The sequence below is a fragment of the Marinifilum sp. D737 genome, assembly GCF_026672275.1.
Classification (GTDB): domain Bacteria; phylum Bacteroidota; class Bacteroidia; order Bacteroidales; family Marinifilaceae; genus Marinifilum.
Genome location: NZ_JANQCD010000015.1, coordinates 57,672 through 115,342 on the forward strand (window position 1 = coordinate 57,672; position 57,671 = coordinate 115,342).

Below are 57,671 nucleotides of genomic sequence, written 5' to 3' on the forward strand. Positions count from 1 at the left end.
AATCCGAAAAAGCATACAAATATCTATTGGAGGCAAAAGGTCTGGCCCATGCATTAAAAGATACTGCTTTATTAAGTAGGTTTTACCACAATTTTGGCTATTACTTTTCTGACAATAGTGAATATGACAAGGCTATAGAAAATTTTAATAAAGCTATTGAATATTGTAAAATATCAAAAAATAATAGAATACATGCCAGCATTCTGAATGGTTTGGGAATCATTTACTGGGAACGTGGCAATTTAGAAGTAGCTTTAAAAAAATACCTGGAAGCTTATCGCATTTCTGAGGAGTTAAATGACACCAATTCACAATTGGTTTTATTACTTAATATAGCCAATATCTATGCTGATGAAGGTCGAAATGATGTTGCCCTTGAATACTATCAAAAAATTCTTGATTTGGCAATCAAAGACAAAGATCTGGATTCTCAAGCTATAGTTTATAATAATATAGCTACCATACACCAAGAAAATAAAGAATTTGCGAAAGCTTTAGAATTCTTTAAAAAAAGTCTGAATATCAACAACCAAATAGGTAACGAAGCTGGAGAAGCCCTTGCCATGAATAATATAGGGGAAAACTATTTCAAAACTGGAAATATCAAAGAAGCTATATTTTACATCGATAATTCTCTGGCAATAAATAGAAAATTAAAATTAGAAACGGATATTGTTTATAACCTGGAATCGCTAGCTAAAGTTTATTTGTTTACCGGAAAACTGCAAAAGGTCTACGATATTATAAATGAAGGCTTACAGTTATGCAAGAAACTTAAGATAAAAACAATGGAACGTAGCTTCTTGCAACTTAAATCGGAATACTACTATTCTGCAGGAAACTATAAAAAAGCTTACAAAACATACGAGAACTACAACAAACTCAAAGATAGCCTAATAGAGGCTAGCAAATCTGATAAAATTGCTCATTTGCAAACGCAATTTGAAACTGAAAAAAAAGAAAAAGAAAACGAAATATTAAAAGTAACGAATGAGTTAACTCAAGAAAAATTAGATAAGGAAAAAGCATTCACCAATTATCTTATTGTGTTTTTTGTAATCACAATGTCTTTATTAATACTGGTTTACTTTTTATATAAATCAAAAACAAAAGTCAACCAAAGGATCAATAAAATTAATGGAATGCTGGAAGAATCGAATCAAAAACTAAAAGTAACCAATGCTACCAAGGATAGATTCTTTTCCATTATCGCTCATGATTTACGTTCACCATTCAACTCTATTCTAGGATTTTCAGAATTGATCAAAAGTGAATTAAAGGAGAGTAAAAATCTTAATTTAATTGAAGAATACAATACCAATATTAATGAATCTTCGCATAGTTTGTTTACATTGCTTGAAAACTTATTGCAATGGGCAAAAAGCCAGCGAGGTGAACTGGAATTTAATCCAGTTCAATTTGATCTTCATCACTTGATTCAGTCAAATCTTATTATTTTCAAATTGAAGGCTGCAGATAAAGCAATTAAATTAAGCTCTGATATCCCTCCTCATACTGAAGCTTATGGCGACATTAATATGGTGAGTACAATTCTTAGAAATCTAATTAGTAATGCTCTAAAATTCACTGAACAAAATGGAGATATAACTATCTCTGCCGATATACAAGATGAATTTGTGTTTCTAAAGGTTAAAGATTCAGGAATAGGTATTAGTAAGGAAAACCAAGAGAAGCTCTTTAAACTAGACTGCAATTATACAACAGTGGGTACTGCAGATGAAACTGGTAGTGGACTGGGCTTAATTCTTTGTAAAGAATTCGCAGAAAGAAATGGTGGAGATATTTGGGTAAAAAGCGAAGAAAATAAAGGCAGTGAATTTATCTTGAGTTTAAAAATAGCTTAGAAAAAATCTAAACAATTACCAAGCGATTTCTTTTTTGGAATCGCTTTTTTTAGCTTCAGTATTTCCTTTTATATTTGCCCTCCAATCTAATAAAACATGGAACTAGTAAGCATTTTTCTAATTGCCTTAGGGCTTTCTGTTGATTCTTTCGCTGCATCAGTATGTAGTGGATTAGCTATTAAAAAAATACGATTTCTTCAAGCTGTAAAAATTGCCTTTTTTCTAGCTTTATTTCAAGGTGGAATGCCAGTTATTGGTTGGTTTATAGGCTGGGAAATTAACGAATTGATAAAGGAGTTTGATCATTGGATTGCTTTTATCCTTTTGGCTGGACTAGGAAGCAAAATGATTTATGAAAGCTTATCTAATCATGAAGAAGACTCCTCCTTTAATCCTTTAAAACTAACCGTTCTAATTGGCATATCTGTTGCAACTAGTATAGACGCTTTGGTCATAGGCTTTAGTATGGCACTTATTGATGTAATCATTTGGTGGCCTGCAGTAATAATAGGCGTTGTTACATTTATTGCCTCTATGCTTGGAATGCTGCTTGGTAAAAAGATTGGAAGTCAAACCAGCAAAAGATTCGAAGTATTAGGTGGAATTGTATTAATACTAATTGGCCTTCGAATCTTAATTGAACACTTGTTATTTTAAAGCTTTCCAGCTTCTTTTAAATGAACCATCAACAAACTAAGGGATTTAATTCCAGTTGTAATGGCTGGAGCTGATAAGGTGGCTCCCGAAATTGAATCAATGTCTTTATTGAATTCAAGCTGTTGTCCGTTATGCTTTCCTTCGAACTGTTTCAACCAATATTTGGCCATTATTTCGCCACCATATGATGAACGATAGACAAGAATTACAACTTTTTTAATGGTCATTGATTTATCAAATAATACCAAATAATCAAACAGATCGTTCTTTCCTTTCGAACTGGCAAAAGCCGCTAAGCCAATTTCAGCTCCTTCATTCATTAGTTTACTAACAGATACTTTCTCAATCCCCGGAAATCTTGTAATATCATATGAAGGTTCAGATAAATCTATAAAACTCACATCTTCAGTACCAAAAGTACTTTTTATGGCTTTATCAATTCTTTTCTGAATTGGCTTCGGATAATCTTTAGCATTTACATCATCGTAAATCAATACAATTGATGCAACAATTAATACTTGCAATAATCTCTTCATAGTAAGTTTTAAATAACAGAAAACTGCAAAACAGGATATAACCCGCTCTGCAGTATATAATTTGTTAAAAATTACGAATTAGAACCAAACTCCAACACCGCAATTGATAAAGTTTTTCTTTACATCATTACCATCTTTAAATCTTTGGTAATCTACTTTTACCACAGCTCCTTTTGCCAAGTGATAACTTAAACCAACAAACCAATCCTCACGATCGTAAGCTTTATTAGCTGTAATACCATCAACTTTGTGATGCGTGTTATAGTTTTCGTAACGAACGAATGGCACTAAAGCTTGCTCTTTACCATGTAACAAGTCGTAACCAGCTTCAAGATAGTAACCTCTCATTTGCTTTCCTAAATCTTTTCCCGTCTTATCGTTATACTCTTTTACATCGTTAATGTAAGAATGAATATATTGACCTTTAACCTGGAATGCATCAAGTTTGTAACGCAAATCAAGACCTAACATGCTAATTCCAACACGAGTCGAATCTGCTACAGCTTCTGCAAAATCATCATCTTTATCTAAACCATTAAATTCTGATGATTGAGTTTTACCAAAATATCCTGATAAACCAAGATTAAGGCCTTTAATTCCATAGTAGTCAACTTTTGCTGATACAGAAGGAGAAGTAAATGTAGATTCAGCCCCTTTTTGACGACCTTTTCTTAATCCATCTGATCCTCTTAGTTTACCACTACCATCAAATCCGTTAAATCCATTCATAACATACAATTGGTACTTTAAAGGAGCATTTGCCAATCTACCGGTAATACCTACCCCAATTTCTCTCCAAGTAGTTGGAACAATGTACTTATCAACGCTAGGACGCTCAACCCCATTAAAAGTAGTTGGCTCATGATATTCATTAATAATACCCATTGGTACCAACATCAAACCACCTCGAATACTTGTATTTGGCTTGATATTGTAATTTAAGAATGCTTGTTCTACATACAACTCTTTAACGTGTTCGTACTCAATCTCAGTTACAAAAGATGTTTTTTCGTTGAATTGATATCCAAAGAATAAAACCATTCTGTGAACATCCATCTTTCCATTATATCTTTCATTACCGCTAATTTGCTGATTATAGTGAACCTCTCCGTAACCTCCAATACTCAATTTCTCACTCTTAATTTTCTCTAAAATTGTTGATCCTATACTTTGTGGCTCTTTCTGATCTTGTGCATTGGTAGCACCAAATGCAAAACAGATAACTAATAGTAATAATACTTTCTTCATTTCGTTTTTTCTTAGGTTTTAATTCTGATAATCGTTAGTGTTATTATCTGCGACAAAATTAGATTCAGTCTTAATAAATAAAAATACCTACATGTTGGTATTTTTTAACTTCAGAGCAGAATTCATTGTATTTAAACATTAAAGCATCCAGATATTTTAATACTTTTGAATCCAGATAATTCATACAAACAGAAAGAACAGAATGGAATACCTGAACCAATTTATAATTGATTTTATTGAAATACTAAATGAAATGTCCCCTTATTTGATGCTAGGCTTTCTCTTTGCCGGAGTACTAAAGGTGGCTTTTCCTCAACGTTTTATAGATAAATATTTGGGACAAAAAAATAGTAAATCGGTATTAAATGCTTCTTTAATTGGAATCCCATTACCACTTTGTTCGTGTGGGGTTATTCCAACAGGAATTTCATTTTTTAAAAGTGGAGCTACCAAAGGTTCTTCTGTTTCATTTCTTATCTCCACACCACAAACTGGTGTAGATTCCATACTAGTTACCTATTCGCTTTTAGGACTGCCATTTGCAATTATTCGACCTTTTATTGCTTTGGCAACTGGTTTTTTGGGTGGCGTTTTAACCAATAAAGTAGATGATTCTGTTGAAGTTCAAACCTCTGAACAAGCAACTAATTGTTGCACTACATCCGAAAAAGACAATTGTGGCTGTGAACCAAACAATAAGAAACAGAAATCAAAAATATACACACTTTTCCATTATGCCTTTGTAGAGTTCTTACAAGATATTTCCAAGTGGCTAATCATTGGTTTGGTATTGGCCGCAGTAATTTCTGTATTAATTCCTGATGATTTCTTTACAAATTTTATTGGCAATGATCTTATAGGAATGCTGGTTATACTAATAGCCTCCATCCCATTATATATATGTGCAACCTCATCAGTGCCAGTAGCAGCAGTTTTAATGATGAAAGGCTTATCACCAGGAGCTGCTCTTGTTTTTTTAATGGCCGGACCAGCTACTAATGCAGCAACCATAACTGTATTGAATAAAGTACTTGGTAGAAAAACGATGTGGGCCTACCTTATCTCAATAATTAGTGGAGCCATTGTGTTTGGATTACTAATCGATAACTTTCTTCCAAGAGAGTGGTTTGCTTTTGGTGGATTACATCATCACATGACTGGACATGAAGGTCATTGGGAACTTCCCAATTGGCTAAAATGGGGAAGTAGTATTAGTCTTTCACTTTTAATCATTAATGGATATTTTCAGAAATACTTATCATCTAAAAAAGCACTACAAACTCAAATTACAATACCTCAAAAAGAAGAAAAATTTGTAATCGTAAATGGAATGAAATGCAACCATTGTAAAAATAGTGTTGAAAAACACATTGGTGCACTTTGTAATATAGAGATTGCAGAAGTTAATCTTGAGCAGAAAATATTGCGCATGGTTGGAACATCAATTAAGCTTTCTCAAATCAAAAAAGAAATAGAGAGTTTAGGTTTTGAATTTGATGATAATGTAAAAAACTAAAAAAATTACTTTCCTGCACAACAAACACAAACAACAAACTTATAAACTGGTAGTTACACTCTAAATAAAAACAATTAAACTACACCTGAATAAGCTGTATAAACAAACTCTTATATTTATTAAGATTCTCTCGAAAACAAGGCATTTCACATGATATTTATCATGTTTTTATGTCAAATCACATTGATACATGTTCATATTTAATTACTTGGAAACTTCGATTTTTTAATTATTTTTGAGATGCTGTACAACATATTTATGCTGTATATTATCTTTTTTTTGGGAAACTATTCCTAATCTAATGGTAAATAATTGACTTAAAACAAGGCTTTTATAAAGTCTAATTAACAATTAACCAAAACTATGATTACGAAGATTTCAAAAGTCCTCGTTGCTAATCGAGGAGAAATTGCTCTGCGCGTAATGCGATCGTGTAGAGAATTAGGGATTAAATCCGTTGCGGTATATTCCGATGTTGATAGAACATCTATGCACGTTCGATATGCCGATCAGGCATTTCATATAGGTCCTGCAGCATCTGCTGAAAGTTACCTAAACATTGAAAAAATTATTGAAGTAGCTAAAAAATCCAAAGCGGATGCCATTCATCCAGGCTATGGATTTTTAAGTGAAAATGCAGAGTTCTCGAAAAGATGCCAGGAAGAAGGCATCATATTCATTGGGCCTACACCCGAAGTAATATCAACAATGGGTGATAAAATTACCGCCCGACAAACCATGATAAATGGTGGTGTTCCTGTAGTTCCTGGCACAAAGGAGAATCTTGACGATGAAGAAACCGCCCTTAAGGTGGTCAGAGAAATAGGACTTCCTGTAATGATTAAAGCTTCTGCTGGTGGTGGTGGAAAAGGAATGCGAATGGTTGATAAGGAAGAAAATATCCTTAGTGCTTTAAGAGCAGCAAAATCAGAAGCAAAATCAGCATTTGGAGATGACTCCGTTTACGTGGAAAAATACATTTCTTCTCCTCACCATATCGAGTTCCAAATTCTAGGTGATCAACATGGAAATGTAGTTCACCTTTGCGAACGTGAGTGTTCTGTGCAACGTCGTCATCAAAAAGTTGTAGAGGAAACCCCTTCTCCACTTATGACACCTGAGCTTAGAGAAAAAATGGGAGACGCAGCCGTAGCAGCTGCTAAAGCGGTAAATTATTATGGTGCCGGAACCATCGAATTCCTTGCCGATAACGATCACAATTTCTACTTCCTGGAAATGAATACTCGTTTGCAAGTAGAACATCCAATTACGGAAAGAACTACAGGTTACGATCTGGTAAAGCAGCAAATTCTAATTGCGGAAGGGCAAAAGCTAAATATCAAACAAGAAGAAGTTTTTCAGTTTGGACACGCAATCGAATGCAGAATTTATGCAGAAGATACTGACAACAACTTTATGCCAAGTCCTGGTTTGATAACACACATAACCGAACCAATGGGATTAGGTGTTAGAACCGACGGATACGTATATGAAGGATATGAAATTCCTATTCATTACGACCCAATGATCTCCAAGTTAATTATTTGGGCACGTACTCGCGAAGAAGCCATTGAAAGAATGCGTCGTGCACTTTATGAATACAAAATTACCGGGGTGAAAACCTCAATTAAATTCCTCGAAAGAATCATGGATTGCCGTGATTTTAGAGAAGGAACTTACGACACCCACTTTATTCAGAACAATGAAGAATTTTTGCTAGCCAGTGACGAAGCCAAGCAACAATTCGAAGATCTGGCCATAGTTACTGCCTTTTTAGATTATCATCACAAATTAAAGAATGCTCAGGTAGGACAAGAAGAATCAAAATCAAGCCGATGGAAAGATTTTGGTAGACGCAGAAGTGTTTACAGAGCAAGTGAAAATTAAAATGGTTCAACTTCAAAAAAATTAATTATGGCACTAGAAATTAAATTAGATGACCGAGTTGCTAAGGTTGAACTTCTTGCTGAAGATGGCAACCATGTTAAAATCATTGTGGACGACAGAGAATATGATTTAGACATGCAACAGGTTGAAAACGGAGTATACTCCGTAATGTACAAAGGACGTTCATTTAATGTTGAGTTAATTGAAAATGGAACTCCTAAAAAATACACTGTCAACACATTTTATCACTCATACGATGCAGAAGTAATTGATGCTGAAACAAAGTATTTGCAAGCGAGAAACGCTGGCGACCTTGAAGCAGCAGAAAGTACGATATCATCACCTATGCCTGGAAAGGTTGTTAAAATTCCTGTTGAAATAGGCACAGAGGTAAAAAAGGGAGATACCGTAATCATTATTTCTGCAATGAAAATGGAAAGCGAATATAAAGCTATGAAAGATGGAGTTGTGAAAGAAATCTTTGTAAAAGAAGATGACACAATTGATGGAAATCAACCTCTTGTATTCATTGATTAAACTCGAATTGGAAACAGATTTTGAGATTCGCAATTAATAATTCGTAATAAAGTAAGACATGTTGACATTAGAAGATAAAATCAAAAAATTTGAAGAACTAAATAAAGCTGCTGAAATTGGCGGTGGACAGGAAAGAATTGACAAACACCATGCAGCTGGGAAAAAGACAGCTCGAGAAAGAATCAATGATCTACTGGACCCTAAAACATTTGTTGAAGTGGACAAGATGGTAACACATCGGTCAACAGATTTTGGAATGGAAAAGAACAAAATTCTGGGTGATGGAGTTGTTTGTGGATATGGAAAAGTGGATGGACGATTGGTCTATGTTTTTGCGCAGGATTTTACAGTTTTTGGTGGTTCGCTAAGTAGAGCCAATGCCGATAAAATTGTAAAAATCACCAAACTGGCAATGAAAATGGGAGCTCCAATTATTGGTTTAAATGATTCTGGTGGAGCAAGAATTCAGGAAGGAGTTCAAAGTTTGGCTGGTTATGCCGATATTTTCTATCAGAATGTTCGTGGATCGGGAGTAATTCCTCAGATTTCGGCAATTATGGGACCTTGTGCCGGTGGAGCTGTGTATTCTCCTGCCCTTACCGATTTCATTATGATGGTGAAAGACACAAGCTATATGTTTGTAACTGGTCCTGATGTTATTAAAACAGTAACCCACGAAGAGGTAACCAAAGAAGAACTGGGTGGAGCTCTTACTCACAACTCAAAAAGTGGAGTTGCTCACTTTACCGCCGATAATGATGAACAGGCAATGATGATGTTGCGAGAGTTAATTGGCTTCCTACCTTCAAACAATATGGAAGATCCTCCGGTTAAACCTTGTACTGATAATATTCATCGCGAAGATGAAAAACTTCAAAGCATGGTTCCTGCCGATCCTAACAAGCCATATGATATCAAGGAGATTATTGAAACTGTTGTTGATGATCACAATTTCTTTGAGGTAATGCCATTGTATGCTCAGAATATTACCATTGGGTTTGCTCGTTTAGCTGGTAAACCAGTTGGAATCGTTGCTAATAATCCAGCAAATATGGCTGGAGTATTAGACATTAACAGTTCAACCAAAGCTGCCCGTTTTGTTCGTTTCTGCGATGCTTTTAATATTCCCTTAATCACATTTGTAGATGTCCCTGGATTCCTTCCCGGAACAGCTCAAGAGTACGGTGGAATTATAAAGCATGGTGCTAAACTTCTTTATGCATTTGCCGAAGCAACTGTTCCTAAAATCACATTAATTACACGTAAGGCATATGGTGGTGCATACGACGTAATGGCTTCAAAACATATTGGTGCTGATATCAATTATTCATATCCAACAGGAGAAATTGCTGTGATGGGAGCCGAAGGTGCGGTAAATATTATGCACAAAGGTTTAACCGAAACGGAACGTGCAGAGGCGATTGATGATTACCGTGATAAGTTTGCTCATCCATATAAAGCTGCAGAGTTGGGTTATATTGATGAAGTAATTCAACCTAAGGAAAGTAGATACAAGCTGATTCAGGCCTTGGAAATGTGCGCCAATAAGAGCGAGCAAAATCCTCCTAAAAAACACGGAAATATTCCTTTATAGACAAGATTAAAAACAAAAGAAGCATGGCTTAAAAGTCATGCTTCTTTATATATGCTGTTGTTTTTAAAATCGATAACCAGCTTTCTGAATATCTTTAAAAGTATTTATAGGTTTATTGGGCTTTAATTGCTTTGCCAAAAACTTATAAATCTTTACGCGAATTTCTTTTGCCTTCTTTGTATCCATTCTATCAAAAGAGTGCCCACCAGGAACTGCCTGATAGATTTCATATTCAAATGTTTTACCATCCGCTTTTAGCGATTTAATTAAATGCTCTACTTCCAAAACATTTACATCATCGTCGTTGGTATTGGTATGAATTAATAAGGGTGTATTCTGAAATTTATGAGTGTTCCAGGCTGGTGATCGTCTGCGATATTCCGCCAAATTATCATTGGCTGTTTTGCCAATATGGTAGTCAGCCGAGTACAAATCTCTATAAGATTGAGTCATGTATCCCATTCGGGCAACCAAGTCGCTTACAGGAACTCCTGCAAATCCAACCTTATAATCCTTTGGGTGATTAAATAAATTAAAGAGCGTAATCATTCCTCCATGACTCCACCCCATGATTCCAACTCTGTTATTGTCAACAAAATCATAATTTTCAATCATGTAATTACGGCTTGCATAAACATCTTCATTCTCTAATCCACCGTAATCTATTTTCTCGTAATGACCTTTTCCATACCCTGTACTGCCACGATATTCTGCAGCAACAACAATATATTCCTGGGCAATTAACTCACGAACAATATGCGTGTAATAGGTTGTAAAATCGCCATGTACACCACCATGCGGCAATACCATTAAAGGGTATTTTTTATTGACATCTAAGTTTTTTGGAAAAAAAGCATAGGTCCAAAACTTTACCGGATTCCCTGCTCCTTTTGCCGTTGGATTTTTCTCTTTCCACTTTGGTGGCCCGTAAATGTATAATTTATCGATATGAGCAACATCTCCTAATCTTTCGAACCAAATGATATCATCTACCATTTTTTGAAGACGATCCAATCGGTGATCTAAGTTTTCATTGTAATTCTTAAGCTCTTCAATCTCACTTTTAATTTCCTGAGATTGAGAAAATCCTGAAAGTGAAAGCAAGCCTAACAAGAGGATGGCTAAGCTGTGTTTTAGTTTTATCATTTTGTGAGTTGTTAATGGTTGGTTGTTATAAACTTCGACTAAGTTATAAAATAATATAGCAGATCATCACAGGCTTACGAAATATTACGGTGCGCTGCACCTTTGGTAAAACAAACAATATCGTTCTATAAATATTAAGGTACTCTGTACCCTATTCATAAAATCATATATCTCAAGCAACAGAGTTGCGTTATATTTATAGAAAGTAATCGTGATGAGAAGACAGGTGCAGCGCAGCGTAATATTACCAAATTCTACTTCAACTCTAACCTAAATATCTTGGTTGTTTCGTGAGTAATCTTAAATCGATCATCCAAACGATGGCCAACAACCCAGGCAATTCTATCGCCAGAAATCAATAACCAGGTATTTTCCTTATCCTGCAAGGAAAACTTTTGATCGATAAAGAAATCGGATATTTTCTTGTTTCCTTTCATGCCTATCGGACGGAAACTATCTCCCTTTTGCCATTTACGCAGCTTAAGCGGAAACTTCAATTTACTGGCATCCAAACATGCTATTTCAGGATTGCTTGGAAATTTAAAACTTGGCGTTCTATCAATAAATGATGCCTCCATTTCCATTGGAAATTCAATCGAACCTGATTTTTCCTCCAACAGATATTCGCTGGAATCATTTTCTTCCAATTCAGATAAAATCAAATACTTTCTATCTCTTAAAACCTGGTGTGTGGATGAAAAGAACCTTTTACCAGAAATGGAATCTAATGACTTGGCAATCATTCTTACATCACGATGGTGAAATCCGTAAGGTGATAATATTTCGAACAAATGAGATGATGGAGAAGGCAATTCCTGCAATCGTGCAATGGAGATTAACAGTTGATTCTCCCTCTGAAAAACCAAATGCAAGCGATTCTCTTCAATTACATCATTGTAAATCTGTTCAACCTCTTTAAATCGTTGAACATTTTCGCTCATGGTTTTTCTAATGGCTGGATTAATTTGCTCTAATACCGGAATTACCTGGTGGCGAATTTTATTCCTTACAAAATCGGTTTCCCGGTTGGTTGAATCTTCGCGATAATTTAAACCTTCGCTTTCTGCAAACTCTTCCAACTCTTTTCGGGTGAAAGGAAGCAGTGGTCTAATTATCTTACCCAATTTTGGTTTTATTCCTGTTAAACCATGAATTCCAGTCCCTCTTACCAAGTTAATCAATACCGTTTCTGCAACATCATCGGCATGATGTCCAATGGCAATGTATTGGTAATTCTCTAATTCCAGAATTTGATCGAACCACTCGTACCTTAGTTCCCGGGCTGCCATTTCAATTGAAAGCTTATTGTTATCGGCGTAAGCCTTGGTGTCAAAATCTTTAGAATAAAAAGGAAGATTGTATTGCTTGGCCAGACTTTTTACAAATTCAAAATCACCATCCGATTCATCGCCTCGCAAATGAAAATTGCAATGTGCAATTGCGCAGTTTACTTCCATTTTTAATAACATCTGAAGCAAAACAACAGAATCGATTCCTCCACTTACCGCAACCAAAATTTTTTCATCACGATAAAACAGATTTTCTTCTTCTACAAAGCGAACTAACTTACGAAACACGGTATCAATTGGCAATTTATAATTAATAATGAGTAATTAACAATGAATAATTTAAAATCAGAGTAGCATATTTAAATAATTCTAATCTAATTCAATTATACATTCACTTTATTACTGTTTTTTTAGAACTTTCATGATGGCCTTGGCTTTTAACATGCACTCTTCATATTCTTTCTCAGCCTCAGCCTGCATGGTAATGGCCCCACCAACCATAAACGAAAGATAATGATTTCTTGCATTATAAAGTATGCTGCGGATTACCACATTAAAATCAAAATCACCTTCAGGTGTAATGTATCCTATAGCTCCCGAAAACAATCCTCTTTTTGTTGTTTCGTACTTTTCAATCAGTTTCATGGCACGAACCTTAGGAGCACCGGTCATCGACCCCATAGGAAAACACTGACGAATGGCTTCAATAAAGTGTACCTCTTCTTTAAGCTCCGAAACAACAGTCGAAATCATTTGGTGCACCTGAGGGAAAGAATAAATCCCACACAACTCCTCTACGATTACCGATCCTTTTTCGGCGGTTCTCGATAAGTCGTTTCGTACCAAATCTACAATCATGATATTCTCTGCTCTCTCTTTCGGATCGTTAAACAAAGTCTCCTTTATTTGCTTGTCTTCGGCTTCGCTTGCTCCTCGCCTGGCTGTTCCTTTTATGGGTTGAGAAATGATTTTCTTTCCAACTTTCTTGATAAATCGCTCCGGACTGGCCGACAACAAATATTGCTGGCCCATTTGGTAAAAGCCCGAATAGGGAGTAGGCGAAACTTCGGTAAGTTTCTGATAGGTGCCGCGAGGCTTAATGTAGCAATCTTCGGCATAAAATTCCTGGCAGAAGTTCACCTCGTAAATATCTCCTCTTCGAATATGATCTTTCAGTTGATTAACAGCCTCCAAATACTCATCACGAGAAATTCTTGAATGAATTTGATCTACAGAAATGGATTTTTCACCATGCAATTCCATATCTTGAAGATTCTGAACCAAAGAAAGCACCTCATCTTCAGTAAATTCTTCATTGTAATAATGAACAATCAGCGTATCCTCATCCAAAAGGAAGACCCAACGTGGTCGGAAAAAGTTCATTTCTGGAAAAGCCAATCCATCATGATTTTCAGACTTTAGCTCTTCAATCTCATTCTTCAAATCATAGCCCAAATAACCAAACCACCAATCTTTCGATTTTTCAATGTTCTCTTTCAAATGATGAAAACAATCCTGTTTTGGTTCAACAATTTGAAGCGCATCAACACCGGCAACCAATTCGTAGGTATTGTATTCGGCCTTCGAATTTACTTTCTGATTCACCTCATGACTATCGAGTATACTAACATACTCGAACTTCTTGCTCCAAAATAGAAGTTGCTCCTTAAACCTGCTCGGATTAGTGATATGAAATGTAAGCTGTTTTCGCATGCCGCAAATTTAAGTAAAAGATGCGTAGAATTGCTTTCTGAGGGTAATATAGATGAATTATATAAATCTGATGTGAAATCAGGATTAAATGTAGGATGAGATTATATTAACATTTGGATTGCATACAAATGATCTTGCTCATGGGTGCGAATTAAACCATTACCTGGTATTAAATGATATTTTCGTACGTTTAGCTGATCCGAACGCGCAAAAATCTGTTCCAGACGTAGGAATATCTCATATTTTCATAAAAAAAGCTGTTCTAAACACACATTTGCCTGTCCAAAACCTACATCAGAGTCTCCTTTTTGCACCTAAAATTGCCTAAAAACCTGTTTAGATGACATCCACCCTAGGAAAATATGAGATATTCCTACGTTTGTTTCATATATTTCCACAAATACTTCATCTAAACGTACGTTTGTATGATATTTTCCTGCGTCAGCATCATTCACACATGGGTTGGAATCTCATTCACCCAGGTAAATGTTACTCATTTATGCGTTAAGATGAAATATTTCCACATCCCCTTGACTTAAACATGCGTGCAAAATGATATTTAACGTGAGTTCAATTGGAAACCCGGTTCATCCAAAAAGAAAATACTCGCCCATTATTACCTGCAATATTTACTTTTAATTTACCATTGCTTAGCTTGAAATATTGAATTTTCTTGGGGAAGTCGTGCTCAAGATTTTCAAATGAATAATAGTCAGAAATGGACTCATTTAAAGGAAAAGAAATTGTAGCTCCCTGGTTTTGATCAAACACAGTTGCCTGATAAACCACTTTTCCTTCTATCTGCTTAATAACTAAACTCTCCAAAACTTTCTGCTTGCCATCTACCAATTGGTATCCTATTCCAATTAAGACATTACTTTTTACCTCCCACTTTTCAAATTGTTGTTTGCCTTCAACCTGCCAGGTACCTTCCAAAAAATGAAAAGATTGAACATCCTGAGTAGAACAGGAGTGGGTACAAATCGAGAAAATAATTAAAATCAGATACTTCATAAAGCAAAGGGATATTTATTTCTTTCAATTTACCAATTAATATTTTCATCGATAAATTGAATCAGGCTATTGGCCATTTCCTCTTGTTCCTTAATCGATGGATGTCCTGTTGTTTCTTTGAAAGGAACAAAATGTGTGTAGATTTGATCATCTTTTAAGCCAGCAACTGCCTTTTTAATATAGCCTGGCCACTGAGAGCCTTCCTTCGTAGCATCCATATTTCCCAGCATGCATATGATTTCTGCTTTAGGGTAGTGATTTCGAATCCCTGCTACAAACTGCTGGTATGCATGAATCAAATATTCTTCGCTTGGAGATTTTTCACCAAAATTCTTCTTGAACTCATCTCTTTCGGGCATATTTACCAACCATGAATCATTCTGAAATAAATTTACCACCACCACATCGGGTGCATACAAGGAAAAATCCCACTTGCTGGTTGAATCTGCAGGGTTTAATCGATCGTAAATATCTGGCATTTCGAAAGGGAACCAACTAATTGTAATTCCAATACCACTTTTACAAATACAATGGTAATCGGCATCGAAATGTCTGGCAGTTATTGAGGCATAGCTTAAATAATTGTTTGTAAAAGTACTGTCCGGAGAGTCTTTTCCTGAAGTATCTTCCACTGCGTATCCTGCCGTGATGGAATTCCCATAAAACTCTACCTTTCTTTTGGGCACATCTGCTTTGGCTAATAGCTTGGCTTTTCCACCAATCTTAAAACCATAAAAGTTGGTTGCTCCCCTATCCCATTCAGTACGTTTAAACAACTCTATACTATGTTTCCCTGGCGATAAATTAGTAGCCAATTCATGGTACTCCTTTATTGTATCGGGGCGAAACAGTACAATACTGTCCTTATCGATGATAATATTATAATAGTTATCAGCCTTTTCATCCTTCATTAAAGCACTCAGCGATTCTCCTTCAAAGTTTATTTTGATCGAGCTACCCGACCAATACAGCTCTGCGTGATCAAAACTTGTAGTATCAATTCTTCCAGAATATTTTATTTCTGAGTTTGAGAATGGAACAATTAAACTTTGTTGCTTTGTACAAGCTGTAAAAATTGCAATCAAAACAATTAGGAGATAATAGGTATTTTTCATGATATGGATTTTATAGTATGGATTTTCAAAACTACTCATTATTTTACGTCGAACTCACCTTATTTAAATTCTAAATGAATCCTTTGTTTAAAATACTGATAGATATCAATTAAAAAGGCAGCCAACGGGCTGCCCTAAACGATAAGTATCTAATGAAAGTTTAAAGTTTTACAATTACTCTTCCCCTACTTTTCTTTTGTAGCATTAAATTGATATAAGTATCCAATTCTTCTAAAGAAGATTCAATTACCTGTTCCTTATGCTTGTATACATTCCATTCTGCCGCCAATTTGTCCCAAACTTTTTGTCTTAACTCCATTGGACAATTTTGAGAATCGATACCTATCAAACTGATACCATTTAAAATAAATGGATAAACGGTCATGGGTAAATCTCCTGATCCTACGTTTCCGCAACAAGTTACGGTTCCCATAGGCTTACAAGCTTTCAATAATGTATGCAAAGTATTTCCACCGATAACATCAATGGCACCAGCCCAAAGAGGTCTTAGCAATGGTCTTCCCGACTGATCATCAGTAATCTCTTTTGAGATACGACTGCTAGCTCCCAGTTCGTGTAATACATCTTCCTCTCCTATAGATTCAGAAGTTGCTGCAACCACCTCGAAACCTAATGATGATAAAATACTAATGGCAATGCTTCCCACACCACCTAAAGCTCCTGTAACTACAACTGGTCCCATTTCTGGTGTTTGACCTGATGCCAATAGTTTATACACAGAAAGTGCAGCCGTAAAACCTGCAGTTCCATAAATCATAGCATCGCGAAAGCTTAATTCTTTTGGTAAAGCCACGACCCAATTGGCAGGAACACGAATGTAATCAGCGAAACCTCCATCGGTATTCATTCCCAAATCATAGCTGGTAACAATTACCTCATCACCCACTTTAAATTGATCACTTGATGATTCTTCTACAACACCTGCAGCATCAATTCCCGGCGTGTGAGGATAATTTCTGCTTACTCCCTTATTTCCCGATACCGACAAGGCATCTTTGTAGTTTAATGATGAGTAACGCACTCGAATTAAAACTTCACCTTCAGGTAAATCCTCAATCTTTCTGCTTACAATCTCTCTTTTGTATTCTCCATTTTCTTCCCTGATACGAAGTGCTTTAAATTCTTTATCCATAACGGTTCTGTATTTTATTCTTATCTTGCAACAAAATTACGTGCATTTAATCTACAAATCAAGAGCTTACAATTATATCCCATACTAACATTTTGTTCTGATTTACTGATTATCAAGCCATAAAAATTTCAAAAAAATTGGAAAAAGGAATTTGTCCTATCGATACATTTATTAATTACGTAAAAGGAAAGCGTAAGGCAACCATTATTTTGCACCTGAAACAAGGTACAAAACGATATTCGGAATTGGTGAAGCTCATTCCTGATGTGAGTGATAGAATGCTTAGTAAAAACCTAAAAGAGCTGGAAGAATCAGGTTTTATCGAAAAGAGAATATATCCCGAAGTACCTCCAAAAGTAGAATATAGCCTAAGTAAGTTGGGAAATGAAATACATCCGGTATTGATTGCCATGTTCCGAGCAGGAAAGCTATTGGAAAAATAAAAGGCAACCTATTGGCTGCCTTTCATTTTATCATTTAAGTTGATTTATCTTTTTGCAATCAAGTCAACAATCTTAAGGATTACATCAACAGCTTTTTCCATTGATTGAACCGGAACATACTCGAATCTACCATGGAAATTATGCCCTCCTGCAAAAATATTCGGACAAGGCAAGCCCATGTATGACAATCGGCTTCCATCGGTACCTCCACGAATTGGAATCACCATTGGAGAAACTCCAACTTCTTTCATGGCTTCTTCCGCAATATCAACAATATACTTCACAGGCTCTACCTTTTCACGCATGTTATAATACTGATTGGTCATTTCAAGCGTAACTGTTCCTTCCCCTAATTTCTGATTATATTCTGCACACAAATCTTCAATGAGCTTCTTGCGAGCTTCGTAATTGTTCATGTCAAAATCACGAATGATATACTGAAGAGAACTGCTCTCCACTCCACCATTCATCGCAATTAAATGATAAAAACCTTGATACCCTTCGGTCTTTTCAGGAACTTCATCCTTTGGCAAACAAGCAGCAAATTCATTTGCAATGCTCATGGAATTGATCATCTTGTCTTTTGCCATTCCTGGATGAACATTTCGTCCCTTAAAGGTAATTTTAGCAAAGGCTGCATTAAAATTCTCGTACTGCAACTCTCCTATTTCACCACCATCTAATGTATATGCGAAATCGGCTCCAAATTTCTTAACATCAAAAAAGTCTGCTCCTTTTCCAATTTCCTCATCCGGAGTAAAACCAACATGTAAAGCACCATGTTTAATTTCAGGGTTTTTAGCCAAATATTCAACTGCAGTTATAATCTCAGCAACACCGGCTTTATCATCGGCACCTAATAAAGTTGTACCATCTGTTGTAATTATAGTTTGACCTTTATAATTTGTCAATTCAGGAAAATCAGCCACTTTCATTACGATATCCTGCTCCTTATTTAGAACGATATCCAAACCATTATAATTTTCCAGAATTTGAGGTTTTACATTCTTTCCGGAAAAATCAGGACTTGTATCCATATGAGCAACGAAACCCACTTTTGGAACTTCCTTATCAATATTCGAAGGAAGAACACCCATTACATATCCATTCTCGTCAACACTTACATTTTCCAGTCCAACTTCCTCCAATTCTTTTGCCAGCTCTTTTGCAAGAACCATTTGACCTGGTGTACTCGGTGTCAAACCTGTTTCTGTATCCGATTCGGTATCGAACTTTACGTATTTTAAAAATTTATCTACTACAGTATTCATTGTTGTGTATTGTTAATAGTATAAGTCTCACCCTCAGGTAAAATAAAACGCTTCAAAAAATTGAAGCGCCTACAATATTACTAAAATGATCCTTTAATATGAATTCATTACTTATAATTCTTAGTTCATCATTTTCTTTAAACGTCATCCGATTTAAACTGAAAGCCTAATCGTTTACCAGTTTGGATTCTTGCATTCTGCATTTTTTCAAAGATTTGTGCTACCGACATAATCTTAACATTATCATATGGTGGGACCAACAAATCGAAATTTAAGGAGTAATTAATTGCCGTTTCAACAATTCTGCGTAAACTTTCTTTAGTTGCCATGCTGGCCGATAAATCTGTTTGCAAAAGTCCCATTTGTCTCTTTCCTTCTACGATATAGTGTTTCTCACGATTGATAAAAATACGGGCTACCAAATATCCTAAATCATCATAGCGAGCATATTTAAATGAATCGTAAAGAAAGTTGTAAATGTTAATGATTCCGGAATAAGCGTTATCCGGATTTGTTCTTACATAGTTTTGCTCCCAAACATTGTGATCTCGATTAAATTGGAATACATTGGTATGCAAACTAAAAACCAATATATCAGAGGCAACTTTTATTTGAAATTCAAATTCGCCTCTATCCTCATACTCCAGTAGAACTTTCTCATCTGCATCTTGTAGCTCCGCATTATATTCAAGTACCAAACCTTCCAAAACATCTCGTAAATCTTCAAATATCTCTTTTGTATTCTGATATACTTGTTGCTTTAAGGTAGCTTTTTCACGAATCGTATTTAAAATGGCTGTTTTCGTATTCAATATGTTCATTGTATAGTTGTTTAAGGTAATTTTTAAATATACAAAAAAACAGTCACCGATATTTCGATGACTGTTTTTATTATGATTGTATTGAATACTTTCTTAGTACGCTTTCGCAAAAACAACACGTCTTTTCGAAGGCTTTCCTGTAAGCATACACACTCCTTCTTCCTCTTCTGCATCGAAAGGTATACAGCGAATGGTTGCTTTGGTTTCATTTTTAATTTGCTCTTCTGTTTCAGCTGTTCCATCCCAATGAGCAAGGAAAAATCCGGTTTTTGTTTCCAACAACTCTTTGAATTCATCATATGAATCAACCTTAGTTGTTTTCTCAGCTCTAAAATCAAGTGCTTTTTGGAAAATATTAGCTTGAATTTCTTCTAATAATTTCTCAATCACCTCTTCGATACCATCAATAGGAAGAGTTTCCTTTGATAAAGTATCACGACGAGCCAATTCGATTGTTCCATTTTCCAAATCACGATTTCCAATCGCCAAACGTACAGGTACACCTTTCAATTCGTACTCGGCAAATTTCCACCCTGGTTTGCGGTTATCGCTATCATCAAATTTCACAGAAATCCCCATCGATTTAAGCTTCGCAACAATTGGATCTATTTTAGCAGCAATCTTTTCCAACTCTTCTGCTTTTCTGTAAATTGGTACAATTACAACCTGAATTGGAGCCAATTTTGGAGGTAAAACCAATCCGTTATCATCAGAGTGAGCCATAATTAATGCTCCCATCAAACGAGTTGAAACTCCCCAGGAAGTAGCCCAAACGTAATCCTCTTTTCCTTCCTTGTTCGCAAATTTTACATCAAATGCTTTTGCAAAATTTTGTCCCAAGAAATGAGAAGTACCTGCTTGCAATGCCTTTCCATCTTGCATTAATGCTTCAATACAATAAGTATCCAAAGCACCTGCAAATCTTTCCGACTCTGTTTTATGACCTTTTAATACTGGAACTGCCATAAAGTTCTCAGCAAAATCGCCATAAACATTAATCATTTGCTCTGTTTCCTGCAATGCTTCTTCCTTGGTAGCATGAGCAGTATGCCCTTCTTGCCACAGGAATTCCGCAGTACGTAAAAACAAACGAGTACGCATTTCCCAACGCATTACATTTGCCCATTGGTTACAAAGAATAGGAAGATCTCTGTAAGACTGAATCCAGTTTCTATATGTATTCCAAATAATGGTTTCCGAGGTAGGTCGGATAATTAATTCCTCTTCTAATCTAGCATCAGGATCAACAACTACACCGCGCCCATTGGGGTCATTTTTCAGACGGTAGTGGGTTACAACTGCACATTCTTTTGCAAATCCTTCTACGTGATCTGCTTCTTTACTCAAGAATGATTTTGGGATCAATAATGGAAAATATGCATTTTGATGACCGGTATCCTTGAACATCTTGTCCAGTTCTGCCTGCATGTTTTCCCAGATTGCATAACCGTAAGGCTTAATAATCATACATCCTCTCACAGCAGAATTCTCTGCTAGATCTGCTTTCATTACCAGATCATTATACCATTGCGAATAATTTTCGCTTCTGCTCGTTAAAACTTTTGCCATTCGATATAGTTTTGGTATAGTATTTGCTACTTTTAGGCTGAATAAAATTCAATACAAAAGTATAAAATTATCTTATATATTCATTATTGGAGGACTTACGATGAAAACCTATTTCAAAATTCTATTAATTTCTGCCCTGTTTGCAACAGGATGTTCGCCTTCATATATGGGAACTTCCCTTTATGACGACGATATTTACTATGACCCAAGCGATGCACCTTTGATTGTGCAAAAAACTGAAAGCAAAACTGTGATTGCAAAAAAAGACAATCCACTAGCTCCTGCTCAAGAAAATCAAACAAAAGTAGTACCAGAAACTAAATCAAGTATTGCTCCTGTTGATGATCGTGATTTTTCTGAAATTCAAAAGCAGTATGCTGCAATTCTTCAAAACGATTCAATTGGCAGTATAGATACATTGATTTATCAAGCTGAAGAAACTGGTTATTATTATGGTGGTTTCTCCGGATCTGAAAATGATCGTGAAGAAGCTGAACGATTAAGAGCAATGTATCCGCAGGGATTCGGTTATAACGATGGTAGTGGTTATAGTTTAGCCATGTGGTTAGCTGGAAATTCTGATTGGAATGTATACGTTGATGGTGACAAAGTATGGTGGACACCTACCTGGACCAACTATCGTTACTACAATTCATACAATTTCCATACCATGAGATATGGCAATTACTTTGCTTATAACTATCCTTATGGATATGGTTATTCATACCCTAGCTGGAGTGTTGGATTTGGATGGGATTCCTGGTATTGGGATCTACATTTTGGATGGAATTATCATTACCCTTATCATGGTGGTTATTACTACCCATATGGTAATTACTATGGATACTATGGTCATCACCATCACCACTATGCAGGACATTATGATGGACACTACGGAAAAAATATATATCATGGAAGAAGAACTGCAACAGGATCTCATGTTGGAACTTCTACCTACACAAACAACAGAAGTTCTAATGCAAATGTAACAAGAAGAGCAAATGCAAGAACTAATGTTAATAGAAGCGGTACAAACAGAACTACGAGTAGAACCAGTAATGTAGCAACAAGAAGATCTGTAAATTCATCATCTGCAGCCGATGTAAGAAGAACCAGAGCTGCTTCAAGATACAGTTCTGCAAACCGAAGTGCATACAGTAATCGTTCCAACAGTACTAGAGGAACATATAATGGTACAAACCCAAATACAAGAAGAAGTGTAAGTAGCACAACTACTAATTCGAGAACTCGTTACGGTACACAAACCAATAGAACAAGAAGATCTAGCAGCACGTATTCGAATACAACAAGAAGTAGTTCACCTAGCTATAATAAAACAAGAAATGCTACCCGACCTACTTACAATTCTACAAGAGGATCAAGAAACTCGAGCTATTCAAACAGATCTGCAACAAGATCATCATATTCTAAAGTGAGAGGTAATTCGAGAAGCTCAAGCAGAGGAAGCTCTTACCGATCATCATCCAGATCAAGCTCATCTCGAAGTAGTACTTACAGACCTTCAAACAGCGGATCAAGATCGTCAGGTAGTTCTGTACGTTCATCAAGTGGTACTTCCAGATCATCATCTGGTGGATCAAGAAGAAGATAAAACAGATAGGGAAACAATCCTCCAGTTTCCCTATACAAATAATACGACTATAATTTAATTAGTACATATTTTCCCAATATGGGTTCTAATATTAAAACCTAAAATTATGAAACGAATATATATTCTCATCTCATTAATAATCATGGCGGGGGCTACATATGCTCAGACAGCCGATGATGCATTGCGTTACTCAAAACAGTATTTTAACGGAACAGCCAGATCTGCTGCAATGGGTGGAGCTTTTGGAGCTTTAGGTGGCGATTTTACTGGTATCGCTATTAATCCTGCAGGATTAGCGGTTTACAGAACTTCAGAATTCACTTTTTCATCAAATCTTAATTTCACTGATACCAAAAGCTTAAACCTACAGACTAAAACCAGTTTAAACGAAGATAATTATTCATTCGGAATTTCAAATATAGGTTATGTATCAACGAACAAAGCTCGAATTGAGTCAAAAGAAGGTTGGAAAAGCTTTAACTTTGCAATTGGATACAACAAATTGAACACTTACAGAAAAAATGCAAGATCGAATGCACCCAAAGCTCCTACTTCGCTGTTAGATGTAATGGTAAACAATTCAAACGGTATACATCCCAATTCATTAAATCGGTTTCGAGAAAATTTGGCTTATGAAACTTATTTGATTGATACAATTAGTGGTAGTAACAATCAATATATTGCAATTACCGATGAAATTTTAAATCAAGTACAAACCATTGATGAAAAAGGCTATGCTGGTGAATTCCTTTTGGCTTTTGCGGCCAATTACAATCACAAATTATACATTGGGGGTTCATTAGGAATTCAATCCATTTATTATAAATCAACGAAAGTTTTTTCGGAAAGTATTTTACCTGATAGTGATTCTGATTTTAACGACTACACTTTTGAAGAATCATTTAAGTCATCGGGTGTAGGTGCTAATTTTAAACTAGGTGTGATATACAAACCAGAACAATGGCTTCGCTTAGGGGCATCTGTTCACACGCCAACTTTTTATACTTTCGATGAAGAATACTATAGTGAAATTACTTCGAACTTTAATACAGCTGACGAGAATGGTTATTCAAGCTATTACATAGGATCTCCTGAAGGTAATTACTCTTATAAATATCGAACTCCTTTAAAAGCTACCTTTAGTGCAGCATTGGTTTTGAAGAAAAAATTAATTCTAAGTGCAGATTATGAGCTTATTGATTATTCAAAGGCAAAATTCTATGATGGAGATAATGGTGAAGATTTTAACGGCACTCCAGATAATCCAGATACCAATGACATTATTAAAGCCAGCTACCAAAGTACAGGCAATTTACGAACTGGATTAGAGTTTCGGGCAACACCTAACTTTAGCCTTCGTGCCGGATACGCAAAAATGGGTAATTCTTTTAAAGTTTCGGGTGCCGATGATAGCTTTGATGTATTCTCAGGTGGTTTTGGATTCAGACAAAACAATTTCTTCATGGATTTTGCTTATAACTATGCTGATGTAGAAAACCAGTTTGTATACTACTCTTATTCCGATCCTAATCCTGATTTCTCATTCTCTTCAGATCAAATAAAAGAGAATAATAAAAAACATGAAGTAAAAGTTACTTTTGGATTTAAGTTTTAATCCTAACACTACTACAAGATAAAGGTGGCATAAAGCCACCTTTTTTTATGCATGAAAAAAGCTGATACCTATAAGATATCAGCTTCATATATTATCATTTCAAATGCTTACAAAATCATACCTGCAGCAACAGTTTCGTTGGTTCCTTCATCAATCATGATAAAACTACCAGTAATTCTGTTCTCTTTATATGAATCAACAAATAAAGGTTTAGCAGACTTGAAAGTAATACAAGCAATGTCATTTAATCCCACTTGTTTGTCATCAGTAACTTCTTCCAAAGTATTTACATTAACCTTGAATTTTACATCACGAACCATGCAACGAGCCTCATTTGATGTATGTTTGATTGTGTATTTACCACGTGGCATCATAGCACGTTCATTCATCCAGCAAATCATTGCTTCAACTTCCTGCTCTACCTTTGGAGCATTCTCTGCAGAAACAATCATGTCACCTCTTGATACATCTATATCATCAGCTAAATTTAGTGTAACTGATTGTGGAGGAAATGCCATATCCAATTCTCCATCGAAAGTATCAATAGATTTTACAGTCGTTTCCAATCCTGAAGGCAATACTTTCACTTTATCACCTGGACGGAAAACCCCACTGGCAACACGACCTGCATAACCTCTGTAGTCATGGTATTCATCAGACTGAGGACGAATTACATATTGTACAGGGAATCTGGCATCCTGATGGTTTCTGTCATCAACAATTTCGATTGTTTCCAAAAGGTTTAATAAAGTCGCCCCCTGGTACCAATCCATATTTTCTGAAGCATCCACAACATTATCACCAAATTTTGCAGAAATTGGTATGAAGCGAACATCCTTAATATTTAATTTCTCAGCAACCTTTTTGTAGTCTTCCTTGATTTTGTTGTATGTCTCTTCAGAGTAATCAACCAAATCCATTTTATTGATACAAACAATGATATGAGGAATTTGCAGAAGGTTAGCAATATATGAATGACGTAATGTTTGCTCGATCACTCCGTTTCTTGAGTCAACCAAAATTAAAGCAGCATTCGCAGTAGAAGCTCCTGTTACCATATTTCGGGTATACTGAATGTGACCTGGAGTATCAGCAATAATAAATTTACGTTTCGGAGTAGCAAAATATCTGTAAGCAACGTCAATGGTAATCCCTTGCTCGCGCTCTGCTCTTAAACCATCGGTTAACAAGGCCAAGTCAACTTCTTCGTCGCCTCTTTTTTGGCTACTGATTTCGATAGCTTCCATTTGATCTTCGAAAATGGCTTTACTATCGTATAATAATCTACCGATAAGAGTACTTTTACCATCATCAACACTACCTGCTGTAGTGAATCGTAAAAGTTCCATATCTAAATATCCTGATGTTTTATCTGACATATCTATTTTTTTAGCTGTTAGCTTTTAGCTTTTAGCCATTAGCTTAAAACTCTAATTTTCTTTTTAGAAATAACCTTCCTTCTTACGATCTTCCATTGCTGCTTCGGAACGCTTGTCATCATGACGGGTTCCACGCTCGGTAGTTCGAGATGCTGCTACTTCCTCAATAATATCTTCTAAACTATTCGCTTCCGATTCTACTGCACCAGTACATGTTGCATCACCAATGGTTCTAAAGCGAACAATTCTCTTCTCAACCGTTTCGGTATCTCGCATTGGAATAAAATCAGATACTGATAATAAGTTTCCATTACGTACGAATACATCACGTTCGTGAGAGAAGTAAATATTTGGTATTTTAATATTTTCCAGATAGATATATTGCCATACATCCATTTCTGTCCAGTTTGAAATTGGGAATACTCTAAAGTGCTCTCCCATGTGCTTCTTACCATTGAACAGATTCCATAATTCAGGACGTTGATTTTTTGGATCCCATTGTCCAAATTCATCACGATGTGAAAAGAAACGCTCTTTTGCTCTGGCTTTTTCTTCGTCGCGACGACCTCCACCCATAGCACAGTCTACTTGTAAATCTTCAATTCCGTCAAGCAGAGTCACAGTTTGCAATTTGTTTCTACTTGCATCAAATCCTGTTTCTTCAACTACTTTTCCTTGATCAATTGAATCCTGAACATAGCGAACAATTAGACGAGTTCCCGTTTCTTCCATCAATTCATCACGGAACTGAATCGTTTCTGGAAAGTTATGACCTGTATCGATATGCATTAAAGCAAATGGAACTTTTGCCGGAGCAAATGCTTTACGTGCCAAGTGAAACATTACGATGGAATCTTTTCCTCCTGAGAATAACATCACAGGATTTTCAAATTGAGCAGCAACCTCACGAATTACGAAAATAGATTCCGCCTCAAGTTCTCTTAAATGATTAATATTGTATTCCTTCATTCGAAAATAATTTATTTACTTCTCTTCTTACCCAATGGGGTGTGTTCTAAGTCCGTTCAAGTCTCCCTTCACATATTCTCAAGTGTATTTCTACACTTCAAAAAATCTCTACATCAATAATTTCATTAGCAACGGCTTCAATCTATTATTGGGCTATCAAAACAGTTATTTCCTATATGCTTTACCAAGCTTCAGAAAATTAAAGGCAAATGTACATATTATCACTAGATTTTAAAAATCTAATCAATCTATATAATTCACCATCTAAGCAAAAAAAAATCCGAGCTTTACAACCCGGATTTTAAAACAATTATAATATTCTTGTTACTCACAATCATCACAAGTTTTAAAACTCTTGTTGTATTGGCTCATCGCTCTATAACTCATACCCATACTAGAAAACCCTCCATCGTGGAACAAATTCTGCATGGTTACTTTCTTCGTTAAATCAGAGAACAAAGTAATACAGAAGTTAGCACACTCTTGAGCATCTGCATTACCCAGAGGAGACATTCTTTCAGAGAAATCAATCAGAGAATCAAATCCTTTTACACCACTACCTGCTGTTGTAACAGTTGGCGACTGAGAAATGGTGTTCACACGAACGCGTTTCTCGCGACCATAAATGTAACCGAAACTACGAGCGATAGATTCTAGCATTGCTTTTGCATCTGCCATATCGTTGTACTCATACATGGTTCTTTGAGCTGCTGCGTACGAAAGCGCAACTACTGATCCCCATTCGTTAATGGCATCCAACTTTTTAGCCGATTGCAATACTTTATGGAATGATGTTGCTGAAACATCTAAAGTTTTCTTAAGATATTCATAATTTAAGTCATCGTAAGAGTGTCCCTTACGAACATTTGGAGACATACCGATAGAGTGTAAAACGAAATCGACTCTTCCACCCAACACTTCCATTGATTTGGTAAATAATTCATCCAAATCTTTAGGGTTGGTTGCATCGGCAGGAATTACCTCTGCATTGCATTTTTTAGCCAATTCATCAATGGTTCCCATACGAATTGATACAGGTGTGTTGGTCAAGACGATTTCTGCACCTTCTTCTACAGCCAATTCTGCAACTTTCCAGGCAATCGACATTTCATTCAATGCCCCGAAAATAATCCCCTTTTTTCCTTTTAATAAATTATACGACATAACTTGAAATTTTCAATTTTTCAGGCTGTAAAGATAACCATTAATTCTTATAATGATTCTAAACAAGCCTATTAATTAAGACTGAATAAATTCTTTAATTGAAATTTCAAGCAACCATCTAGCTACCTAACAACACTTTAGCATTTTCCAAAGCGGCATTCGTTAGATCTGTTCCACTTAGCATCTTGGCAAGTTCTTCGATACGCTTTTGCTTATCCAGAAGTACGATATTTGAATAGGTTTCATGCTCATCGTCGGCTTTATAAACCTTGTAATGATATTTTCCTTTTCCAGCTATTTGAGGCAGGTGTGTGATGCTTATTACCTGAATATTTTCAGCCATTTGATTCATCATAGCTCCCATTTTATCGGCTATTTCACCCGATACACCCGTATCAATTTCGTCGAAAACAATAGAAGGCAAAGCAGTTGAAGATGATATTAAATACTTAATACTCAGCATCAGTCGAGACAACTCTCCCCCTGAAGCAACACGCTGTACTTCCTCTAAACTACCATTCTTATTGGCACTAAATAAAAAGGTCACTTTATCGGTTCCTAATTGCTGAAATTCTTCGCTATTGATGATTTGTACTTTAAAATTAGCATTAGGAATTCCAAGTAATACAAGTTGATTTACAATTGTTTTTTCTATTTTGGGGATCGCCTTCTTTCTACTATTCGAAAGATTATCAGCAGCTTTCTGCAATTTTATCTTTTGCCCTGCCAATTGTTCCTTCAAATCTTCAATTAATTCATCACTCGACTCAATTTTCCCAACCTTCTCTTCAAGATCTTCACGAATTTGTATCAATTCGTCAACAGAATCAACACGATGCTTTTGTTGTAAAGAGTATATTGTATCCAAACGTTGATTCAAAAAGTCGATTCTTCCATTATCGAATTCCACCAATTCATTACTTCTGTCTAACTCCTGAGACAGATCTTGCAACTCTATTAGCGAACTATCCAAACGTTCAAAATAAGAATCTGCATCAGCAAATACTCCTTGAATTTTAGCAATTGCACTTCTGGCTTCTTTTATTTGAGAAATTACAGATGATTCGCCTTCCGACAAAAATCCATATGCCTGATACAGTCCTGATTTAATTTCCTCGGCATGATTTAGAGTTTCTAACTCCTCCTCCTTCTCTTTCTGTTCCCCTTCAACCAGATTGGCTTCGTTAAGCTGCTCCAATTGAAACTGGAAATAATCCAAATCAGCCTTTTCCTTGGCAGCAATTTCTTCCTGATTTTTTAACTCTTTTCTTAAATCTTGATATTTCTTGAAGGATAGTTGATATTTTGCAAGTAAAGCTGCATTCCGGGCATAAGTATCAACAATACCAACTTGATATTCAAAACTTCCTAAAACAAGATTTTGGTTTTGGCTATGTATATCCACCAAACATACACCAAGCTCTTTTAATGTTTTTAAGTTTACAGGAGTATCATTTACGAAAGCACGCGTTTTTCCACTAGGCAAAATTTCACGACGAATAATGGCCTCCTTTTCGTAGTCCAATTCATTCTTTTCGAAAAACTCCTGCAAATTATACTTTTCAATTGAGAATGAACATTCAATAATACACTTCTTCTCTTTATCCTTCAGCACACTTCCTTCTGATCTCTGACCCAAAACCAAAGATAAAGCTCCTAGCAAAATGGATTTACCAGATCCGGTTTCTCCTGTTATTACAGAAAATCCATCCGAAAAATCGATTTCCAACTGATTAATTAAAGCAAAATTCTGTATAGATATTGATTGAAGCATAATCTCAAACTAAAATTATTATTTGCAACAAAAATAAGGATTAGAGAAAAACCAAGTCAAAATCCTCGCCTATTTTTGTCCTATAATTTTTTTGTACTTTTTGATATTTGCCGGATCTATTTCACTAAGAATATTATAGACCCTTTTTTTCTCATCTGTAAATGATTCACTAAAGATATTAACCAATTCGTCAGCCTTAGCATCGAAAAATATGGTAAGAATAAAGGCTCCTGGCTTTGCCCGATAGGCTTTTTGCATCAATCGTAAACTTTCGGCAATTTCAGCTCTTGCTTCCGTCAAGTGATCTGCCATTCGATCTAATCCCAACCTGTGATATCGATACAAACATTCACGAACCGGACTATATGCATTGTTAAGAATATTTTCGATTAACCAATACCTATTATCTCGACTTTCATATGCTTTCCAACCCGTAGTATTTGAATTCTGCATTTTACTCACGATTGTTTCAGCTTTAGCATAATAAGGCGCTCCACCATCCATCGCAAAAGTATCATAATCCAAACCTAATATAAGGTAAGCATAATAAGCCAAAAGCCCAGTTAATTCCGATGGAGTAACTGTTTCGTTAAAATCTAAAGATTGATACTCAACATATTTAAACTGAACATCATCATCTTTAAAGTTTAGCATCACTGTATTATAAGAGGAGTTATAAACTGGTCTGCTTGCCTGAACTTGTAGACTTCCACGAAATTCATCTGCCGAAATTTGTTCCGTCAGATTAAACATGAAAGTACATTCAATTCTCTCATCGTAGCTGTACACATGGTTTGTCCATTTGCGAGCATTCATAAACTCGTTAATGGCAGTTTGCATGGTTCTAAATACTTGCTTATTGGTACCTTGAATTTTTTGACTAACCACTTGAACATTGCATCTGAATTCTTGCGAAAACAAAGGAATTGAAAACAATGTTATAAATAATACTAGAAAGAATTTACGCATAATAATAAATCAAAAGTTCACAGCTAAAGTTAAAAATTATAACGAAACAGATGCCAACTTATTTCTCATAAAACTGAATTAATTCTTCTACGATATCTTTCGCAACTTCTATCTTAGGTTTCAATTCAAATTTTTTAGCTGAACCTTCATTATCGATAATCGAGATTTTATTGGTATCATGCTGAAAGCCTGCTCCCGAATCGTTCAAAGAATTAAGCACAATAAAATCCAGATTTTTCTTCTCTAGTTTTAATTTTGCGTTAAATTCCTCATCATTGGTTTCAAGTGCAAAACCAACAAGAAATTGATTTTTAGCTTTGATTTTTCCTAAAGATGCTGCAATATCTTTGGTAGGTGTTAATTCGATAGAGTAATTCTCTTTTCCACGCTTTACTTTTCTATCTTCGGGATTTAAAGGAGTAAAATCGGCTACTGCTGCCGTCATAATCCCACCATTACAGTTAGGGTAATTATCGATAGATGCCTGATACATCTCTTGCGCAGTTACAACATCAATTCTATTGATATTTGGATGCTTTGTTTTTAAAGCTGTTGGCCCACTCACCAAAACGACATTTGCACCATTTTCAGCTAATTCTTCAGCAATGGCAAATCCCATTTTTCCTGATGAAAAATTGCCAATAAATCTAACTGGATCAATTTTTTCGTAAGTAGGCCCTGTAGTGATTAATATCTTTTTATCACTTAACTTTTTTTTTTATCCTCAAAGAATTGGCTTAATTTCTGAGCAATAATCTCCGGCTCTTCCATTCTTCCTTTTCCGTACAATCCACTTGCCAATTCGCCACTCGATGGTTCTATAAATGTATCGCCATATGATCTAAGTATATCCATATTGCGAAGTGTTGCAGGATGTTTAAACATATCCAAATCCATCGCTGGAGCATGTACAACGGGACATTTTGCCGACAAGTAAGTTGTAAGAAGTAAGTTATCACAAATACCGTGTGCCATTTTGGCCATAGTATTTGCAGTAGTTGGTGCAATAATCATTACATCTGCCCAAATTCCCAGATCAACATGACTATTCCAAGAACCATCATCATGCTTAAAAAAATCAGACAATACTGTATTCTTAGATAAAGTAGCCATAGTTACCGGTGAGATGAACTCCTTCGCATATGGAGTCATGATAACCTTAACATTAGCACCTTCTTTTACTAGCAAACGAACCAAAGAGGCTGCTTTATATGCTGCAATACTAGCAGTAATACCTAAAATTATATTCTTATCCTTTAACATAAACTTTTTCTAAAAAATAAAAAGTTCCCTTTTGAATAAAAAGGGAACTTGACCATTATTTACTAATTAGTCTTCTGATTTTTGTTCTTTAGAAGGATTTCTATAATAGATTTCTCCATTAATGAATTCCTCAACCGCAATCAATGTAGGTTTTGGTAATCTCTCATAGTATTTTGAGATTTCAATTTGTTCACGGTTTTCAAACACCTCTTCCAAGTTATCTGTATAAGAAGCAAATTCTTGCAATTTCTTATTCAGCTCACTTTTCAGCTCAACAGCAATCTGGTTTGATCTTTTCGCCATGATCATTACAGATTCATAAACATTACCCACTTCTTTGCTCAATTCGTTCATGTTGCGAGTAACTGTAGAACTTGCTGCATTTGTTTTTTTATAATCCATACTGTGTAAGAATTAGATCTATTTTAATTATTTATATTAAACTTACTTAAATATGCTTCGATATCCTCTAGCATTTTTTCAGCACGCTTCATGTGCTTACTTTCAGGGTATTCATCAACAAATGCATAATATTCTTCTTTTGCATTGTTGTATCTTTCTCTTTGTTTTGAAGGTATACTCTTAAAAGCCAACTGATGCTTCGATTCTAAAAGCATAAACATCAAATCTTCTCTATGCGATGAACCAGGGTAATCTTTAATACTATTTTGAAGAGCAATAATTGCCGAAGGATACTTCTCTCTATCGTAATAATTTCTTGCACTCAAATAAGACTTATATACCAATTTATCCTGCATCTCATCTATATATTCATTACACTTAGGAATTCGTGTTGAGTTTGGATAACGATTAATGTACAACTGAAATGCATCGATAGCATCTTGCGTTGGCGTTTGATCCAATCTCGGTTTTGGCGACTCCAAATAGTAACAATATGCACTCATATATAAACACTCCTCTGAATATGGACTATCAGGAAATGTTTTCAAAAAGTTTCTAAAAAAATATCCAGCACCAATATAATCTCCTTGCCCATATGAGCAATATGAAATGTAATAACTTATGGTTTCTGCTTTACTTGTTCCTCTGTAAATAGGAAGCAATTCTTCAAACAAAGTGGCTGCTTTTGCATAATCTTCCGAACTGTAATATTCAACAGCTTTTTTGTATTTCAGAGAGTTGTCGGAACTTTTCAGCAATTTTTGATACTCGCTACATCCTCCTAAAACGAAGGCGAAAAGCACGAACAGTAAGACAATTTTTCTCATAGGCCTTGCTACTATATTTTTTTGCATTTTGCAAAGATAAAGTTTTCATATGAAATATAGCACACTTTCTCGTGTATATTATACAATTCTTTATAATTTATTGGTTTGAACCCAAAAAAGATTACTTTTGCACAGTTACAAAGAAAATAACTCAAAAAAGCATAAATCGTGGATATTTTTGACAAAATTAAAACCCAAAAAGGGAATATCGGACAATACGCAAAACAAGCTCATGGATATTTTGCTTTCCCTAAACTGGAAGGTGAAATTAACTCAAGAATGAAGTTTCGTGGGAAAGAGGTGTTAACATGGAGTTTGAACAACTATATTGGTTTGGCAAATCACCCGGAAATTAGAAAAGCTGATGCAGAAGCAGCTGAAAAATGGGGATTAGCATACCCAATGGGTGCTCGTATGATGTCGGGACAAACAAGCCTCCACGAAGAACTTGAATCAAAACTTGCTGAATTCGTAGGAAAACCAGACGCTTTCCTTTTGAACTTTGGATACCAAGGAATGGTTTCTATTATCGATGCTCTTGTTGGTCGTCATGATGTAATTGTTTACGATTCAGAATCACACGCTTGTATTATGGATGGTCTTAGACTTCACCCTGGTAAGCGTTTCGTTTATCCTCATAACGATATGGATAATCTTCGTAAAGAATTAGAACGTGCAACCAAATGGGTTGAAAAAACTGGTGGGGGTATCCTTGTTATTACCGAAGGTGTATTCGGTATGGCAGGTGACCTGGGTAAGTTGGATGAAATCTGTGCAATGAAAGATGATTTCAATTTCCGTCTATTGGTTGATGATGCTCATGGATTCGGTGTAATGGGTAAAAATGGTGCTGGTGCTATCGAACATTTCGGTGTTGAAGACAAAGTTGATCTTCACTTTAGTACTTTCGCAAAAGCTATGGCTGGTATCGGTGCATTCATCGCATGTGATGAAGAAGTTGGTACTTACCTAAGATATACTATGAGATCTCAAATTTTTGCTAAATCTCTTCCAATGCCTATCGTTGAAGGTTCATTGAAGCGTTTGGATATGTTGAGAACCATGCCAGAACTTCGTGAAAAACTTTGGTCTGTTGCAAATACTCTTCAAACAGGTTTAAAAGATGCTGGTTTGGATATTGGTGTAACTGAATCTCCTGTAACTCCAGTTTATCTTTCTGGTAGTGTAGCTGAAGGAACTCAGGTTACTATGGATTTAAGAGAAAATTATAACATTTTCTGTTCTATCGTAGTTTACCCGGTAATTCCAAAAGGACAGTTATTGCTTCGTTTGATTCCAACCGCAATGCACTCTCTTGAAGATGTTGAGTACACAGTTAATGCATTTAAAGATGTAGCTCAGAAATTGAAAGATGGAAAATATAGTAAAGATAAATTTGCTGATGTATTCAAGCAGTAATCTTACTATTTACTATGATATTAAAAACGACATTCGAAAGGATGTCGTTTTTTTTCTCAATAATATTCGACCTCTATCCTTGAGCTATATAGGTGATTATTTTCCTGCAATTAATAAACCTGACAGATACTCCCATTATTAACCAGGAAAAATCGTCTCCGGCTATGAGGAGTGAGCTTAGCCCCAAACTACAACACTCAAAAGCATAAAAAAAGCCCAACTTTTACAAGTCAGGCTTTATTATATTATCAAAATAAACTTACTCTCTTTCAGCTAAAAATCTCTCAGCATCCATAGCAGCCATACATCCCGATCCTGCTGATGTAATAGCCTGACGATAATGAGGATCTTTTAAATCTCCTGAAGCAAATACACCAGGAACATTTGTTTTGGTTGAATCTGGCTCAGTAATCACATATCCCTGATCATCCGTCTTCAAGTAATCTGCAAATACTCTCGAGTTTGGTGTGTGACCAATTGCAACGAAGAATCCATCAATTTTGATATCCACTTCTGTTTCATCAGCCTCTCCCATTCTCTTGATAAGCTTCGCTCCTTCTACAACTCCATCGCCATATAATTCTTTGGTATTGTGCTCAAATAAAACCTCGATATTCTCTGTTTTAAAAACACGATCTTGCATTGCCTTAGAAGCTCGTAAAAATGGCTTACGAACAATTAAATATACCTTATTACACAAGCCAGCAAGATAGGTAGCCTCCTCAGCAGCAGTGTCACCACCCCCTACTACAGCTACATCTTTTCCTCTATAGAAAAAGCCATCACAGGTAGCACAAGCCGAAACACCAGAACCCATATACTTTTCTTCAGTTGGGAAACCAAGATATTTTGCAGTTGCTCCCGTTGCCAAGATAACCGACTCCGCTTCAATCACCTTTTTCTCATCAACTACAACTTTGTGTGGATATACCGAAAAATCAACAGCCGTAACCAAACCCCAACGACAATCTGTACCAAAGCGTTCTGCCTGCTTCTTTAAATCTGCCATCATATCAGGTCCTGTTACTCCTTGAGGATAACCAGGGAAATTATCTACTTCGGTGGTAGTTGTTAACTGACCACCTGGTTGAAGACCTTCAATCACAACAGGATTTAAATTTGCTCTAGCAGCATAAATTGCCGCAGTATAACCAGCTGGTCCAGAACCAACGATTAAACATTTAACTTTCTCAACATCACCTTCAGGGACAACAGGTGATTTTTCGTTTAGGTTCATTGATTTAAATTCCATGTATGTTTACCTATTCTGTTTCTAAATAATAATTGGACAAACAAATCTACAAAAATATCCAGATAATTAACTGTATTCATCAATAGAAAGATTAAATCACTGAATCAATTTTATCTAATGATCTTAGTTGTTTGTTTAATCAATCAGAAAAACACGAGATTAGCGATCAAGAGTTTACAAAAGGGTAAAAAAATACCCCCTGAATATCTTCAGGGGGCCATAAAAACTCAATAATTAAATAGTCATTAGGCTTTTGGCTCTACTACTAAAAGTAAATCACCTTTAGCAACAGAATCGCCAGAGTCACATTTAATTTCTTTTACAATACCTTCAGCTTTAGCATCAAGATTATTCATCATCTTCATCGCTTCAAGTACTACTAATGTATCTCCTACTTTAACTTCATCGCCAACTTTTACTTTGCACTCAACAATCATACCTGGGATTGGTGCAACAACACTACCTGTTGCAGTTTCGTCAGCGGCAGATTCTTTTTTCTTACGACCTTTGAATTGAGGTGCTGCAGGACCGTTAGGGTCATTAATTTCAACAGTAAATGTTTCGCCATCAACTGTAACCTCAAGCTCACGACCAGCTCCTTTTCCTTTAGAAGTCAATTCTCCAGAAAGTGCTTTTCTAATCAACTCTTGCTCTTTCTCAACTTCAGCCATGGTTTTAGCTTTTACATCAGCTGGAACTTCTTCCATACCATACTTCCATTTCAAGAAACGCTTACCAGTTACTGGGTAAAGTGCGCACAATACTTCGTCATCAATATCTTTTGCAAGATCACCAAACTCAGCTTTAACATCTTCCATTTCCGGCTCAAGAATAGATCCAGGACGAGCTGTAATTGGCTCTTCACCTCTTGGGTAATCCTTCAATGCTTTCTTCTGTACCTCAGGATCGATTGGATGAGTTGTTTTACCATACAATCCGTAGCAAAGGTCTTTTACCTCTTTAGTAATCTGTGCATATTCTCCTTCGTAAGAATCGAACAATACATTGTTTACTGTCTGTACACCAACAATCTGAGATGTAGGAGTAACCAATGGAATATTTCCTAGTTGCTTACGTACTTTAGGAAGCAAACGGAATACTTCAGGAAGTTTATCCAATGCATCCATAGCTTTCAACTGGTTCACCAAGTTAGAAAGCATTCCACCTGGAGTTTGGTGCAACAATACGTTGATATCAGTTGTAGCATACTTAGGATTGTTATCTAAGTGCTTATATTTAGGGATGTATTTCTCCATCTCTTCAGCAATAGCATTAATCTTATTAATGTCCATTCCTGAATCACGGTTAGTTCCCAATAACGACATGATCAATGGCTCAACAGCAGCATGAGAAGTACGGTAAGCGTAAGGTCCGATACATGTATCAACGATATCTACACCTGCTTCAATTGCTTTGAAAATAGCCAAGTCACCCATACCTGAGGTAAAGTGAGTATGCAAGTTAATTGGAGTATCAGTAAACTTCTTGATTTCACGTACCAAGTTGTAAATATCATAAGGAGCAACCAAACCGGCCATATCCTTAATACAAACAGAATCAACACCAAACTCAATCAAATCTTTTACTTTGTTGATGTAGTATTCCATATTGTAAACTTCACCACCTAAACGAGGTTGGTTCAAAGTATAACATACAACACCTTGTAAGTGCTTCTTGTTATCCTTAATAACTTTAGCTGCAGTTTCGAAGTTTCTGAAGTCATTCAATGCATCGAAACAACGGAAGATATCCATACCGTTATCGATAGAACGCTGTACGAAAGCTCTTACTACATCATCAGCATAGTTACGGTATCCTACTACATTCTGCCCACGAAGAAGCATTGAAAATGGAGTTTTAGGCATGTGCTTTTTCAACACTCTTAAACGCTCCCATGGATCTTCACCTAAGAAACGGTGCATAGTATCGAAAGTTGCACCTCCCCATGTTTCAACAGCATTATACCCTGCATCGTCGATCATTTCTGCAACTGGCAGCATATCTTCTGTACGACCACGAGTTGCGAAAAGCGACTGGTGTCCGTCACGTAAACTTACATCATTAATTTTAATTGGATTCTCTGCCTTTGGACGATCTTTGTCAAAGTTCAGTTGGGCCATTTCTAAAACCCCGTGTTTATCGAATGTCATCTTTTTATCTTTTTTTGAATTAATACTTTTCCCAATGCATCAGGAAAATAAATTATGCACTTCGTAGACTTCGACCACGAAGTTGTACTACCTTACGTTTGGTCATCATCATTTTAATGCCAGTACGTGACCAAGAGCTACTATTTGAATTTTCAACCTTCAATGCTTCAGCTTTTTCTTGCTCAACGTAGTGAGCAACTGCAATAGCCACTGCTTTTTTAATCTTCTCTTCTCGTGTCATAATTATTTGGTATTAATAATTAACTTTTTTTTAAATCTTTCTTACAATGGAATATTTCCGTGTTTCTTAGCTGGCAATACCTCTGCTTTAGTCTTCATTGCATTTAATGCGTCAATCAAACGAGCACGAGTTTCGCTAGGAAGGATTACATCATCAATGTATCCACGCTGAGCTGCCAAGTAAGGAACGTTAAATGCGTCTTCGTATTCCTTAATCTTCTCATCAGTCTTAGCTTGCTTATCGTCAGCAGCAGCAATTTCTTTCTTGTAAGATGAGATTACCTCTACAGCACCCTTAGCACCCATTACTGCAATCTCAGCAGTTGGCCAAGCAAATACCATATCAGCTCCTAATGGCTTAGAACACATTGCCAGGTAAGCTCCACCGTAATCCTTACGTGTTACTACAGTAAACTTAGGTACAGTAGCCTCAGCATAACTCCAAAGTAGTTTTGCACCATGGCGGATAATACCACCTAGTTCTTGCTGTACTCCAGGAAGGTATCCCGGAACGTCAACAAATGTTACCATTGGAATATTGAAAGCATCACAAGTACGTACGAAACGAGAAATCTTATCAGATGCATCGATATCTAAACAACCTGCCTGAATCAATGGCTGGTTTGCGATGATACCAACTGATTGGTTATCTAGACGACCAAAACCGATAATTGCATTCTCAGCATAGTGCTCGTGTACTTCGTAGAATTCTCCCTGGTCAAGTACCGATTCAATAACAGCCTTCATATCGTAAGGTGTTTTTGCATCATCAGGAATCATTGTATCCAATTCTTCACAAATACGCTGAGGATCGTCACCCATTGCCAATTGTGGAGTTTCTTCCAAATTGTTATTTGGCAAATAGCTTAACAAGTCGCGAATTGCTTCAATTGTTTCTTCATCAGTATCGCAAGCGAAATGAGCGTTACCACTCTTAGCGTTGTGAGCCATAGCTCCTCCCAACTCTTCGAAAGTAGTCTCTTCACCTGTAACTGTTTTAATTACGTATGGAGATGTAATAAACATGTGACTCTGTTTTTTAACCATGTAAACAAAGTCAGTCATAGCTGGAGAATATACTGCACCACCAGCACAAGGACCCATAATTGCAGAAATCTGTGGAACCACACCCGATGCTCTTGAGTTACGCATAAAAATTTCACCGTAACCTTTCAACGCATCAACACCTTCTTCTACACGCGCTCCACCAGAATCATTCAATCCTACAACAGGTGCTCCAGCGCTAACAGCCAAATCCATTACTTTACAGATTTTTGCAGCGTGCATTTCACCTAAAGATCCTCCTCTTGAAGTAAAATCTTGAGAATAAGCAAATACTGTTCTACCATTTACTAAACCATGACCGATAATAACACCATCAGCTGGAATTTCAGTATTTTCGAAGCCAAAGTTTGTACAACGGTGTTCCACAAACATATCCAATTCTCTAAAACTTCCCTCATCAAAAAGCAAGTCTATTCTCTCTCGTGCGGAAAGCTTACCTTTGTCGTGCTGCTTGGCAACACGAGCTTCCCCGCCCATCATTTTAACTTCTTCTCTTTTTTTCTTTAAGAGATCTAACTTTTCAGATACCTTCATCTTTAATATTTATTTTCAAGTAATTTGCTAAGAAAATCTCAAGGAATTTCTATATATACTTCAATTGCTATTCAATTCTTCTTTTAATTCTTATCCTTTTAATTGAGCAGTTAATCTTTACATCAATTAATAAAGTCTGTATTTAAACCGCAATCCTCTTTAAAGAATTATTTCAATATTGATGGACGAATATAAATACTTTCATTGTAGATAAGAAACTGTTTAAAAACAGCACTTTCCAGCGTAAACGTTTGAATATCAAACCTAGCTAAAAATCATTTCTTATATCGATCTGTTTTCCAGATTATTAATCACAATTAGTTGTTCTTTTCGAATTTTGTCAAAAAATTGCCAGAAATATTGTACAACATATAAAGAGCAAGTTTTAAAATGACAAAAGCCATCAAACGAAAACCCAACAACGTTTTCTACGAAGCAAAAATGCATATTAATAAACTATCTATCAATAGGTATAATTACCCAATCGCTTCAAAACACTAATGATTTCTTTATACATATCAACATCATTCTTCTATGCATATCAAGCCATATAAATGAAAAAGAAATTTTATTAGTTTAATTGATTTATGATTAGCGAGAAGGATACTCTTGGTTCAGAGAATAAGTATCCGGAAATCCTTATAATTCACAGTGTAGTTATAAGGAATTATTTCTTTAATATGAAACGATCTTTTACTATTCTACGCCCAATTAATCTCTTTTCAGCAAACTTTTTGTAGGTTGATTTTCATAAACTATATTTGTTATTCTATTCGGGGCGTAGCTCAGCCAGGTTAGAGTACACGTCTGGGGGGCGTGGGGTCGGAAGTTCGAATCTTCTCGCCCCGACATTTTTTAAGCGATGATTTACAGCACTTTACGACTGTTATTATCGCTTTTTTCATGCTTTATTTTCTCTAAGATATTGCGGTTTAAGATGCTTTTTGTAGCTTTAAAAGTGTAAAAGATTGCAAAAAACTTGCAAAAAAAAAAACATCTTAAATGGCTACTGCAAAACTGATATTAGATACTCGAAAAGCTAAGAAAGACGGCACTTTCCCGATAAAGTTAGCAATTTCTCACAAATCTAAAACTTCTTATATACGTGCAAATTTTGCAATTCCTGAAAAATATTGGGACAATGGACGTATAAAAAGAGGCTGTCCAGACATAGATAATATCCGCACAGCCAACAACAAACTAGCCTCTCTCCTACTCGATGCAGATGACTTTATTGAAGAACTGGAAGAACGCAGGAGAATTGATATTATGAGTGTGGCACAAGTTGCCGACTATATTAAGAATGGAGGTAAACAGCAACAATCTGCTGTAAATTTCCTGGAGTATATAGAAAAATACGTGCCTACAATAAAGAATAATAGTACCAAAGAAAAATACAACACTACACTTGTAAAACTAAAAGACTACATGGGTACTGACTTACTTTTCTTTGATGATATCACTAAAGCCTGGCTAAATAGATACAAAGAATATCGACTTGAAAATTCCAGTGCAGCAACAACCAATATTGATCTTAGAAACATTCGTGCAATTTTCAATAGAGCTATCGATTTTGACGAAGTAATCGGACAAGAAATATACCCATTTAGAAAATTTGAATTTGCCGAAAGTAAGCCTCGAAATTTAAGATTGCCTATCGAAAAAATCAGACAAATAAGAGATTTCCAAACAGACAACAAATACATTGCCCTGGCTCGTGATTTCTTCATGCTATCATTCTATTTAATTGGCATGAATAATTCTGACATTTACGATATTGTTTCAATTACGGAAGGACGAATAGAATACGACAGAAACAAAACTAACAAAAGCTACTCTGTAAAAGTAGAACCCGAAGCAATGGAAATTTTCGAAAGAAGAAAAGGTGAAAATCTCCTATTGATTTACCAGGAACGATATGCAAATGCCAGGAACCTTACCAAGCAAATGAACAAACACCTTAAGGAACTGGGAAAACATGAAAGTATTAATATCCCTGATTTAATGATGTACCATGCCCGCCACTCATGGGCAGGCATAGCAGCTAAAAAACCTATAGGAGCAGGCAAACCGCTGATTGCCCAGGCTCTTGGCCATGGCAAAACAACAGTTACCGATACATATTTTGATTACGATAACGAGTTAGTGGATGATTTAAACAGGAGAGTGCTTACATTATTATAACTCAATAGTGTAAGTACCTCCACAAATATATTTTATTTTTGATCAATACTTCCACAAATCATTCTTATCCCAAAACCCTTTTGCTTTATTATAACCACTCTCATAAGCTTTTTTTATCCAGTAGGCAGATTCTTTTTTATTCATCAAAGTACCAGCTCCATAAAAATACATTAGACCAAGATTATATTGGCCTTGTGAATACCCCTGCTCTGCACTTTTCTTATACCACCTAAATGCTTCTAAATCACTTGCTGTCACTCCGTCCCCCCTAAAATACATGAGTCCTAAGTTGTATTGACCTTTTGCATGTCCCTGTTTCGCACACATTGTAAACCAGTAAAATGCTTTCTTCATATCTCTCAAGACTGCATCTCCCTGGTAATAAGAGCATGTGCTATATGATATTGTGCTTCATCAAGTCCTTGTTCTGCACTTTTTTTTATCCAATAAAAAGCCTTTTTTTTATCTACCAAGGTTTCTTTCCCATGGTAATAATATATTCCAAGGTTATATTGAGCTAACCAATCCCCTTGCTCTGCATGCTTATTAAGCTCTTCAAAAGATTGGCCAAATAACTGATTACTAAATGCAATTACAAATAGCACTAGTAAATAAAATTTATTTCTATACATATTTATTTTTTAGTCATAGTTCAAATATTACAGTTGCAACCTAATTTTTTCAAAATAATCCTATTATTTGCATATCTATTTTGCAGTGGGAAATCCAACACTGTAACTAATTATTATCGTGATTATAATTAACCAAAAGTAAAGGGCATAAGAAGTTCTATATCTTAAGCCAAATAGTACAAGAAAAAAAGAAGGAATGACTCCATGTATTAAGGAAGCTCGACCAGGCCTTCCATTTCTCATTCGCCCTGTTAATGATAGAATTGTAGTTGTTATAAATAATAAACCTAATACTATAAACACCAAAGTCCCATGATGCGAATAAAAAAACACATTTAATTCTTCCATAATCCCTAATTTAAAGTTAATCATTTTAAGTATGTTATAAAGCCTTTATCTCTTCCTATATTATTTACAGTAATTATCACCAAACTATATCTATCCCTAGATCATTAATAAGTACTTTGTTTTTTACTATTTCATGACAGATTATTCTTTCTCCTGCAACAACTTCCTTGTCAAAATACTCTACAAACCTATCATTACTTATAATATATATGTCCGATCTATTAGATGCCATATTTACTATCGTTTCATCAGCTTTTTCTCGAGATGCAACAATATGAACTTTAACACCCTTCCCAAAACTTCCTTTTATCCTTTTATAATTTCGCTTTAATAAAAAGCTTATTTCTGGATCAAAAACTACAATAATCTCAAATTTTTCTTTTAATTCTGAGACCACAGGTTTTAAAGCTTTAAGTCCTATAAAAAATTCTCCGCTTTCATAACACATATTATTACCATCAATTATAATAGTATTAATATTCAATGTGCCTCGCTTACTAATCCTCTCTGCTCTAATCTCAAGCTTCTTCATTTCTCGTTCTAACATCTCGAGGTAGCCCTTATTTTTATTAATAATCCTTTGTGGCCTACCATCACCTAATTCTCTTTCACAGGCTTTATGAACAAACGATCTATTTTTAGGAGAACTTTCTACATCCAATTTACCTGCATAATTTTCTGCCCTATTAATAATGCTTTTCACATCCTTTATTTCACGATCGATATCACTTAATCTATTAATTGTTGGCAAAAGGTCTTTATCCAGATTAGATTTTTTCACAAAAACATCACTCTTCTCATTCTCTATACGTTCCACATCTACCGAAACAATTTCATACCTTCTTAGACACATCTCCTTATTAAGAGAATTATAATATTTTAAGTCATTTTCTGAGACAGCAAGTTTGTTTTTTAATCTCTTATACTCTTCATTTGTTTTTTTTCCAATCTTCCTTACCTTATTGACCTCTTCTTTTAAATCTTCACACTCTTTTAGTAGTTGTTTCTTTGTGCCAGAGTAAAGTAATTTAGATGATGCTTTTTTCTTTTTTGAATTGAATTCATTTGTGACTTCGATATTTTTCAATTGAATCAATTCAATTTGCCTCTGTGCTCTATTAACTTTTTCATTTAGAAGCTGAACATTGTTTTCAAGATCGAATTTATTCTTATTCTTAAGCCAGTTTATACTACTTCCTAATTCTTCTTTTTCTATCCTTAAGTTATTATATCTAGTTGATAAATTTTGATACGTTTTAGAATAGGGGTTATATTTTAAACTGTATTTTTCTATACTCATACATTAACTTATTATTATCAAGATGCACATCCTTTTTATTTCAGTTCTGGATATTGAAGTCCAAATGAAGCAACACTCCGCAGCAACAACATAACCAATAAAGGTATAATTATTTTATACTAATTTTCTCTGCCAAATGTGTCAAGTTCATCAATCTCACCATAATCTAATATTAAAGAGTCATTTAGATGTCCTGCAGAATTTTCAAAAGTCGTTGCCATTTTGCGATATTCTGATAGAACTTGTAAATCCTTGCCATTCCATTTACCCATACTTTTACCCCTATAACTGGATATTTTAATTAATCACCTAAAGATTAAATAGATATTCAGTTATCCCGATAACCACTTAGCACAAGAAATCATGAATTGTATTGTATGTAATCAACCAATTATTGGCAGAAGATCAGACAGCAAATATTGCTCAGTATCATGTCAAAACGAGGCCAGAAAGAAAAGAGTAGCCGAAAAATATTTTAATGAATTAAATGGAATATATCCAGAAAACGGGATAAGTTCCCAAAATCAACAACAAATGATGAATGCCTCTGAAGAATTAAGAGCTCTGGAAAGAGAGAATTTTAATACCATTTTAAACCTTAGGACAGAATACGAAGGTAAAATAAGAGTACTGGAAGACACCAACTTAAGGCAGAGTTTTAAAATTGAAAAACTTGAAGACAAGATTTCAGAATTAAAGGAAAATCACCTTAAAGAATTGGAGCAAGCAGAGAAAAGCACAACTAAGGACACTGTTACAGCCATAACCCAAATGCCTGCGGTTCAAACTACATTGGGTATGCTTGCTAACAACCTAATCCCTCAAAGTTCTAGCTCACTGGGGAGTGTAGAAAATGAATTCAATATCCAGGAACGTCAAATCATTGACGCCATTCGCAGAATGCAACCTGATGCACAAGCCTATCTGGGACAGATGTTATACGTCCTATTCTCTAAAACTCATCAGGAACAAATGCAGATATTCACAACCTTACAAGCGTATCTTTCACAAGAACAACAGGAAGAAGAAGACATATAAACCATTTTACAAACATGGATACAGGATAAAAGGAGCTTTTCAAAGGTTCCTTTTTTTTATGCCTGATCGGGATATCATTTTAGATTGTCAAAATACTTTTTCATTAAAAATGGCAATCAGCAATTTGCATAGTCTTTCACTTCAATTCAGCTTCATTCAAACATATTGACTGTTAACCTGATATCCTCATATTTGGGGTATGAAAACAGGACACATCATACTTATTGGTAGCCTTGCAACAGCTTTCTACTTTAGGGATAAACTAGTTCCCTACCTTGGCAACAAGGCCAATCAGCTGGAAAATAAAATTAAGGAATATACCACAAACAAAATAGAGGTAAAACCCAAAGGTCTTCCCAGGATTAAAGTAGATTTTAAAAGAGGTGCTTTAAACCTGAACGGTGGTATGGAGCTAACCAGTAAAATTGGATTTACTGCCACTTTAAACACCTACCAGATTAACCTGATCCTGGAAAAAGGTGATCAAAAGATATTACTTGGAAAAACTCCTTTGGAACAACCAAACCAGAAAGTTACTGGGAATGCCAAGACTGAAATCAAGTATGTTTTCTCGGTAAAACTGGCTTCCATCATTCAACTATTAAAGACGAAGGAGTTACAGGGGCACAGCCTACGCATGTATGTGGATCACCTGAAAGTTAACGGCATTGATATGCCAAGCATCAAAATTGATATTAGCAGAACCTGGCAGGACATTGCCAAAACAATTAACAATCCTGCATCTGTTCTAACTGACATATTTAGCAAGTTATAAAATGGAAACCGTCTTAAAAACAACTAACAAAAACGGAGATGTAGTGTTCCGCACTGCTAATGGTCAGATTGTACACCAAGGGGTGAGAAAGATCAAACCTGGCATTGAATTCAATCATTTAATTGATACCAGCGATGTCAAATTCACCAGCACTTTCACTGAAGGATCGGTAGATGACACCGTTTCCATCATGTGCAATATTATTAAAAAGCACCATGGACAAGTAAAGGAGTTGGCCAATAGTCTGAAACGTGATACCAGGTACAAAACCCTAAAATCGATTTGGGATTTTGTCTTTAATCACATTCAGTACAAGAAAGATACTCCAGGTATAGAACAGCTTAGCACCCCTGCAAGGATATGGCTAAACCGATCCATTCCAAACACGCCAAGCGATTGTGATGATCACTCTTTATTTGTTGGCTCTCTTCTTTACTGTCTTGGTATTCCTTTTTCCATTCGAATAGCTGGTTACGAGGGTAAGCCCTTTTCACATGTCTATGTTGTTGTTGGTGATGTTTGTATCGATACCGTCTTACACCGCTTCAACTGTGAAGCTGAATATACATCTAAAAAAGACAAACAAATGCAAATTGAAACATTGGCTGGGGTTGGAGCAGATCCCGAATTTGTTGACGGTCTTGGAACATTGAACCAATTGCATGAAAGTGGCGACAATTACGACACCATCATGCAAAGACTTCATGATTCTGAACAGGTCAACGGAGTTGGGGATTCTAATCTGGAGGAAGAGGAAAAAGCTCTTCGAGTCCTGGGAGAAACCCAACTGGAAACCACACTTAAGGAATATGAGTTGGAACCTGAAAAGTACCATGCCTTAGGTTTTGGTCAGAAGTTCTGGTTACACATGAAAGCAGCTTTACAAGCGATTAAAGATGGAGAATCCCTGGATGGTATCATCATTAAACTGACAGATGGTTCCAAATGGGAAAGAGAAAACCTCTCTCCTCTTAATGGAATGGCTGGTGAAAATGGTGAAACCATTGGATTGCTATCTGCATTGGATGGTTTTTTCAAAAAGTTCAGACGTAAAATCAAAAAGTTTGGTCGATATGCCAGAAAAACAGTTAAAAAGGCTGGAAAGTTCATTGCCAAAGGCTTTAAAAAGGTTGCCAAATTCTTAATGAAAATCAACCCGATTAACATTGCCATTCGTGCTGTTTTACGTTCCAGAATCAAAAACAACAAGAAGGGATTGGCTCTTAAAATGGGTTATGGTTTGCTTTCAGCTGCCCAGGCCAAGCAATTGGGAATTTCTACCAAAGATTACAATGCGGCCAAACGTGCTTACTCCAAATTCGCCAAGAAATACCGCTTTTTAGGTGGTAAGGAAAGTAAACTAAGAAGAGTCTTGGCAAGTGCCTGGCAAAAAGCAGCTCAGAAAGCAAGTCTTCCATACATGAACCTGGCTGGAGATTTAGGCCAACTGGAAGGAAGAAGAAGGAGAAGACGCCGCCGAAAACGTAGAGCAAGTGCTCAAAAATTGGCACTATTGAAAAAGTCGAATACTCAATCTTCCAAACCTATGTCGAAATACGAAAAGGAAAGATTGGCTTTCTTGAAATTGGTTCATAAGGACATTGCCAAGCAAGAATTGGGAGTTGTAGCAACTACAACTGCAATTGGTAGTGCTGCCATTGCAAAGAAAGTAGCCATGATCCTGGTTCCTATCTTCTCCATTTTGAAAGCTGTTGGCTTGGGTGACATGATCAAGAAAATGAAGGAAAAAAGAATCAGCAACCTTAGTGAAAGAATCAAAAATGAAACTGATCCTGCAAAAAGGTTACTCCTGGAACAAAAGAAAAGCAGAGCTGAAAACAACCTGGTAATTTTTAATCGGGTACTCGATAAGAAAAAGCCAGCAGTCAAACTGCCAGTTAATTCGAATTACAATGTACCGAATCCTCAGATCTCAACCGATCCAGGAGCATATCAAACTGAATCTGGTCAGTCAAATTCATTTCAACCTATAACTGCTAACAATACAAAACAAGCAGGAATGAACCCCTTAGCCATTGGAGCCTTGCTTTTAGTTGGTGGTGGTTTGTTGTGGGGAGCAAATAAGAAAAAGTAAATCAATCTAAAATTTAAGTAATGAGAAAAAACAACATTTCCGTAGTTGGTATGGAGTTAGCTAAAACCGTAGGTGGCGTAATGGCTGGAAGATATGCGGTTGTTATGGGTAAGAAGGTTTTGAAAGTAGACCAGGAAGTTGACCCAAAGAAAAAGAAATTAAAAGAGGTGGGACTAGGTGTAGGTGTTGCAGCTCTTGGCACTGTTGGAGCCTTAAAAGTTCCTGCTCAATACAAAAGCATTTGTGCTGGTATTGCTACAGCTGGAGCCTTATCTGCAATGACTCCTTTTGCCAAGGAAGATACTGGTTTTATCCCTGCTCTTCATGGTTCAATTGGTGCGGCTGAATTGTCTGAATACACAGAAGACGACATGAGCGATGAACTGAATGCAGTAGGCAGCTACCAGGATATTCTTGACATGGAAGAGCAAGATGAAATCAATGCCTTGGAAGCTCTTTCAGATGGTGGTTATGAAGGTGGAAGCTACGAATTAAACGAGGTAAACTAGGCCTTGTAAAACAATCGCATAGGAAAAAATCAATTTATAAAAACATAGAGTAATAGTTTAAATAGCATGGAATTAGTTAAAGTTTTAGAAGAAAAAGCAAACGTAAGAGCGATTGCAAAAGCAAACAAGCAAATCACTTTTGATACTGACGGAGCTCAGATCGAAAAAGATGTTTTGTACTTCCGTAAATCCCTGGCAGGGAAAACAGGAATTCAGCAATTAATGAAACCTCAGGACGTGGAAAAAGATGGTGTTCGTAACATCGATTCAGCACGTTTGACTGGTGGTGTTGCTTTCCTGGTAACTGGGATTTTGATCTCAACCGCAAATTGTGCGGCAAAATTGGCCAGCGAGGATGAAATCTCTGCACAGGAGTTCAATGTTGGTTCGGAAAATCCAACTCTTGCAAGCTTTTTCAACAATGAGTTATCAATCAAAGTAGCCAATAAAGAAAAAATGAAGGCCATTTTGCGTCACATGACTCCAGAGCAAGCTGGTGATGATAAAACAGTAGACATGGCTCATGAGGTTAGTCCTTTTATCATTGCTCCAAATCAAACCATTTTACCTGAACTAAACATCTTCAATGCTCCTTGTCCTGTTGACAAAGACATAGTAATTGAAGTTGCTTTTGTTGGGTACAAAATCACTGAAAACCACGCCTAATGAAAAGATTTGTTTATAACATCAATAAACAATCATCAGACCCAACAGCCACCTCTAATGAGGTGGTTAGTTTTGATGATTACAACCACTTGAAAGCAGTTTCATGGATCGGAGAAAACGGGGGCAATATTGACGTAGAAATCAAAACTCATGACGGCAAATTATCCATTGTTGAAAGTGTTCCTTTGGATTACTTCAAAATTGGAACAGGACGTGAAGAAATGATTTTGGAACAACCCATCTCAAACAATTCTATTCGAATTGCCACCTCATTTATTACAGGTGCAGAGGTAAAAGGTGCACTTGTGTTCACTTTGGAAAAATAGGTTACAAATGAGACTTTTTGAGAACATTCAATCAGTCGTTGAAGCTGGGCGACTTATCAAGGTAAGTGTTCCAGCTTCAAAGGCATTGATCATTACCAACAAAACAAAATCAACTGCTATTCTCCACCCTAATGCTTCATCCAAAATCGGTTATCCTTTGGAAACAAAAGAAAGCCTGGAGATAGAAGACATTACAGAGGAAGCAGATTTCTGGGTGTTTCTTGAAGCTTCGGAAATTGCAGAAAAGGAAGGTTTATTTCTGATTTCTCAAACTGAAACAAGAGACTTTACAAGCCAAAACACAAACAACACAGTAGTAATTCAAAAAGGATAAAGACATGCCAACAAGCAAAGAGAAAAAGAAATTCAGTAAGGAGGAAAAAGTCGAGCTTTTAGAAAGCTTTGCAGTCCCTTTAAATGACAAGTCTTTACGAATCATTGAGTATTTCCAGAACTCAGGAAAAGACTTGAATAAATTACTTGCAAACGCTTACAAATACCGACACTTATGCTAGGAATTTTACCTCAGGCCGCTGCAACCAAACTGGTAGTTGCGGAAGGAGCCAAAAAATATAAAAATCTTGATCCAGCTCAAAAGCAAATGGTCAACATAGGCGGTTTGCTGGTAATGGGATTGGCTATTTATGCTGGTTACAAAATGTTTTCCAGAATGAATGGAATGATTGACTGGTTTACTGGAGCCAAAAGTGAGAAAGAGAGAAAAGAAGCTGAGAACAAAATTCAGAATCAAATTAATGATGAGATTTCAAAAGTAGGAGTCAAACCTACCATTGGAACTGCAACTGCCAAAAGTATTGCTCAATCCCTATTGGATGCTTTTGAATACATGGGTACTTATGAAGAGCAAGTGTACAGCAATCTGAGGGTACTAAAGAATAGTGCCGACTGGCTCCTGGTTGGTCGTGAATACGGAATGCCCAGAAAAAGAACCTTGGTAGCTGAGCTATACAATGAACTTGACAATAAGGAAATGGCAATTGCAAGATCCATCTTATCTAAAATCGGGGTAACAATTTAATTATGGCAACATTTGAAACAAGCTATCACATTACAGAAATGATGGAAGGAGGATATTCAAATCATCCTCATGATCATGGTAAAGAAACTTATGCAGGAATTTCAAGAGCTGCATTTCCTAATTGGGAAGGTTGGAAATTCATTGACAAGCAAGTAAAACCAATCAAAAGGAATACTTTCTTTTCTGCCCTCGCTATGCCTGTTCGTCATTTTTATCGTGCTAATTTTTGGGTGCCGCTTCAATGTGGTTTAATGCCTCAGGTTGTGGCCAATCAGCTTTTTGATTATGCTGTCAACTCAGGCAAAAGCAGAGCAGTAAAAAGTTTGCAATCTGTTTTAAACAGCATGGGAGCTTTTCTAAAAGTAGATGGCATTGTGGGAGCAAAAACCCAGGGAGCTTTGAAACGTTTTGATGCCAATGAGATTGCTGCAAAATTACTTTTGGAACGTGAGAGATTCATCAATCAACTGGCTCAATCTCAACCTCAGTTTAAAAGAGGTTGGCTCAATCGCATTGCTTTTCTGAAAACTCATTTAGGTGCAGTCGGGATTTCTTTTGGAGTGGTTGCTTTGCTTGGCTTGACGCTTTTTTTTTGACCAATAACAAAAGCAAATGACAACAAACGAAATCAAAGGATTCTTTTCTCCAGAACATGCTGTACTGGTCTTTCTGATCATGCTTTCTCTATACAGCAATTGGAGACTTCATGTATCACAAACAGAGATTCAGGCAGATATCAAATTAATTACTTACAGACTGGACAATGGAGCAACAACAGACAAAAGGAAACTGGTTCAGACAGACTCTATCGGACAACAAAGGAGTCCCAAGTTTCAAAAGGCAAATTTCCCTTTTATTGGTTGCATCCACCATAACTGGAGTAATACTCAAAGTTCCGATTGAATACATCCAACAACTGGTTATTCTGACTTGTGCCTGTGTTGGATCTGTAGCAACGGAACAGTTCACCAAACACTAAATTTTAACATCATGCTTAAACGTAAAATAACCATACTATCAGCAATCCTTTTACTAACAACTGGCCTTGGTTTTGGAATGGCCATTGGCTACAAATACGGTAAAAGTCAAATTCCTGCCCAGCAAACCAATATTGAAATCAAGGATATCAAAACTAAAAAGGGCGGTTCCATTGAAATTGACACAAAAACCGACCAGGATCAGGACAACAAAAAAGATGAATCCAAAAAGAAAGGGTTCTTTCAAAACTTATTCAATTAAAGATGTTAGGATATATTTTAAAAAGCACAAGCAAACAGGCTGTTAAAAAAAGGGTAAGCAGAATCAAACTCAGAACAAGTGAAATCCTGAAAGGCCTGTTTGATTCCAACCTGGATGGCTGGAAGGATGACAAGGAAAAATTCAAACTGGAACTGATTAATGATATCAAAACATTCCTTTTCACCAAGTGGGAAAAGCCCTGGAAAGCAGGATTGGTTTTTAGTGAATCAGGAATTGTTTTAAGTGGATTTAGAAACGTTTCAGGTCGTTTGTACAAGAACAGCACAAACATTCTTACCATGGAAAGAAATGCAGGGAAAAGCCCTTATTTCATTACTATGGCAGCCCTTAAAGAAAAGGGTGGCAAACTCATCGACAAATCAAAGGTTATTTCGGTTTTATCATACATTCCAATGTTTAAGGACAAGGAGGACAAAACACCTCGTAAACCTGATTGGATGTTGCCAAAATTGCATCGTGCCGTCAATATTGATTATTGCGAAGGGATTAAAAAGCCAGTTTTCAAACAGGTATTTTTCAAAGACAATGAATTCAACCAATACGTTGAAAATTTCTTGAAAGAGCTGGTAAAAAGAAAACGTGTTCCTAAAATTCATACTGACCAGGCAGACAGGTGCTATTATACACATAGCGCACTCAATTTTAATCATGAGTCAATCCACATGGTAAATATCAAGCAGTTCAAGAAAGTTGCTGAATACTACTCTACCCTGTTTCATGAGATTACCCACAGTACCATGAACCCAAAACGACTAGGAAGAGGGAAACTTGGTATTTCTGCAAGCCTAGAATATCCAAATGAGGAATTAGTGGCTGAAATGGGTGCTATGATTATTTGTACGGAACTGGGATTGAAATACAATCGCCAAAATGGAATTACCTATTTAAAAGGCTGGTTGAGCAGAGCCAAAGGTGATGTAGATAAAAACCTGGTGGAAGCTTACGGCTATGCTTGTGATGCTGCCGACTATCTTTTGGAAGGAATTGATCTTTCTAAGCTGGTTCCAAAATCAATGACTAATAGAGCCAAGGAGGAAAAGGATAAAAAAAAAGTAAAAACAGAAAAGCCTAAAACAGTAAGCAAGAAAAAGCAGGAAGCCAAACAACTTACTCTATTGGGACATACCAATGAAAAGATGATTACCAACCTGGCCAACTGGAAACCGAATTCCAATATCACAGCTTTAAAAGGACAGCTGGGTAAATTCATTGGCGGTTATGAGAAAGATCGCTTTGCCATTGTTTTAAGGGGTGAAAAAGGTGCTGGTAAAACTCGTTTGCTTTGCCAGTTGATTGATCTTTTTGCAGAGCAAAATTTGAAGTCTTTATTTCTTTCCCTGGAAGTGTCCCCACAATCTGAACTGTTTGGAAATTACATTTCATACATCGGAAAACAGAACCTTAAAAATGTGAGTGTAAGTGGTCAGTGTAATATGACGCAACTGGAAGCTTACTGCAAAAGCTTTGATGTGATTGCAATTGACAGCTGGGGCAAATTGCAAGATCTACTTTCCCAGGAAGATTTTGGAAAGTTAATTGAAAAGTATCCCAATGTAATTTGGCTGGTGATCTTTCAAAGTACAACAGCTGGAACCGCAAGAGGTGGTGTTATGTCAGAATACGATAGTTCTATTGTGATCCAGGTTGCCAAAGGTGGTAACGCCCAGTGTGAAAAGAACAGATACAATTCATGTGATCAGACTTACAATGTGTTCACAAAAAAAATATTGAGTAATGAGAATAAGTAAGCCAAATACTGGAGCTAAAATTGATAATCGCACCATTGCTAAAAACAGCAAGGGAAACATTGTAAACCTGGAAGATTTCAAACTCGATAAGGCCATCAAGTTCTATGAGCGTTTTTCTTTTCATTTCTCTAAATACCCTGGAGGAAAAGCTCATCTTACCTGGGGCGTTAATGCCAGTGATTATTTGAAAAGATACAGCAACGGCATTAGTGGAAAGTACCGATTGACAAGTAAACTCTTTACAAATGAAGAGCTGAATTCTTTCATCAATGAGCATGGTCAAGGTTGCTTTTTAACCTGGTATTTGGAAGTGACAAGCAAATACACCACTTATCCTGTTTTTGTCGTTGAAAAGGAATTCAATTGTGACTTACCAAGAACATTGGAAGGAGAATCAGGAAAGTTTTTACCGCTTGCTTCAGCTCGTTTGTTCATGAATGAGAACAATGAATTGGATGAGTACAATACACAAGTATTCAGATTCTATGAGAACTCTATTCCCAATGAAGTTTTTGTACGTCCCTACTATTGGGAGTACAAGAACTATCAAGAAATGACCTTTCATTACACCAATATTCCATCGGGTCAAATTGCAAGGGTTTTAGACAATAGCGATGCACCCGATCCTTCTGAAGGGTGGGCAACCTATCAACAAGACTACAACAATCTTGTCAACAAAGGATTTAAATTGGTCTCAAGGCAGCACAATGGATACAAGCCTGATCAATTAAGCATTGGTTTAAATGCTGAAAGTAAACTGACTCATTTTAGCGAAATGAATCCTTTTCCTGCAAACTGGAAACTTACTGAGGATTTTGATTTCGCCTTTGACAATTCATCGATAAGTGGAAAGCCTACTTTATGGATTAAAATAAACGACTTAAATCGAAGGAATTATTCCAAAGATTTCATTCACATTCTTACTCCTAAAGTAAAGTTTTTCAAAATAGGTGAAGGATATGCTCAACATGAAGCTGTAACGGAAGATACAGATTGCTACTGGACACTCTACACTGCAATTACTGACGAATACACCAGTGCTTCTGGTCTAGTTTGTGTGGCCAGACCTGATGCAACAGGTTTTCAGGAAATCACAAAGGAAACCAGGCATAATGGTATTTTATATCCAATTGCACAGGTAAAAGCAACATTAAAAGCAGATACCAATACTTTTGATGTTGATAGCTGCCTGGTGATTAAGCATTGGAAAAATGTACTAAAACAAGACAATTACCTGGACAATGAAACCATTCGTGTTACTGCCGACAATCATTTGTTTGTGCCTGAACATCACAATCCTCTAAAAAATGGATACTTGCTGGAAGACTTTGACTTTGAAATCGAAAAAGTTGAAGGTGCAAACAGCATTCAGTTAAAGCTTATTGGCGGTGAGAGCAGAAGGAACATACCTGTACAAACTAGTGCTGGAATTCGTTGGTTTGGAATTGGAACTCCTACTTTTAACCTGGATACTGCCAGCAACAAAATAGCTGGAACTCATTACCACTGGGATATTGCTTTCAAGCTATTGGATGATGAAAATGGCACCTTTAATGGTTGGGTTACCTATTATGGTGGTGCTTCCAGTACTTTTGATGTAAAAAGGCCTTACGATCCTGCAACTTCATCCAATATTATTCTGCTAAGTGTGACTTGTCCCGTACCCAGAGCTGGAATAGATCTGCAACAGGAAGATTTCAAATTGTACAAATATTGGAAGAACTGCCTGGCACCAGCTGAGAAAAGACTAAACTTAAACGGCACTCCCACTGATGGCTTAACAGTTGAGCCTGTCTATGATGATAAATTAAGGGTGCTAACAGCTTATGAAAATAGCAGATATGTTAAGATTATGGAGGATTTTAACATGAAAGCCGATTATTCATCTGTAGTCAAACAAATCAAAGTTTATTTAGATCCTTATCCCGAAATGAAAAACATCCCAGCCAAAAGGTATAGTGGAGACAGAACGTTCGGGGTAAAAAATGTTAATATTTCAATTGGTGTATGGGCAAACCTAATACAAGGAAAAACCATGTATGTAGCAGTTTATTCCCCATTGGTTACAGATGGAAGTAACGGGATGACCTACAAAGTGGGCTTGGGTAAAATGCCAGATTTAAGTGGTATTGATTGGCTTGAAAATGTGCTTTTGGGATTTGTCAAATTGCCGATACCAGATGATATTTCAAATGCTGATCAGTCTAAGCTTGTCTTTCACAAGATTTACAAAAAAGCTCTTGCCCCAATTCAAGAGATTAACGACTTCGGAACTGAAGTAGCAGTTGATTATGGAGACATGAATGCCAAAAGACCAGCTTTGTCAAATGGTCAGTTGGTGAAATGTACAGACGCAAGTGCAGACAGTCAAGTTTCCAGTGGTTGGGCTTACTATCGATTCAGAAAGGAAAGTAATGATTTTGAATTGGTCAGTAAGGAAAAACAGGATGCACAACAAGCCAATGTAGAGGTAGATCAATACACAGTCGAAAAGAATTACACTGGAGAAATTGCGGTTCCTGCTTTGCAGATTGGGCATCATGCTAATACTTTCTTATTGAAAGATTTTGACTTTAATGTAAGCTTCTCTGATAGTGACACCATTGAATTAACACCAAGAGGAGGAAACCAGGCTTTACCTATTCTTGTTAATGGAGTTCGTAAATATATGAGAGTTGCTTATTGGACTTTGAAGAAAAGCTCTTTTGGCAGTGATATGACTGGCAAATGGGTTTATTGGATGGTTCAAGCAGATATTGAAGATACGGAAGTCACAAGTGGTGGAATGCAGACCCATGCACAAGCTGATGGTTCATTTCAACAATTCAATGCAGAGGATATGATTTCACATGTTCCTGTTCTTACAGTTCGGGCTTACATTCCAGATACCAGTAAAGGCGAAAAATGGGACTTATCGAAAGTTTATATGTACAAACATTGGAAAGCTATGTTAGCTCCTTTTGATGAGTTGTGGAATGAGAAGGTTACGCCATAACAATGCAGAGGTCATCAAGTAAGATGACCTCTGCTATTCTCTATTAAATAATACTGTAGATTAAAGGGGTTATACCAGTTAAACATTAGCAACATTATAAAATATTACCTCATGCAGAAGTCTAATAGCAATATTAATCAACAGTATTATAGATAATCGACCTATCCAGTTACTAACTCCAAAGTCTTTTCTTTTAATTACTAAAATAATTACAACTGCCATGGAAAAAAAATACCATAAGAGTAAGGGAAAATCTTCAATCCAGTTAGTGTAAAAAGCAATCCCCCAAACCCAAGGAATCATGAAAAATGACAAAATTACACTTGTCATTGAAATAATTATTAAGTCCCAACTTCTGGAGCTTTCTTGTATTAATAAATAACCACCATAACCTAAGAGCATAATATATAAATCAGTAAGAAATCTTCTATATAATGGCATTTGATTTAAACCCAATATAAATTTGCTCTTGTAGATGTACCATTCGATAAAGTCAGATATAATATAAGTTATTGCAATGGCAATTATGAAGAACCCTAACCACCTATATCTCACAAAATTTAAATTACTTTTTACTGAATTCTTCATAAGAATTATAGATTTGATAACTTATTTCATTATTCTTATTAATGGACATTCGTATCCAATATGTTTGTGCTTCTCCATCTCCAATAATTTTTTGATATGTTGCTTCCAACGGATTACCTGGAGATAATAAAGCAGAATTTGGATCATTCGCATCGAAATT

At 36.1% G+C, this 57,671-nt stretch carries 55 protein-coding genes and 1 tRNA gene (2 of these 56 cut by a window edge); 27 read left to right on the top strand and 29 right to left on the bottom strand.

The features are described from left to right. Both NQ163_RS10630 and NQ163_RS10635 read left to right on the top strand, forming a co-directional pair. On the top strand, positions 1-1,865 hold the 3' portion of the coding sequence (locus NQ163_RS10630) for a tetratricopeptide repeat-containing sensor histidine kinase (RefSeq protein WP_268190311.1). Its footprint begins 190 nt before the window's first position; the window shows 1,865 of its 2,055 coding nt (coding positions 191-2,055); the start codon falls outside the window, past its left edge; its stop codon occupies positions 1,863-1,865. Positions 1,866-1,961: 96 nt separating this feature from the next. Then, a complete protein-coding gene (locus NQ163_RS10635; RefSeq protein WP_268190312.1) occupies positions 1,962-2,522 on the top strand; it encodes a manganese efflux pump MntP in 561 nt (186 codons plus the stop codon). On the opposite strand, the gene NQ163_RS10640 is transcribed toward NQ163_RS10635, so the two are convergent. Both NQ163_RS10640 and NQ163_RS10645 read right to left on the bottom strand, forming a co-directional pair. Then, positions 2,519-3,058 carry an FMN-binding protein gene (locus NQ163_RS10640; protein ID WP_268190313.1) on the bottom strand — a complete coding sequence of 180 codons (540 nt, stop codon included), beginning with the start codon at positions 3,056-3,058 and terminating at the stop codon, positions 2,519-2,521. The genes NQ163_RS10635 and NQ163_RS10640 overlap by 4 nt on opposite strands. Before the next feature lie 78 nt (positions 3,059-3,136). After that, entirely contained in the window at positions 3,137-4,306 is a 1,170-nt protein-coding gene (locus NQ163_RS10645) for a hypothetical protein (protein WP_268190314.1), read from the bottom strand. A 202-nt stretch (positions 4,307-4,508) separates the two neighbouring features. Here NQ163_RS10645 and NQ163_RS10650 point away from each other — a divergent pair, with 202 nt between their 5' ends. From NQ163_RS10650 to NQ163_RS10665, 4 genes are all read left to right on the top strand, one after another. Then, complete coding sequence (locus tag NQ163_RS10650) at positions 4,509-5,822, top strand: SO_0444 family Cu/Zn efflux transporter (RefSeq protein WP_268190315.1); 1,314 nt, start codon at positions 4,509-4,511, stop codon at positions 5,820-5,822. Between the two features lie 363 nt (positions 5,823-6,185). Beyond that, complete coding sequence (gene accC, locus NQ163_RS10655; protein ID WP_268190316.1) at positions 6,186-7,709, top strand: acetyl-CoA carboxylase biotin carboxylase subunit; 1,524 nt, start codon at positions 6,186-6,188, stop codon at positions 7,707-7,709. A gap of 27 nt (positions 7,710-7,736) precedes the next feature. Continuing rightward, positions 7,737-8,246: a biotin/lipoyl-containing protein gene (locus NQ163_RS10660; protein ID WP_268190317.1), complete on the top strand. Its 510-nt coding sequence runs from the start codon at positions 7,737-7,739 to the stop codon at positions 8,244-8,246. 58 nt (positions 8,247-8,304) lie between these two features. Next, the gene (locus NQ163_RS10665) at positions 8,305-9,840 is read left to right on the top strand and encodes an acyl-CoA carboxylase subunit beta (protein WP_268190318.1); all 1,536 of its coding nucleotides are present in this window, start codon (positions 8,305-8,307) and stop codon (positions 9,838-9,840) included. 63 nt (positions 9,841-9,903) lie between these two features. Here the strand turns inward: NQ163_RS10665 and NQ163_RS10670 are convergent, their stop codons facing one another. The 3 genes from NQ163_RS10670 to pabB all read right to left on the bottom strand — a co-directional run bounded on the left by NQ163_RS10670 (position 9,904) and on the right by pabB (position 13,988). After that, complete coding sequence (locus NQ163_RS10670; RefSeq protein ID WP_268190319.1) at positions 9,904-10,986, bottom strand: alpha/beta hydrolase family protein; 1,083 nt, start codon at positions 10,984-10,986, stop codon at positions 9,904-9,906. A 254-nt stretch (positions 10,987-11,240) separates the two neighbouring features. Then, entirely contained in the window at positions 11,241-12,563 is a 1,323-nt protein-coding gene (gene tilS, locus NQ163_RS10675; protein ID WP_268190320.1) for a tRNA lysidine(34) synthetase TilS, read from the bottom strand. 111 nt (positions 12,564-12,674) lie between these two features. Then, the gene (gene pabB / locus NQ163_RS10680) at positions 12,675-13,988 is read right to left on the bottom strand and encodes an aminodeoxychorismate synthase component I (protein ID WP_268190321.1); all 1,314 of its coding nucleotides are present in this window, start codon (positions 13,986-13,988) and stop codon (positions 12,675-12,677) included. 340 nt (positions 13,989-14,328) lie between these two features. Between pabB and NQ163_RS10685 the strand changes: the two genes are divergently transcribed. Next, positions 14,329-14,496 (top strand): hypothetical protein, encoded by a 168-nt coding sequence (locus NQ163_RS10685; RefSeq protein WP_268190322.1) that lies wholly within the window; start codon positions 14,329-14,331, stop codon positions 14,494-14,496. A gap of 62 nt (positions 14,497-14,558) precedes the next feature. Here NQ163_RS10685 and NQ163_RS10690 read toward each other — a convergent pair whose 3' ends face one another. The 3 genes from NQ163_RS10690 to NQ163_RS10700 all read right to left on the bottom strand — a co-directional run bounded on the left by NQ163_RS10690 (position 14,559) and on the right by NQ163_RS10700 (position 17,270). Next, positions 14,559-15,002: a DUF6265 family protein gene (locus tag NQ163_RS10690; protein WP_268190323.1), complete on the bottom strand. Its 444-nt coding sequence runs from the start codon at positions 15,000-15,002 to the stop codon at positions 14,559-14,561. A 29-nt stretch (positions 15,003-15,031) separates the two neighbouring features. After that, positions 15,032-16,117, bottom strand: coding sequence for an SGNH/GDSL hydrolase family protein (locus tag NQ163_RS10695; protein WP_268190324.1), 1,086 nt, complete (start codon positions 16,115-16,117; stop codon positions 15,032-15,034). Positions 16,118-16,277: 160 nt separating this feature from the next. Beyond that, positions 16,278-17,270: a YhdH/YhfP family quinone oxidoreductase gene (locus NQ163_RS10700; RefSeq protein WP_268190325.1), complete on the bottom strand. Its 993-nt coding sequence runs from the start codon at positions 17,268-17,270 to the stop codon at positions 16,278-16,280. Positions 17,271-17,407: 137 nt separating this feature from the next. Between NQ163_RS10700 and NQ163_RS10705 the strand changes: the two genes are divergently transcribed. Further along, on the top strand, positions 17,408-17,713 hold the full coding sequence (locus NQ163_RS10705) for a winged helix-turn-helix transcriptional regulator (RefSeq protein WP_268190326.1): 306 nt from the start codon (positions 17,408-17,410) through the stop codon (positions 17,711-17,713). A gap of 44 nt (positions 17,714-17,757) precedes the next feature. On the opposite strand, the gene pepT is transcribed toward NQ163_RS10705, so the two are convergent. From pepT to proS, 3 genes are all read right to left on the bottom strand, one after another. Next, a complete protein-coding gene (gene pepT / locus NQ163_RS10710) occupies positions 17,758-18,984 on the bottom strand; it encodes a peptidase T (protein WP_268190327.1) in 1,227 nt (408 codons plus the stop codon). A gap of 137 nt (positions 18,985-19,121) precedes the next feature. Further along, complete coding sequence (locus NQ163_RS10715; protein ID WP_268190328.1) at positions 19,122-19,805, bottom strand: hypothetical protein; 684 nt, start codon at positions 19,803-19,805, stop codon at positions 19,122-19,124. 93 nt (positions 19,806-19,898) lie between these two features. Then, on the bottom strand, positions 19,899-21,374 hold the full coding sequence (gene proS / locus NQ163_RS10720) for a proline--tRNA ligase (protein ID WP_268190329.1): 1,476 nt from the start codon (positions 21,372-21,374) through the stop codon (positions 19,899-19,901). A 100-nt stretch (positions 21,375-21,474) separates the two neighbouring features. Here proS and NQ163_RS10725 point away from each other — a divergent pair, with 100 nt between their 5' ends. After that, entirely contained in the window at positions 21,475-22,986 is a 1,512-nt protein-coding gene (locus NQ163_RS10725) for a hypothetical protein (RefSeq protein ID WP_268190330.1), read from the top strand. A gap of 106 nt (positions 22,987-23,092) precedes the next feature. Then, positions 23,093-24,601, top strand: a complete 1,509-nt coding sequence (locus NQ163_RS10730; protein WP_268190331.1) for an OmpP1/FadL family transporter — start codon at positions 23,093-23,095, stop codon at positions 24,599-24,601. Positions 24,602-24,708: 107 nt separating this feature from the next. Here NQ163_RS10730 and cysN read toward each other — a convergent pair whose 3' ends face one another. The 9 genes from cysN to NQ163_RS10775 all read right to left on the bottom strand — a co-directional run bounded on the left by cysN (position 24,709) and on the right by NQ163_RS10775 (position 33,348). Continuing rightward, entirely contained in the window at positions 24,709-25,980 is a 1,272-nt protein-coding gene (gene cysN / locus NQ163_RS10735) for a sulfate adenylyltransferase subunit CysN (protein ID WP_268190332.1), read from the bottom strand. Positions 25,981-26,043: 63 nt separating this feature from the next. Further along, complete coding sequence (gene cysD, locus NQ163_RS10740) at positions 26,044-26,949, bottom strand: sulfate adenylyltransferase subunit CysD (RefSeq protein ID WP_268190333.1); 906 nt, start codon at positions 26,947-26,949, stop codon at positions 26,044-26,046. 324 nt (positions 26,950-27,273) lie between these two features. Next, positions 27,274-28,113 carry an enoyl-ACP reductase FabI gene (locus NQ163_RS10745; protein ID WP_110361964.1) on the bottom strand — a complete coding sequence of 280 codons (840 nt, stop codon included), beginning with the start codon at positions 28,111-28,113 and terminating at the stop codon, positions 27,274-27,276. Between the two features lie 118 nt (positions 28,114-28,231). Beyond that, positions 28,232-29,887 (bottom strand): DNA repair protein RecN, encoded by a 1,656-nt coding sequence (gene recN, locus NQ163_RS10750; RefSeq protein WP_268190334.1) that lies wholly within the window; start codon positions 29,885-29,887, stop codon positions 28,232-28,234. Positions 29,888-29,956: 69 nt separating this feature from the next. Then, on the bottom strand, positions 29,957-30,856 hold the full coding sequence (gene porD, locus NQ163_RS10755) for a type IX secretion system protein PorD (RefSeq protein WP_268190335.1): 900 nt from the start codon (positions 30,854-30,856) through the stop codon (positions 29,957-29,959). A gap of 58 nt (positions 30,857-30,914) precedes the next feature. Continuing rightward, complete coding sequence (locus tag NQ163_RS10760; RefSeq protein ID WP_326493324.1) at positions 30,915-31,550, bottom strand: phosphopantothenoylcysteine decarboxylase; 636 nt, start codon at positions 31,548-31,550, stop codon at positions 30,915-30,917. 11 nt (positions 31,551-31,561) lie between these two features. Further along, the gene (locus NQ163_RS10765) at positions 31,562-32,119 is read right to left on the bottom strand and encodes a flavoprotein (RefSeq protein ID WP_245996602.1); all 558 of its coding nucleotides are present in this window, start codon (positions 32,117-32,119) and stop codon (positions 31,562-31,564) included. A 66-nt stretch (positions 32,120-32,185) separates the two neighbouring features. Further along, the gene (locus NQ163_RS10770; RefSeq protein WP_054721395.1) at positions 32,186-32,521 is read right to left on the bottom strand and encodes a DNA-directed RNA polymerase subunit omega; all 336 of its coding nucleotides are present in this window, start codon (positions 32,519-32,521) and stop codon (positions 32,186-32,188) included. A 23-nt stretch (positions 32,522-32,544) separates the two neighbouring features. After that, positions 32,545-33,348, bottom strand: coding sequence for an outer membrane protein assembly factor BamD (locus tag NQ163_RS10775; protein WP_268190336.1), 804 nt, complete (start codon positions 33,346-33,348; stop codon positions 32,545-32,547). A 168-nt stretch (positions 33,349-33,516) separates the two neighbouring features. On the opposite strand from NQ163_RS10775, the gene NQ163_RS10780 reads away from it, so the two are divergent. Next, positions 33,517-34,767 carry an aminotransferase class I/II-fold pyridoxal phosphate-dependent enzyme gene (locus NQ163_RS10780; RefSeq protein WP_268190337.1) on the top strand — a complete coding sequence of 417 codons (1,251 nt, stop codon included), beginning with the start codon at positions 33,517-33,519 and terminating at the stop codon, positions 34,765-34,767. A 259-nt stretch (positions 34,768-35,026) separates the two neighbouring features. Here the strand turns inward: NQ163_RS10780 and trxB are convergent, their stop codons facing one another. The 4 genes from trxB to NQ163_RS10800 all read right to left on the bottom strand — a co-directional run bounded on the left by trxB (position 35,027) and on the right by NQ163_RS10800 (position 40,008). Further along, on the bottom strand, positions 35,027-36,019 hold the full coding sequence (gene trxB / locus NQ163_RS10785; protein WP_268190338.1) for a thioredoxin-disulfide reductase: 993 nt from the start codon (positions 36,017-36,019) through the stop codon (positions 35,027-35,029). Between the two features lie 245 nt (positions 36,020-36,264). Then, on the bottom strand, positions 36,265-38,169 hold the full coding sequence (locus NQ163_RS10790; protein WP_120238989.1) for a pyruvate carboxylase subunit B: 1,905 nt from the start codon (positions 38,167-38,169) through the stop codon (positions 36,265-36,267). Between the two features lie 52 nt (positions 38,170-38,221). Continuing rightward, positions 38,222-38,410, bottom strand: coding sequence for a hypothetical protein (locus tag NQ163_RS10795; RefSeq protein ID WP_110361970.1), 189 nt, complete (start codon positions 38,408-38,410; stop codon positions 38,222-38,224). Positions 38,411-38,451: 41 nt separating this feature from the next. Further along, positions 38,452-40,008 (bottom strand): acyl-CoA carboxylase subunit beta, encoded by a 1,557-nt coding sequence (locus tag NQ163_RS10800; RefSeq protein ID WP_110361971.1) that lies wholly within the window; start codon positions 40,006-40,008, stop codon positions 38,452-38,454. A 774-nt stretch (positions 40,009-40,782) separates the two neighbouring features. On the opposite strand from NQ163_RS10800, the gene NQ163_RS10805 reads away from it, so the two are divergent. Together NQ163_RS10805 and NQ163_RS10810 are read left to right on the top strand one after the other, a co-directional pair. Further along, positions 40,783-40,857: transfer RNA gene (locus tag NQ163_RS10805), tRNA-Pro, on the top strand. A gap of 153 nt (positions 40,858-41,010) precedes the next feature. After that, positions 41,011-42,192: a site-specific integrase gene (locus NQ163_RS10810; protein ID WP_268190339.1), complete on the top strand. Its 1,182-nt coding sequence runs from the start codon at positions 41,011-41,013 to the stop codon at positions 42,190-42,192. A gap of 42 nt (positions 42,193-42,234) precedes the next feature. Here the strand turns inward: NQ163_RS10810 and NQ163_RS10815 are convergent, their stop codons facing one another. The 3 genes from NQ163_RS10815 to NQ163_RS10825 all read right to left on the bottom strand — a co-directional run bounded on the left by NQ163_RS10815 (position 42,235) and on the right by NQ163_RS10825 (position 44,472). Next, on the bottom strand, positions 42,235-42,546 hold the full coding sequence (locus NQ163_RS10815) for a tetratricopeptide repeat protein (RefSeq protein ID WP_268190340.1): 312 nt from the start codon (positions 42,544-42,546) through the stop codon (positions 42,235-42,237). 5 nt (positions 42,547-42,551) lie between these two features. Continuing rightward, positions 42,552-42,824: a tetratricopeptide repeat protein gene (locus NQ163_RS10820; protein ID WP_268190341.1), complete on the bottom strand. Its 273-nt coding sequence runs from the start codon at positions 42,822-42,824 to the stop codon at positions 42,552-42,554. Positions 42,825-43,248: 424 nt separating this feature from the next. Beyond that, positions 43,249-44,472, bottom strand: a complete 1,224-nt coding sequence (locus tag NQ163_RS10825; RefSeq protein WP_268190342.1) for a hypothetical protein — start codon at positions 44,470-44,472, stop codon at positions 43,249-43,251. 363 nt (positions 44,473-44,835) lie between these two features. Here NQ163_RS10825 and NQ163_RS10830 point away from each other — a divergent pair, with 363 nt between their 5' ends. The 14 genes from NQ163_RS10830 to NQ163_RS10895 all read left to right on the top strand — a co-directional run bounded on the left by NQ163_RS10830 (position 44,836) and on the right by NQ163_RS10895 (position 56,923). Next, a complete protein-coding gene (locus tag NQ163_RS10830) occupies positions 44,836-45,510 on the top strand; it encodes a hypothetical protein (RefSeq protein WP_268190343.1) in 675 nt (224 codons plus the stop codon). A gap of 199 nt (positions 45,511-45,709) precedes the next feature. Then, entirely contained in the window at positions 45,710-46,285 is a 576-nt protein-coding gene (locus tag NQ163_RS10835; RefSeq protein ID WP_268190344.1) for a hypothetical protein, read from the top strand. Between the two features lies 1 nt (position 46,286). Next, entirely contained in the window at positions 46,287-48,380 is a 2,094-nt protein-coding gene (locus NQ163_RS10840) for a hypothetical protein (protein ID WP_268190345.1), read from the top strand. A 20-nt stretch (positions 48,381-48,400) separates the two neighbouring features. After that, entirely contained in the window at positions 48,401-48,889 is a 489-nt protein-coding gene (locus tag NQ163_RS10845; protein ID WP_268190346.1) for a hypothetical protein, read from the top strand. A gap of 66 nt (positions 48,890-48,955) precedes the next feature. Then, on the top strand, positions 48,956-49,555 hold the full coding sequence (locus NQ163_RS10850) for a hypothetical protein (RefSeq protein WP_268190347.1): 600 nt from the start codon (positions 48,956-48,958) through the stop codon (positions 49,553-49,555). Beyond that, positions 49,555-49,881, top strand: coding sequence for a hypothetical protein (locus NQ163_RS10855; protein ID WP_268190348.1), 327 nt, complete (start codon positions 49,555-49,557; stop codon positions 49,879-49,881). The genes NQ163_RS10850 and NQ163_RS10855 overlap by 1 nt, the downstream gene beginning before the upstream one ends. A 7-nt stretch (positions 49,882-49,888) precedes the next feature. Beyond that, positions 49,889-50,215 carry a hypothetical protein gene (locus tag NQ163_RS10860; protein WP_268190349.1) on the top strand — a complete coding sequence of 109 codons (327 nt, stop codon included), beginning with the start codon at positions 49,889-49,891 and terminating at the stop codon, positions 50,213-50,215. 4 nt (positions 50,216-50,219) lie between these two features. Further along, the gene (locus NQ163_RS10865) at positions 50,220-50,396 is read left to right on the top strand and encodes a hypothetical protein (RefSeq protein WP_268190350.1); all 177 of its coding nucleotides are present in this window, start codon (positions 50,220-50,222) and stop codon (positions 50,394-50,396) included. Beyond that, positions 50,390-50,920, top strand: coding sequence for a hypothetical protein (locus NQ163_RS10870; protein ID WP_268190351.1), 531 nt, complete (start codon positions 50,390-50,392; stop codon positions 50,918-50,920). The genes NQ163_RS10865 and NQ163_RS10870 overlap by 7 nt, the downstream gene beginning before the upstream one ends. 2 nt (positions 50,921-50,922) lie before the next feature. Then, positions 50,923-51,516: a glycoside hydrolase family 108 protein gene (locus NQ163_RS10875; protein ID WP_268190352.1), complete on the top strand. Its 594-nt coding sequence runs from the start codon at positions 50,923-50,925 to the stop codon at positions 51,514-51,516. Between the two features lie 16 nt (positions 51,517-51,532). Further along, positions 51,533-51,823, top strand: coding sequence for a hypothetical protein (locus NQ163_RS10880; RefSeq protein ID WP_268190353.1), 291 nt, complete (start codon positions 51,533-51,535; stop codon positions 51,821-51,823). 87 nt (positions 51,824-51,910) lie between these two features. Further along, positions 51,911-52,159: a hypothetical protein gene (locus NQ163_RS10885; protein ID WP_268190354.1), complete on the top strand. Its 249-nt coding sequence runs from the start codon at positions 51,911-51,913 to the stop codon at positions 52,157-52,159. Between the two features lie 2 nt (positions 52,160-52,161). Continuing rightward, positions 52,162-53,928 carry a zincin-like metallopeptidase domain-containing protein gene (locus NQ163_RS10890; RefSeq protein WP_268190355.1) on the top strand — a complete coding sequence of 589 codons (1,767 nt, stop codon included), beginning with the start codon at positions 52,162-52,164 and terminating at the stop codon, positions 53,926-53,928. Beyond that, the gene (locus tag NQ163_RS10895) at positions 53,915-56,923 is read left to right on the top strand and encodes a hypothetical protein (protein WP_268190356.1); all 3,009 of its coding nucleotides are present in this window, start codon (positions 53,915-53,917) and stop codon (positions 56,921-56,923) included. Before NQ163_RS10890 ends, NQ163_RS10895 begins: the two co-directional genes overlap by 14 nt. A gap of 78 nt (positions 56,924-57,001) precedes the next feature. Here NQ163_RS10895 and NQ163_RS10900 read toward each other — a convergent pair whose 3' ends face one another. Continuing rightward, positions 57,002-57,511, bottom strand: a complete 510-nt coding sequence (locus tag NQ163_RS10900) for a hypothetical protein (protein ID WP_268190357.1) — start codon at positions 57,509-57,511, stop codon at positions 57,002-57,004. Beyond that, positions 57,489-57,671 carry part of the coding region annotated (locus NQ163_RS10905) for a hypothetical protein (protein WP_442786025.1) on the bottom strand (this coding region is incomplete at its 5' end). 764 nt of the annotated region lie beyond the right edge of the window, so 183 of the 947 annotated nt are shown. The genes NQ163_RS10900 and NQ163_RS10905, both read right to left, overlap by 23 nt.

Coding starts and splice junctions, on each gene's coding strand:
- NQ163_RS10635 (WP_268190312.1), top strand. CDS start 1,962: ATGGAACTAGTAAGCATTTTTCTAATTGCCTTAGGGCTTTCTGTTGAT.
- NQ163_RS10640 (WP_268190313.1), bottom strand. CDS start 3,058: ATGAAGAGATTATTGCAAGTATTAATTGTTGCATCAATTGTATTGATT.
- NQ163_RS10645 (WP_268190314.1), bottom strand. CDS start 4,306: ATGAAGAAAGTATTATTACTATTAGTTATCTGTTTTGCATTTGGTGCT.
- NQ163_RS10650 (WP_268190315.1), top strand. CDS start 4,509: ATGGAATACCTGAACCAATTTATAATTGATTTTATTGAAATACTAAAT.
- accC (WP_268190316.1), top strand. CDS start 6,186: ATGATTACGAAGATTTCAAAAGTCCTCGTTGCTAATCGAGGAGAAATT.
- NQ163_RS10660 (WP_268190317.1), top strand. CDS start 7,737: ATGGCACTAGAAATTAAATTAGATGACCGAGTTGCTAAGGTTGAACTT.
- NQ163_RS10665 (WP_268190318.1), top strand. CDS start 8,305: ATGTTGACATTAGAAGATAAAATCAAAAAATTTGAAGAACTAAATAAA.
- NQ163_RS10670 (WP_268190319.1), bottom strand. CDS start 10,986: ATGATAAAACTAAAACACAGCTTAGCCATCCTCTTGTTAGGCTTGCTT.
- pabB (WP_268190321.1), bottom strand. CDS start 13,988: ATGCGAAAACAGCTTACATTTCATATCACTAATCCGAGCAGGTTTAAG.
- NQ163_RS10685 (WP_268190322.1), top strand. CDS start 14,329: ATGACATCCACCCTAGGAAAATATGAGATATTCCTACGTTTGTTTCAT.
- NQ163_RS10690 (WP_268190323.1), bottom strand. CDS start 15,002: ATGAAGTATCTGATTTTAATTATTTTCTCGATTTGTACCCACTCCTGT.
- NQ163_RS10695 (WP_268190324.1), bottom strand. CDS start 16,117: ATGAAAAATACCTATTATCTCCTAATTGTTTTGATTGCAATTTTTACA.
- NQ163_RS10700 (WP_268190325.1), bottom strand. CDS start 17,270: ATGGATAAAGAATTTAAAGCACTTCGTATCAGGGAAGAAAATGGAGAA.
- pepT (WP_268190327.1), bottom strand. CDS start 18,984: ATGAATACTGTAGTAGATAAATTTTTAAAATACGTAAAGTTCGATACC.
- NQ163_RS10715 (WP_268190328.1), bottom strand. CDS start 19,805: ATGAACATATTGAATACGAAAACAGCCATTTTAAATACGATTCGTGAA.
- proS (WP_268190329.1), bottom strand. CDS start 21,374: ATGGCAAAAGTTTTAACGAGCAGAAGCGAAAATTATTCGCAATGGTAT.
- NQ163_RS10725 (WP_268190330.1), top strand. CDS start 21,475: ATGAAAACCTATTTCAAAATTCTATTAATTTCTGCCCTGTTTGCAACA.
- NQ163_RS10730 (WP_268190331.1), top strand. CDS start 23,093: ATGAAACGAATATATATTCTCATCTCATTAATAATCATGGCGGGGGCT.
- cysN (WP_268190332.1), bottom strand. CDS start 25,980: ATGTCAGATAAAACATCAGGATATTTAGATATGGAACTTTTACGATTC.
- cysD (WP_268190333.1), bottom strand. CDS start 26,949: ATGAAGGAATACAATATTAATCATTTAAGAGAACTTGAGGCGGAATCT.
- NQ163_RS10745 (WP_110361964.1), bottom strand. CDS start 28,113: ATGTCGTATAATTTATTAAAAGGAAAAAAGGGGATTATTTTCGGGGCA.
- recN (WP_268190334.1), bottom strand. CDS start 29,887: ATGCTTCAATCAATATCTATACAGAATTTTGCTTTAATTAATCAGTTG.
- porD (WP_268190335.1), bottom strand. CDS start 30,856: ATGCGTAAATTCTTTCTAGTATTATTTATAACATTGTTTTCAATTCCT.
- NQ163_RS10765 (WP_245996602.1), bottom strand. CDS start 32,119: ATGTTAAAGGATAAGAATATAATTTTAGGTATTACTGCTAGTATTGCA.
- NQ163_RS10770 (WP_054721395.1), bottom strand. CDS start 32,521: ATGGATTATAAAAAAACAAATGCAGCAAGTTCTACAGTTACTCGCAAC.
- NQ163_RS10775 (WP_268190336.1), bottom strand. CDS start 33,348: ATGAGAAAAATTGTCTTACTGTTCGTGCTTTTCGCCTTCGTTTTAGGA.
- trxB (WP_268190338.1), bottom strand. CDS start 36,019: ATGGAATTTAAATCAATGAACCTAAACGAAAAATCACCTGTTGTCCCT.
- NQ163_RS10790 (WP_120238989.1), bottom strand. CDS start 38,169: ATGACATTCGATAAACACGGGGTTTTAGAAATGGCCCAACTGAACTTT.
- NQ163_RS10795 (WP_110361970.1), bottom strand. CDS start 38,410: ATGACACGAGAAGAGAAGATTAAAAAAGCAGTGGCTATTGCAGTTGCT.
- NQ163_RS10800 (WP_110361971.1), bottom strand. CDS start 40,008: ATGAAGGTATCTGAAAAGTTAGATCTCTTAAAGAAAAAAAGAGAAGAA.
- NQ163_RS10810 (WP_268190339.1), top strand. CDS start 41,011: ATGGCTACTGCAAAACTGATATTAGATACTCGAAAAGCTAAGAAAGAC.
- NQ163_RS10815 (WP_268190340.1), bottom strand. CDS start 42,546: ATGAAGAAAGCATTTTACTGGTTTACAATGTGTGCGAAACAGGGACAT.
- NQ163_RS10820 (WP_268190341.1), bottom strand. CDS start 42,824: ATGTATAGAAATAAATTTTATTTACTAGTGCTATTTGTAATTGCATTT.
- NQ163_RS10825 (WP_268190342.1), bottom strand. CDS start 44,472: ATGAGTATAGAAAAATACAGTTTAAAATATAACCCCTATTCTAAAACG.
- NQ163_RS10830 (WP_268190343.1), top strand. CDS start 44,836: ATGAATTGTATTGTATGTAATCAACCAATTATTGGCAGAAGATCAGAC.
- NQ163_RS10835 (WP_268190344.1), top strand. CDS start 45,710: ATGAAAACAGGACACATCATACTTATTGGTAGCCTTGCAACAGCTTTC.
- NQ163_RS10840 (WP_268190345.1), top strand. CDS start 46,287: ATGGAAACCGTCTTAAAAACAACTAACAAAAACGGAGATGTAGTGTTC.
- NQ163_RS10845 (WP_268190346.1), top strand. CDS start 48,401: ATGAGAAAAAACAACATTTCCGTAGTTGGTATGGAGTTAGCTAAAACC.
- NQ163_RS10850 (WP_268190347.1), top strand. CDS start 48,956: ATGGAATTAGTTAAAGTTTTAGAAGAAAAAGCAAACGTAAGAGCGATT.
- NQ163_RS10855 (WP_268190348.1), top strand. CDS start 49,555: ATGAAAAGATTTGTTTATAACATCAATAAACAATCATCAGACCCAACA.
- NQ163_RS10860 (WP_268190349.1), top strand. CDS start 49,889: ATGAGACTTTTTGAGAACATTCAATCAGTCGTTGAAGCTGGGCGACTT.
- NQ163_RS10865 (WP_268190350.1), top strand. CDS start 50,220: ATGCCAACAAGCAAAGAGAAAAAGAAATTCAGTAAGGAGGAAAAAGTC.
- NQ163_RS10870 (WP_268190351.1), top strand. CDS start 50,390: ATGCTAGGAATTTTACCTCAGGCCGCTGCAACCAAACTGGTAGTTGCG.
- NQ163_RS10875 (WP_268190352.1), top strand. CDS start 50,923: ATGGCAACATTTGAAACAAGCTATCACATTACAGAAATGATGGAAGGA.
- NQ163_RS10880 (WP_268190353.1), top strand. CDS start 51,533: ATGACAACAAACGAAATCAAAGGATTCTTTTCTCCAGAACATGCTGTA.
- NQ163_RS10885 (WP_268190354.1), top strand. CDS start 51,911: ATGCTTAAACGTAAAATAACCATACTATCAGCAATCCTTTTACTAACA.
- NQ163_RS10890 (WP_268190355.1), top strand. CDS start 52,162: ATGTTAGGATATATTTTAAAAAGCACAAGCAAACAGGCTGTTAAAAAA.
- NQ163_RS10895 (WP_268190356.1), top strand. CDS start 53,915: ATGAGAATAAGTAAGCCAAATACTGGAGCTAAAATTGATAATCGCACC.
- NQ163_RS10900 (WP_268190357.1), bottom strand. CDS start 57,511: ATGAAGAATTCAGTAAAAAGTAATTTAAATTTTGTGAGATATAGGTGG.